The following is a 56136-nucleotide window of genomic DNA, read 5'->3' as shown; positions in this document are numbered from 1 at the left end:
GGTCGGCGCTGGCCAGGTAGATCTCGATGTCGGGGTAGCGTTCCATGGCGACCTCAGGGGCGCGGCGTGTCGGCGGCGAACAGTCGCGCCAGGATGGCCTCGTAGACCCGCGAGAGGTCATCGAGGTCGGCGGCGCGGACCCGCTCGTTGACCTTGTGGATGGTGGCGTTGACCGGGCCGAGCTCGACCACCTGGCTGCCCAGGGTGGCGATGAAGCGACCGTCGGAGGTGCCGCCGGCGGTGGAGAGCGCCGGCCGCCGGCCGAGCACGTCCTCCACGCCGCCGACCGCGGCGTCCACCAGCTCGCCCGCGGCGGTCAGGAAGGGTTCGCCGTTGAGGGTCCAGTCGATGTGGAAGTCCAGGTCATGGGCCGCGAGGATGGCCTCGGTGCGGCGGCGCAGTGTCTCGTGGCTGAGCTCGGTGGAATAGCGGAAGTTGAAGACCACCTCCACGTCGCCCGGAATCACGTTGGTGGCGCCGGTGCCCGAACGCAGGTTGGAGATCTGGAAGCTGGTGGCCGGGAAGAAGGCATTGCCGCCGTCCCAGTGCTCGCGCACCAGGGCGTCCAGGGCCGGGGCGACCTGGTGGATGGGGTTGCGGGCCAGGTGCGGGTAGGCCACATGGCCCTGGATGCCCTTGACGTGCATGACCCCGCCCAGCGAGCCGCGGCGACCGTTCTTGATCACGTCACCGAGGGCTTCGGTGGAGGAGGGCTCGCCGACGATGCAGTAGTCCAGGCGGTCGTGGGCCTCGCGCAGGTGCTCGACCACCGCGCGGGTGCCATCCACCGCCGGGCCCTCCTCGTCGGAGGTGATCAAGAAGGCGATGCGTCCCGGGTGGTCGGGGTGGGCGGTCACGAAGCGTTCCACGGCGGTGAGCATGGCGGCCAGGCTGCCCTTCATGTCCGCGGCGCCGCGGCCGCAGAGCATGCCTGTCGTGTCGATGCAGGGCTCGAAGGGCGGGTATTCCCAGTGCACGTCGGGGCCGCTGGGTACCACGTCGGTATGGCCGGCGAAGGCCAGCACCGGGCCGTGGTGGCCATGGACGGCCCAGAAGTTCTCCACGTCGCCGAAGGGCAGGCGTTCCACCTGGAAGCCGAGGCGCTCGAGGCGCTCGATCATCAGCGCCTGGCACCCCAGGTCGTCGGGGGTGACCGAGGGGCGGCGCATCAGCGCCATGGCGAGCTCGAGGGTCGGGGACAGGGCGGTAGCGGTCTCGGGTGAGGTCATGCGGGCGTCCGGCAGGCCGGTCCCCGGCGCCCGCGGGCGCCGGGAACGGGGCTCAGTTGTTGGCGTGCAGCGCTTCGTTCAGGGCGATGGCGCTCTTGTTGGTCAGGCACTCGATGCGGCCATTCTGGGAATTGCGACGCAGCAGCAGGTCGTCCTGGCCGGCCAGCTCCCGGGCGGCCACGGTATCGGCGACCTGGCCCTGGTCGTCGAGCACGGTGACCTTGGCCCCGGCGGTGATGTAGAGGCCGGCCTCCACGGTACAGCGATCCCCCAGCGGGATGCCGATGCCGGCATTGGCGCCGATCAGGCAGCCCTCGCCGACCTTGATGATGATGTTGCCGCCCCCGGAGAGCGTGCCCATGGTGGAGCAGCCGCCGCCCAGGTCGGAGCCCTTGCCGACCATGACGCCGGCGGAGATGCGGCCCTCGATCATCCCCGGCCCCTCGGTGCCGGCATTGAAGTTGACGAAGCCCTCGTGCATCACGGTGGTGCCCTCGCCGAGGTAGGCACCCAGGCGCACGCGGGCGGTGTCGGCGATGCGCACGCCGGTCGGCACCACGTAGTCGGTCATCTTGGGGAACTTGTCGACGCAGTCCACCGACAGGGTGCGGCCTTCCAGGCGGGCCTTGAGGCGCCGCGCCGGGAGTTCCTCGATGTCGATCGCGCCTTCGCTGGACCAGGCGATGTTGCGCAGCAGGCCGAACATGCCGGTCAGGTCGACGCCGTGGGGCTTGACCCGGCGGTGGGACAGCAGGTGCAGCTTGAGGTAGACCTCGGGGGCGCTCTGCGGCGGCAGGTCCTCGGCGAGGAAGGTGGCCACCAGCGGGCGCTGGCTGGCCGCCAGGGCCTCGGCGAGTTCGGCCTGGTCGGCGTGGCCGGCGGCCTTCAGCGCCTCGGCGAGCTCGGCGCACTGCTCCGGCAGGAAGCTCACCGCGGCATTGCCGGCGGGGGCGTCGAGCACCCTGGCGGCGGCCTCGACCAGGGCGGCGTCCGGGGTCAGCAGCGGCGCCGGGTAGTAGATCTCCAGCCAGTCGCCCTGGGTGTTCTGGGTGCCGATTCCGAGTGCAAAGCTGAGCATGGGGGTGTGTCCTCTCGGGTGATGGGGAAGGCCGAGCCGGGTGGGCCGCCTAGAGGGTGTCGTAGTGGTCGTTGCGAAAGCCGACGAGGATCTCCTCGCCGGTGTCGAGCAACGGGCGCTTGAGCAGGGTGGGGTGGGCCAGCATCAGTTCGCGGGCCTTGTTGGCGTCGATGTCCGCCTTGTCCTCGTCGGGCAGCTGACGCCAGGTGGTGCTGCGCTTGTTGAGCAGGGTCAGCACCGGGACCCGCTCGAGGATGTGCTCGAGCAGCGGGGCGGACAGGCCGTCCTCGCGCAGGTCGTGGAACTGAAAGGGTTGCCCCTGGCCTTCCAGGGCCTTGCGCGCCTTGCGGCAGGTATCGCAGTTCTTGATGCCGAACAGCGTCATCATGTCGGTCTCTCCTGTTCAGGCGTGGCGGTCGACGTGGCGGCGTAGCCGGTGGGCGGCCTCGACGGTGGCGTCGAGCTCGTCGACCAGCGCCAGGCGGATCCGTCCGGCGCCGGGGTTCACGCCGCCGGCGCCCGGCCGACCCATGTAGCTGCCGGGCAACACGCTGACGTGCTGCTCGGCGTACAGCGAGCGGGCGAAGGCCTCGTCGTCGCCGCCGGGTACCGCCGGCCACAGGTAGAAGCTCGCCTCGGGGGCGGGGAAGTCCATCGCCGGGGCGAGGATCTCGGTCACCGCGGCGAACTTCTCCCGGTAGGCGTCGCGGTTGGCCCGCACGTGGGCCTCGTCCTGCCAGGCGGCGATCGAGGCATGCTGCAGCGGCAGCGACATGGCGCAGCCGTGGTAGGTGCGGTAGCGCCGGAAGGCCGCGATCAGCGCGGCGTCGCCGGCCACGAAACCCGAGCGCAGGCCCGGCAGGTTGGAGCGCTTGGACAGCGAGTGGAAGACCAGGCAGCGCCGGTAGTCGTGGCGGCCGAGCTCGGCGCAGGCCTGCAGCAGCCCGGGGGGCGGCACGGCCTCGTCCAGGTAGAGCTCCGAGTAGCACTCGTCGGCGGCGACGATAAAGTCGAATTCGTCGGCGAGCTCGATCAGCTTCTGCAGGTCCTCGAGCGGGGTCACCGCCCCGGTGGGGTTGCCCGGCGAGCAGGTGAAGACGATCTGCACCTCGCGCCAGGTCTCGGCCGGCACGGCCTCCAGGTCGGGGCGAAAGCCATGCTCGGCGCGGCAGTCCAGGGTCAGCGGCGTGCCGCCGGCGAGCAGCGTCGCCCCCTCGTAGATCTGGTAGAAGGGGTTGGGTACCGCCACCCGCGCCGGGCGGGTGCGGTCCAGGGCGGCCTGGACGAAGGCGAAGATGGCCTCCCGGGTGCCGTTCACCGGCAGCACCTGATGCTCGGCGTCGAGCCCCTCGAGGGCGAAGCGTCGGCTGGCCCAGGCGGCGATGGCGCCCCGCAGCTCGGGCGTGCCCGCCGTGGCGGGATAGCGGGCCATCTCGCCGAGGTGGGTCGACAGCGCCTCCAGGGCCGCGGCGAAGGGCGCATGGCGCGGTTCGCCGATGGTCAGCGGGATATGCGCGAGTCCCTCGGGCGGCGTCACGCCGGCCTTGAGGGCGGCGAGCTTCTCGAAGGGATAGGGCTTCAGAGCGTCGAGATCGGGGTTCATGGGTGTCCAGTAGCGCCGTGCTCGGCGTCGTTGTCGTGCGGTGTCCCGGGCGGGGCAGGACGCCGATTATAGGGAAGCCCCGGGGGAGCCTCAAACGAGGGCCTCAGCCGGTGACGCTGAGGACCTCGATCAGTCGCTCGCGTAGCCGCTGCTGGCGGTCGGGGTCGGTGAGCGGACGCCCGGCCTTGTCGGTGATGAAGAAGACGTCCTCGACCCGCTCGCCGAGGGTGGCGATCTTGGCCGCCGACAGCGCGATGTCCTGCTCCATGAAGATGCGCCCGACCCGCGCCAGCAGGCCCGGCCGGTCGGGGGCGGTGAGCTCCAGCAGGGTCCGTCCGCCCGCCGTGTCCTGCTCGATGGAGACCTCGGTGGGCACCCGGAAGTGCTTGAGCTGGCGCGGGGTATGGCGGGTGACGATCTGCGGGTAGTCGTCGGGATCGTCGAGTTCCTCCACCAGGTGGCGACGGATCTCCTCCAGGCGTCCCGGATCGCGGATGGCCAGGCCGTGGTCGTCGAGCACGATGAAGGTGTTGAGGGTCCAGTCGTTGCTGGAGGTGGCGATGCGGGCATCGTGGATCGACAGGCCGAGTTGCTCCATGGCCGCCGAGGTGGCGGCGAACAGGTCCTCCACCGAGCGGGTATGGATGAATACCTTGGTGCCGCCCTCGGCCATGTCGTTGGTGGGCGCGCTGAGCAGGATCAGCGGCAGGGAGCTGCCGTCATGGGCGAGGATGCCCTGGGTCTGCCAGGCGATCTCGCTGGGAGCGTATTGCAGGAAGTAGTCCTCGCCCAGCGATTCCCACAGCCGGTCGACGCGGTCCATGTCGGTGCCCACCGTGGCCAGCAGCGAGTACGCCTCGCCGCGGGTCTCGCGCACCGAATCGTCGCGCTCCAGGGGGTTCTCGAGGCCACGGCGCAGGGCGCGCTTGGCCGCGGCGTGGAGCTGGCGCAGCAGGGCGGCCCGCCAGCCGTTCCACAGCGTCGGGTTGGTGGCGTTGATGTCGGCCACGGTCAGCACGTAGAGGTAGTCGAGACGGGTCTCGTCGCCCACCGTGCGGGCGAACTCGCTGATCACCTCCGGGTCGCTGATGTCGCGTTTCTGGGCGACCATCGACATCAGCAGGTGGTGTTCCACCAGCCAGGCCACCAGGCGGGTGTCGCGCTGGGTGAGGCCATGACGTGCGGCGAAGGCCTCGACATCCCGGGCGCCGATCAGCGAATGGTCGCCGCCGCGGCCCTTGCCGATGTCGTGGAACAGGCCGGCGATCCACAGCAGGTCCAGCTTGGGCAGCTGGTGGATCAGCGAGGCGGCCACCGGGAAGGCTTCCCGGGCCTCGGGCTTGCGAAAGCCGTGGATGCACTTGAGCAGGCGCAGGGTATGGGCGTCCACGGTGTAGATGTGGAAGAGGTCGTGCTGCATCAGGCCGACGGCCTGGCCGAACACCGGCAGGTACTTGCCCAGCACCCCGTAGCGGTTCATGCGCCGCAGCTGGCGGGCGACGTTGCCCCCGGAGCGCAGCAGCGCCATGAACAGCCGCTGGTGGCGCGGGTCGTCGCGGTAGAGGTCGTCGATCAGGTGGCGATGGTCGCGGATCAGGCGGATGGTGTCGGCGCGTACCCCCTCGATCTCCGGGTGTTCCGCCATCAGCAGGAAGAGTTCCAGCAGCGCCGAGGGCGACTCGCGGAACACCGCCCGGGAGCGGGCCTGGATGTAGCCCCCCTTGATCTCGAAGCGCTCGTTGAGCGGCACCCGTTCCAGGGCCTCGCCGCCGCGCAGGATGACCTCGTCGAAGTGCTGCAGCAGCATGTCGTTGAGGCCGGCGAGCGCCGTCACATGCCGATAGTAGCGCTTCATGAACTGCTCGACGGCCAGCCGCTCCGGGGTGTCGTGGTAGCCGAACAGCTCGGCGATGGTGGCCTGGTGATCGAACAGCAGGCGATCCTCGGCGCGGCCGGTGAGCATGTGCAGGGCGTAGCGGACCTGCCACAGGAAGGCCTGCCCCTGGCTGAGGATGCGCAGCTCGGCGTCGTTCATGAAGCCGTTGGCGACGATGTCCTCGTAGCGCTGGGTGTCGAAGTGGCGCTTGGCCACCCAGCCGATCATCTGGATGTCGCGCAGGCCGCCCGGCGAGCTCTTGATATTGGGCTCGAGGTGGTACTCGGAGTTGTTGAAGCGGTAGTGGCGGGCGATCTGCTCCTGCCACTTGGCCTCGAAGAAGTGGTCCGCGGGCCACAGCCGCTGCGGGCCGATGCGCGCCTGCATGGCCTCGCGCAGCCGCTCGGCCCCGGCCAGGGTGCGCGACTCGATGAGGTTGGTGATCACCGTGACGTCGGCGGCCGCCTCCCGCTCGCAGTCGGACAGCGAGCGCACGCTGTGGCCGATCTCCAGGCCGATGTCCCAGAGGAAGGTGATGAAGGCGCTGAGCGGCTCCCGATAGGGCGTGTCGTCGTCATGCTCGAGGAGCAGCAGCAGGTCGACGTCGGAGCGCGGGTGCAGCTCGCCGCGGCCGTAGCCGCCCACCGCCAGCAGGGCGATGCCGTCGTCGGGCCAGTCATGCTGCCGCCAGGCGACCGTCAGCAGCTGGTCCAGGCACCAGGCCCGGCCGTGCACCAGGTCGCGGATATCGGTGCCGGCCCGAAAGCGCGCGTCGAGGCGGGCCTGGATCTCGGCCAGCGCCGCCTTGAACGGGGCGATGGGCGAGCGACTGCCGGTCAGCTCGGCCTGGAACGCCTCGACGTCGAACAGCGTCGGGTCGGGCTCGAAACGGTAATGGTGCAGCAGCATGATGGTCGACTCAGCGGTCGAGGAAGGAGAAGTCTTCGTCGCTGCGCGCGGTGAGCACCTCCACCCCGTTGGCGGTGACCAGCAGGGTATGCTCCCACTGGGCGGAGAGGCCCTTGTTCTTGGTCACGGCGGTCCAGCCATCGCGCAGCACCTTGGTGCGATGGTCGCCGACGTTGATCATCGGTTCGATGGTGAAGCACATGCCTTCCTCGAGGGCGATGTCGGCCTCCGGGGCATAGCCGTCGTAGTGCAGCACCTGGGGATCCTCGTGGAAGCCGGCGCCGATGCCGTGGCCGCAGAAGTCGCGGACCACCGCATAGCCGCTGGCCTCGGCGTGCTGCTGGATGACCCGGGCCAGCGCCGACAGGCGCACGCCGGGGCGCACCAGGGCGATGCTCCGGTAGAGGCACTCCTGGGTGACGCGGCACAGGCGCTCGCCCTGAATGGTCTCGCCGACGATGAACATCACGCTGGAATCGCCGTGGTAGCCGTCCGGAGTCTTCACGGTGACGTCCAGATTCATGATGTCGCCCTTCTTCAGCTTCTTGCCGTCGTCGGGGATGCCATGGCAGACCACGTGGTTGATCGAGGTGCACACCGACTTGGGGAAGCCGTGGTAGTTGAGCGGTGCGGGCGTGGAGCCGAGCTCGTCGACGATGTAGTCGTGGCAGCGCCGATCGATCTCGCCGGTGCTGACGCCGGCCTGGACATGAGGGGCGATCATTTCCAGCACACCGGCGGCCTGGCGGCCCGCCTCGCGCATCTTCTCGATCTCGTCGGGCGTCTTGATGGGTACGTTCATGGAGTCTCGGGTTCAGGGGTGGTGTCGCCGGAACCGGCAGGGAAGGGCGTCGGGCGACTTCATCTCGGAGGGGATCCATGGTATAAAGCTGCGCGCTTTCCTGCAATCGCCGATCCCGTCCGCGCCCCATGCGCCCCGGTGGCGGTGCCGTCAGGAAGCGTCAATGCTAACGCAACGCCTTGAAAACACACATGCACCGGCACATGGTCCCGGGTGCTGCCGGCACGTCCGGCGGTCGGATCCATGGGGTGCATGGAGGCCTAACCCGATTTTCCAGGAGTCATCCATGGCACACGTCAATATGCGTGACCTGCTGAAGGCAGGCGCTCACTTCGGTCACCAGACCCGTTACTGGAACCCGAAGATGAGCAAGTTCATCTTCGGCGCCCGTAACAAGATTCACATCATCAACCTCGAGCATACCCTTCCGGCCCTCAACGAGGCCATCGATGTGGTCGAGAAGATGGCGGCCGCGAACAACAAGATCCTGTTCGTGGGGACCAAGCGCAGCGCCAGCAAGATCGTCAAGGAAGAGGCCAACCGCGTCGGCCAGCCCTTCGTCAACCATCGTTGGCTCGGCGGCATGCTGACCAACTACAAGACCATCCGCGTCTCCATCAAGCGCCTGGGTGAGCTCGAGGCGATGCATCAGGACGGCACCTTCGAGAAGCTGACCAAGAAGGAAGTGCTGATGGCGACCCGCGAGCAGGACAAGCTCGAGCGGTCCGTGGGCGGCATCAAGGAGATGGGCGGCCTGCCCGACGCGCTGTTCGTGATCGACGTCGACCACGAGCGCATCGCCATCAACGAGGCGAACAAGCTGGGCATCCCGGTCATCGGCGTGGTGGACACCAACTCCGATCCGGACGGCGTCGATTACGTGATCCCGGGCAACGATGACTCCATCCGCGCCATCCAGATCTACGTCAAGGCCGTCGCCGACGCCTGCGCCCGCGCGAAGGAAGGTCGTCCCGACGAGTTCGTCGAGGTCACCGAAGAGAGCCCGGGCGACGCCGCCGCCGAGTGATCGTCGGCCCGTCCGGGAGGGCGGTCGTGCCGCGCCCTGGCGGCGGCCGGCCGCCGGATCGGCATAAGGGGGCCGCGGCCCCCTTCTTGCTCCCCCGGGGCGGGCAAGGTCTCGCCGGGCCACGGCCCGGCCCCATATTCCAGGTCGAACCATTCAGAGGTAACTACCATGGCAGCTATCAGCGCCTCCCAGGTCAAGGAACTGCGTGAGCGTACCGGGCTCGGCATGATGGAGTGCAAGAAGGCACTCACCGAAGCCGGCGGCGACATCGAGACCGCCATCGAGAACCTGCGCAAGAATTCCGGCCTCAAGGCCGCCAAGAAGGCCGGCCGCACCGCCGCCGAGGGCGCCGTCGTCACTCGCGTCGCCGAGGACGGCCGCTACGGCGTGATGGTCGAGGTCAACTCCGAGACCGACTTCGTCGCCCGTGACGACAACTTCAAGGCCTTCGCCGACAGGGTCGCCGATGCCTTCTTCGCCGCCAAGAGCGAGGACGTCGCCGCCGTCATGGACGGCGAGCTGGAGTCCGCCCGCGAGCAGCTGGTGCAGAAGATCGGCGAGAACATCGGCGTGCGTCGAAGCGTCGTCGTCGAGGCGCCGGAAGGCGCCCGCGTGGGCGAATACGTCCACGGCGGTCGCATCGGCGTGCTGACCGTGCTCAAGGGCGCCACCGCCGAGGCCGCCAAGGACGTGGCCATGCACGTCGCCGCCATCAACCCGGCCGTCGCGCGTCCCGAGGACATGCCCCAGGACAAGCTGGACGCCGAGAAGGCGATCATCCTGGCTCAGCCGGACATGGCCGGCAAGCCCGAGCAGATCGCCGAGAAGATGGTCCAGGGTCGCCTCAAGAAGTACCTGGCCGAGAACAGCCTGACCGAGCAGCCGTTCGTCAAGGACCCGAACCAGAGCGTCGCCGAGTTCGCCAAGGCCGCCGGCGGCGAGGTGCTCGGCTTCACCCGCTTCGAAGTGGGCGAGGGCATCGAGAAGGAAGAGGTCGACTTCGCTCAGGAAGTGATGGAACAGGCCAAGCGCAGCTGAGGTCGCAGGTTCCAGTGTGAAGATGGCGTGCGCGAGAGCGCACGCCTTCGCGTATCCGGCCGGAGCATCCGGCCACCCCACGTCGCATTCGTCGAGTTCCCGGGAGACACACCATGAGCAGTGCCGAGCACGCCGCCCCCCTCAAGTCCGACAAGTCCCGCGCCGAGGTGTCGAAGTACAAGCGCATCCTGCTCAAGCTGTCCGGCGAGGCCCTGACCGGGGATGCCGAGTTCGGCATCGACCCCAAGGTGCTGGACCGCATGGCGCTGGAGATCGGTCAGCTGGTCGGTATCGGCGTGCAGGTCGGGATCGTGGTCGGCGGCGGCAACCTGTTCCGCGGGGCCGCGCTGCACGAGGCCGGCATGGAGCGGGTCACCGGTGACCACATGGGCATGCTGGCCACGGTGATGAACGCCCTGGCCATGCGCGACGCCCTGGAGCGCTCCAACATCCGCTCGCGGGTGATGTCGGCGATCCCGATGAGTGGCGTGGTGGAGCACTACGACCGCCGCACCGCCATCCGCTACCTGACCTCCGGGGACGTGGTGCTGTTCTCCGCCGGTACCGGCAACCCCTTCTTCACCACCGACTCGGCGGCCTGCCTGCGCGGCATCGAGATCGATGCCGACGTGGTGGTCAAGGCCACCAAGGTGGACGGGGTCTACGACAAGGACCCGGTCAAGCATGCCGATGCGGTCAAGTACGAGCAGCTGTCCTATGATGATGCGCTCGAACAGAAGCTCGGCGTCATGGATTTGACCGCCATCTGCCTGGTGCGGGACCATGACATGCCGGTTCGCGTGTTCAACATGAACAAGCCTGGCGCATTGCTGAACCTGGTGGTGGGCGGCAGGGAAGGCACGCTGATTGATAGAGGGTGAGACAGTGATTGACGACATCAAGCAGGATGCGGAAAGCCGCATGAAGAAGAGCCTCGAGTCTCTTCACCAAAATTTCAACAAGATCCGCACCGGCCGGGCGCATTCCAGCATCCTGGACTCGGTGACCGTGGACTACTACGGCGGCCAGGTGCCGATCAATCAGGTGGCCTCGGTCAACGTCGAGGACGCGCGCACCCTGTCGGTGGTGCCCTGGGAGCAGAGCATGGTGCCCAAGGTGGAGAAGGCCATCATGACCGCCGAGCTGGGCCTCAACCCGGCCAGTGCCGGCAACGTGATCCGGGTGCCGATGCCGATGCTCACCGAGGAGACCCGCAAGGGCTATATCAAGCAGGCGCGTGGCGAGGCCGAGAATGCCCGCGTGGCGGTACGCAACGTGCGTCGCGACGCCAACGGTGACATCAAGGCCCTGCTCAAGCAGAAGGACATCACCGAGGACGAGCAACACCAGGCCGAGGATGCCATCCAGAAACTCACCGACAAGTTCATCGGCGAGATCGACAAGGCCCTGGAGTCCAAGGAACACGACCTGATGCAGGTCTGAAGACGGGCCGGCGGCATCGTCCGCGATGCCGCCGATCATGGAGTGATTCCGCCCCACCCGCCATGCGAGACACCATGACGTCACCGCAGTCTCCCCAGCCCCGTTCCGACGGGGATACCCTGCCACGTCACGTGGCCATCATCATGGACGGCAACAATCGCTGGGCCAAGGCCCGGGGCATGTCCGGCGTGCGCGGCCACCATGCCGGCGTCGAGTCCGTTCGCGCGGTCATCCGGCGCGCCGCCGAGCGGGGCGTCGAGACCCTGACGCTGTTCGCCTTCTCCAGCGAGAACTGGAAGCGCCCGGCCGCCGAGGTGAATGCCCTGATGGAGCTGTTCCTGATGGCGCTCAAGCGTGAGGTCAAGAAGCTCCACCAGCACGATATCCGCCTCTCGGTGATCGGCGATCGCGAGGGATTCTCCCCCTCGATCCAGAAGTACATCGCCCAGGCGGAGGCGCTGACCGGCGACAACCGTGGCCTGCACCTGGTGGTCGCCGCCAACTACGGCGGCCGCTGGGACATCGCCCGGGCCGCGCGGCGCCTGGGCGAGCGCGTCGCGGCCGGCGAGCTCGCCCCCTCGGCCATCGACGAGGGCGGCCTGGGCGCCGAGCTCAGCCTCGCCGGGGAGGCCCCGGTGGACCTGTGCATCCGCACCAGTGGCGAGCGGCGCATCTCCAACTTCCTGCTCTGGCAGATGGCCTATGCCGAGCTCTATTTCACGCCGACCCTGTGGCCCGACTTCGGGGCGGACGCCTTCGACGCGGCCCTGGCCGACTTCGCCGGTCGCAAGCGACGCTTCGGCATGACCGACGAGCAGGTCGAGGCTCGGGGTGCTTAAGCAGCGCATCCTCACGGCCGCCTGGCTGGCGCCGCTGGCGCTGGTGGGGCTGTTCGGCCTGTCCGGCGATGCCTTTGCCGCCTTCACGGCGGGGGTGGTGCTGCTGGCGGCCTGGGAATGGGCCAACCTGGCCGGGCTCAGCGAGGGCGCCCGCCGCCTGGCACCGGTCGCCGGCCTGGCCCTGGTGATGGCGGCGCTCCACGCCGCCGGCATGACCCTCTCGTCCTGGCTGCTGTGGCTGGCGGTCCCCGGCTGGCTGATCAACCTCTACTGGGTCGTCGGCTATCCCGAGCGGGCCGGCCAGTGGCACGGCACCGCGGTGCGCCTGGCCATGGGGCTGTGGGTGCTGCTGCCCACCTGGGTCGGCTTCAACGTGCTGCGCGAGGCCGGGGCGGCCTGGCTGCTGTTCGTGCTGCTGCTGGTGTGGGGCGCCGATATCGGCGCCTACTTCGTCGGCAAGGCCCTCGGCAAGCGCAAGCTGGCCCCGAGAGTCAGCCCCGGCAAGACCTGGGAAGGGGTGGCCGGCGGCGTCGCCGTGACCGCGCTGCTGGCGGTGAGCTTCGCCGTCTGGCAGGGCCTCGGCCTGGCCACGGGCCTGCTGCTGCTGGCGGCCACGGTCGTGGTGACCCTGGCCTCGGTGGTCGGCGACCTGTTCGAGAGCATGCTCAAGCGCCATCGCGGCCTCAAGGATTCCAGCCAGTTGCTGCCCGGGCATGGCGGTGTGCTGGATCGCGTCGACAGCCTCACCGCCGCGGTGCCGCTGTTCGCGCTGCTACAGGCGGGAGTGTTATGACCATGAGCGATGCCGTGCCGCGGCGCGTCAGCGTGCTGGGCGCCACCGGTTCCATCGGGTCCAGCACCCTGGACGTGATCGCCCGCCACCCCGACCGCTACCGGGTCCATGCATTGACCGCCCATCGCTCCCGGGAGGCGCTGCTGGCCCAGTGTCGGCGCCATTCACCGGCGCTGGCGGTGCTCGACCGGGAGGTCGATGCGGCCTGGCTGCGCGAGCGGCTCCACGAGGCGGGGCTGGCGACCGAGGTGCGTTGCGGCCGTGAGGCGCTGGTCGAGGTCAGCGAGGCGCCCGAGGTCGATGTCGTCATGGCGGCGATCGTCGGCGCCGCGGGGCTGCTGCCGACGCTTGGCGCGGTGCGCGCCGGCAAGCGGGTGCTGCTGGCCAACAAGGAGGCCCTGGTGATGTCCGGGGCGCTGTTCATGGAGGCCGTGGGCCGCTCGGGGGCGACCCTGCTGCCCATCGATTCCGAACATAATGCCATCTACCAGTGTCTACCCGTCGAGCATCGCGGCGGGCTCGCCCGTCACGGCGTGACCCAGCTGCTGCTGACCGCCTCCGGCGGCCCCTTCCGCGGCTGGACGGCCAAGGACCTGGCGGCGGTGACCCCGGAGCAGGCCTGTGCCCATCCCAACTGGTCGATGGGGCGCAAGATCTCGGTGGACAGCGCCACCCTGATGAACAAGGGCCTCGAGTTGATCGAGGCCTGCTGGCTGTTCGATGCGCGCCCCGACCAGGTCCAGGTGGTGGTGCATCCGCAGAGCGTGATCCATTCCATGGCCGCCTACAGCGATGGTTCGGTGCTGGCCCAGCTGGGCAATCCGGACATGCGCACTCCCATCGCCTATGGCCTGGCCTGGCCGGAACGCATCGACGCCGGGGTGGCCGCCCTCGACCTGTTCGAGGTGGCCCGGCTGGACTTCGAGCCGCCGGACGAGGTCGCCTTCCCCTGCCTGCGCCTGGCGCGGGAGGCCATCGTCGAGGGCGGCACGGCGCCGGCGGTGCTCAATGCCGCCAACGAGGTGGCCGTCGAGGCCTTCCTCGCCGGCCGGCTGGGCTTCGCCGGCATCGGCGAACTGGTGGCTCGGGTACGCGATGCCTGCCCGGTGGAGCCGGCCGGCGAGCTGGCGGGCATTCTCGATGCCGATGCCCGGGCCCGGAAGGAGGCTGTTGCCTGCCTGACGCGCCGCTGACGCATCCCCTGTCGCCATTCACGAGGAGACTGCCGTGGACCTGATCCAGAACGTGCTGGCCGTGATCGTGGTTCTCGGCCTGCTGATCACCTTCCATGAGTTCGGCCATTTCTGGGTCGCCCGGCGCTGTGGCGTCAAGGTGCTGCGCTTCTCGGTGGGCTTCGGCAAGCCGCTGTGGTCGCGCCATGATCGCCACGGCACCGAGTTCGCCGTGGCGGCGATCCCGCTGGGCGGCTACGTCAAGATGCTCGATGAGCGCGAGGGACCGGTCGACCCGGCCGAACGCCATCTCGCCTTCAACCGCCAGTCGGTCTGGTCGCGCATCGCCATCGTGGTGGCGGGGCCGCTGGCCAACTTCCTGCTGGCCCTGGTCGCCTACTGGGCGCTGTTCGTCGCCGGCACCACCACCGTCGTGCCGGTGATCGGCGAGGTGGCCCCCGACTCGCCGGCCGCTCGGGGCGGTCTCGCCGCCGGCCAGGAGATCACCGCCGTCCAGGGCGCGGCGGTGCGCTCCTGGGAGGAGATCAACCTCAAGCTGGTGGCGGCCATCGGCGTCAGCGGCGAGCTGACGCTGAGTGCCCGGGACGAGAGCGCCACCCGATCCCGGGAGCACCGCCTGCCGGTGCAGGACTGGATGGTGCGCCAGGACCCCCCGCAGCCCCTGGCGAGCCTCGGCATCACGCCCTGGCGGCCGCCCATGCCGGCGGTGCTCAGCCAGGTGGCCGAGGGCGAGGCCGCCGCGGCCGCCGGGCTCGTTCCCGGCGACGAGGTGCTGGCGGTGGAGGGCACGCCGGTGGAGGACTGGTCGCATTTCGTCACCCTGGTGCGGGCCCGCCCCGGCGAGCGCCTGACCCTGACGGTGGCCCGCGATGGCGAGACCCGCGAGCTGTCCCTCACCCCTCGGGCCAACACCCTCCAGGACGGCACCACCGTCGGCTATATCGGCGCCGGCGTCGAGCCGGTGTCCTGGCCCGACGCCCATCGCCGCGAGATCCGCTATGGCCCCCTGGCGGCCATGGGCCAGGCCGTCTCCCGCACCGGCGAGATGACCGTCCTGACCCTCGATGCCATCCGCAAGATGATCGTCGGGCTGATCTCGCCCTCCAATCTCTCCGGCCCCATCACCATCGCCCGCATCGCCGGGGATACGGCGCGCTCCGGGCTGGAGAGCTTCGTCAGCTTCATGGCCTACCTGTCGATCAGCCTGGGGGTGCTCAACCTGTTGCCGATCCCGGTGCTCGACGGGGGACACCTGCTCTATTACCTGGTCGAGGCGGCGCGTGGCCGGCCGGTCTCGGAGCGTACCCAGGCCCTGGGGCTGCGCATCGGCCTGGCCCTGGTCGGGACCCTGATGCTGATGGCGCTGTATTTCGACTTGATGCGGCTCTGGTAGCCGGGCCTCGGCTTGTCAGTTACCCGTGCAAATGTATAAGGTGCCTGTCTGGACAGGACGGCAGATCAACGCGAGCGAATCGACTGCATGAAGATCAAGACCATCGGACTGGCGGCACTGCTGCTCGCCACTGCCACTACGGCACAGGCGGAACCCTTCGACGTAACGGACATACGAGTGGAAGGCTTGCAGCGGGTCTCGGCGGCCTCCGTGTTCAACGCCTTTCCTGTCAGTGCCCGCGACCGGGTCGACGAGCGTGAACTGGCCGCCGCGGCGCGCCAGCTGTTCGACACCGGGCTGTTCGAGGACATCCGCCTGTCCCGGCAGGGGGGCGTGCTGATCATCGAGGTGGTCGAACGCCCGACCATCACCCGCCTCAATATCGAGGGCAACAGCCAGATCCCCGACGAGGACCTGCGCAGCGGGCTGCGCGAGGCCGGCCTCGACGAGGGCCAGGTGCTGCAGCTCTCCACCCTCGAGGAGATCGAGCGCGAGCTGTCCGGGCTCTACCAGTCCCAGGGGCGCTACAGCGCCAGCATCGAGACCGAGGTCGAGGACCTCGGCGAGGGACGCGTCCAGGTCAACGTCGACATCGACGAGGGCGCGGTCGCCAAGATCCGCCAGATCAACATCGTCGGCAACGAGGCCTTCGACGACGAGACCCTGCGCGACGAGTTCGAGCTGGAGGACCGCCCGGGCTGGTTCTTCGGCTGGTTCTCCAGCGACGAGTACAACCGCCAGGCGCTGTCCGGCGACCTCGAGCGGCTGCGTTCCTTCTATCTCGATCGCGGCTACGTCAACTTCAACATCGATTCCACCCAGGTCGCCATCGGCCCGGACAAGTCGAAGATCTTCGTCACCGTCAACGTCACCGAGGGCGAGCGCTATCGCCTCGGCGACATCGCCTTCACCGGGGACCTGCGCATCCCCGAGCGGGAGGCCCGGGAGCTGCTCGAGGTGGAGCCCGGCGAGGTCTTCTCGCGCAGCGAGGTCACCGCCTCGTCGGAGGCGTTGCGTTCACGGCTCGGCGCCGAGGGCTTCGCCTTCGCCAACGTCGACGGCATCCCCGAGGTCCGCGAGGGCAGCGATACCGTCGACCTGACCTTCCGGGTCGAGGCCGGGCGACGGGCCTACGTGCGGCGCATCGAGTTCGTCGGCAACACCACCACCCAGGACGAGGTGCTGCGCCGCGAGATGATCCAGATGGAGGGGGCGCCGGCCTCCACCGAATCGATCAGCCAGTCCCGCCAGCGCCTCGAGCGCCTGGGCTTCTTCAAGCAGGTCGAGGTGCAGACCGAGCCGGTCTCCGGGGCGCCGGACCAGCTCGACGTGACCTATACCGTGGAGGAGCAGCCGTCCGGGTCGATCTCGGCGAGCATCGGCTTCTCCCAGAGCGCCGGGGTCATCTACGGCGCCTCACTGGCCCAGAACAACTTCCTCGGCACCGGCAACCGGGTGAACATCGGCGCCCAGCGCAGCGACACCTACACCAGCCTCAACTTCGGTTTCACCGATCCCTACTGGACCCTCGACGGCATCTCCCGCGGCTACAACCTCTTCTACCGCGAGACCGACTACGAGGACTCCGATATCTCGACCTACTCGACGGACGCCTTCGGCGGCGGCATCAACTTCGGCTACCCGATCAACGAGCTGACCCGCCTGAACTTCGGCGCCGACGTCGAGGACCTGACCATCGAGACCTACAGCGACACGGCGTCCGAGATCCAGCGCTACGTCGACGAGCAGGGCGACAACGCCCAGTCGCTGAAGCTGACCGCCAGCTGGACCCGCAACGACCTCAATCGCGGCGTCATGCCCACCGCCGGCAACTACCAGCGGCTCTCGCTGGAGACCGCGGTGCCCGGCAGCGATGCCGAGTACTACAAGTTGCGGGCGCAGGCCCGCCAGCTCTTCCCGTTCAACGAGGAGCAGACCTGGTCGCTGAAGTTCAGCGGCGAACTCGGCTACGCCGACAGCGTCGGCGATGACCCCTATCCGTTCTACGAGAACTTCTTCTCCGGGGGGCTCGGCTCGGTGCGCGGCTTCACCGGCAATACCCTGGGGCCCGCCACCACGTCCCGCGGCGACGGCAACGACAAGACCCTGGGCGGCAACGTGCTGGTCGAGGGCAGCGCCGAGCTGATCTTCCCCATGCCCTTCGTCGAGGACAAGCGCTCGGTCCAGCCCTCGCTGTTCCTCGACGCCGGCAACACCTTCCTCACCGACTGCTATCCGGTGCTGGACGAGGATGCCGGCCGCTCCAACTGCGAGTCGGGCGTGGATATCGGCGAGCTGCGCTACAGCGTGGGGCTGGGGGTGTCCTGGCTGACGGCGGTGGGCCCGCTGACCTTCAGCATCGCCGAGCCGCTCAACGCCGAGGACGGTGACGACACCCAGTTCTTCCAGTTCTCGCTGGGTCAGACCTTCTGATCCCCCGACATGGAGTCGATGACCATGCGCAAGCCGACCGCCGTCCTCCTGCTGGGCCTCGCCGGGGCCCTCGCCCCGACGGCCCAGGCCGCCGAGGTGGCCATGCTCGACTGAGCGGGCCCTAGACCTTTTCGACACCGGGTTCCCATGACACAAGATTCTCCAACCCTGACCCTCGCCGAGATCGCCGCGCACCTGGGAGCTGGCCTCCAGGGGGGCGGCGATCGGCGAGTCCGTGGCCTGGCCACCCTGCGGGATGCCGGGCCGGAGCAGGTGAGCTTCCTGGCCAACCGCGCCTACCTCAAGGACCTGCCGGGCACCCGGGCCGCCGCCGTGCTGCTGCACCCGGACCATGCCGGGGAATGCCCGACCGTCTGCCTGACCCTGGACAATCCCTATCTCGGCTATGCCGAGCTGTCGCGGCTGTTCGACCCGCTGGCGGGCCGCGACACCCCCGGCGTCCACCCCACCGCCGTGGTCGGCGAGGGCGTGAGCCTGGGCGAGGGCGTGGCCATCGGCCCCCAGGCGGTGGTCGAGGCCGGCGTCCAACTCGGTGACGGCGTGGTCGTGGGGCCCGGCGGTGTGGTCGGGGCCGATACCCGCATCGGCGCCGGGTCGCGGCTGCATGCCAACGTCACCGTCTACCATGGGGTGCTGATCGGCGAGCGGGCCATCCTGCACAGCGGCTGCGTGATCGGTGGCGATGGCTTCGGCTTCGCCCACGACGGCGCCGGCTGGCACAAGATCGCCCAGCTCGGCGGGGTGGTGCTGGGCGACGACGTCGAGGTGGGCAGTTGCTCGAGCATCGACCGGGGCGCGCTGGGCGACACCGTGATCGGCAACGACGTCAAGATCGACAGCCAGGTGCAGATCGCCCACAACGTGCAGATCGGCGATCACTGCGCGCTGGCCGGCTGCGTCGGCATCGCCGGCTCCACCCGGGTCGGCCGGCACTGCATGCTGGGCGGCGGCGTGGGCCTGTCGGGGCACCTGACGATCTGCGACGGGGTCCAGGTCACCGGCATGAGCCTGGTCACCAACTCGATTCACGAGCCGGGGGTCTACTCCTCCGGCACCGGCGCCATGCACAATGCCCAATGGCGTCGCAACGCGGTGCGCTTCAAGCAGCTCGACGAGATCGCCCGTCGCCTGAGCCGGCTCGAGAAAGCCGGGCGCGGCGGTTGAGGCCACCTGCCGGGGCGGTATAATCCCCCGCCCATCCGTCGACCCGGTGTCGACGGCCATGCCCGCCGTGCGGGGCGGGCATCCTGTCATTTCAGAGGTCGCTACGATGGTAATGGACATCAACGAGATTCGTGAGTATCTGCCCCACCGCTATCCCTTCCTGCTGGTGGACAGGGTGACGGAACTCGCCCTTGGCGAATCCATCGTTGCCTACAAGAATGTCAGCATCAACGAGCCGTTCTTCAACGGCCACTTCCCGCACCACCCGATCATGCCGGGCGTGCTGGTCATCGAGGCCCTGGCCCAGGCCTGCGGCATCCTCGGTTTCAAGACGGTCAACAAGCTGCCCGCCGACGGCTATGTGTACTACCTGGTGGGCAGCGACAACGTGCGCTTCAAGCGTCCGGTGATGCCCGGCGACCAGTTGCAGCTGCGCGCCGACGTGGTGCGCGAGAAGCGCGGCATCTGGAAGTTCGCCTGCAAGGCCACCGTGGCCGGCGAGGTGGCCTGTGAGGCCGACATCATCTGTGCCGAGAGGAAGGTCGCTTGATTCATCCCACTGCCATCGTAGACCCGGGGGCGCGCCTGGCCGATGACGTCGAGGTGGGGCCCTTCACGGTGATCGGCGCCGACGTCGAGATCGGCGCCGGCTCGCGCATCGGGCCGCACGTGGTGGTCAAGGGGCCCACCGTACTCGGCGCGCGCACGCGCATCTTCCAGTTCGCCTCGGTGGGAGAAGACTGTCAGGACAAGAAGTACGCCGGCGAGCCGACCCGCCTGGTGATGGGCGACGACAACGTCATCCGCGAGGGCGTCACCCTGCACCGGGGCACCGTCCAGGACCGCGGCGAGACCACCATCGGCTCGCGCAACCTGTTCATGGCCTACGTCCACGTCGGCCACGACTGCGTGATCGGCAGCGACTGCATCCTGGCCAACCAGGTGACCCTGGCCGGCCATGTCCAGCTGGGCGACTTCGTGATCCTCGGCGGCCTCTCCGCCATCCACCAGTTCTGCCGGTTCGGCGACCACGCCATGGCCGGCGGCGGCTCGATCATCACCAAGGACACCCCGGCCTACGTGATGATCAACGGCAACCCCGCTCAGGTGCACGGCCTGAACCTGGTCGGCCTGCGCCGCCGCGGCTTCTCCAACGAGGCCGTGCGGTCCCTGAACGAGGCCTACAAGCTGGTCTATCGCCAGGGGCTGACCGTCGAGCAGGCGCTCACCGAGATCCGCACGCGCTACGCGCTGCCCGAGACCGAGGCCTTCGCCGCCTCCATCGAGGCCTCGTCGCGCGGCATCGTGCGCTGAGCCCGGCGTCGTGAGCACGGGCCTGCGTGTCTATCTCGTGGCCGGCGAGCTGTCCGGCGATATCCTCGGCGCCGGCCTGATGCGGGCCCTCAAGGCGCGTCACCCGGAGATCGCCTTTCGCGGCATCGGCGGGCCGCGCATGATCGACGAGGGCATCGACAGCCGCTTCCCGCTGGAGACCCTGTCGGTGATGGGGCTGGTCGAGGTGGTCAGGCACCTGCCTGAGCTGCTGCGGGTACGCCGTACCCTGAAGCGCGATGCCCTCGACTGGCGGCCCGACATCATGGTCGGCATCGATGCCCCGGACTTCAACCTCGGCCTGGAACGCCAGCTCCGCGACGCCGGACTCACCACCGCCCACTATGTCAGCCCCTCCGTGTGGGCCTGGCGCCAGGGCCGGGTCAAGGGGATCGCCCGCTCGGTGGACGCCATGCTCACCTTCCTGCCCTTCGAGGCGGCCTTCTATGCCCGCCACCGCGTGCCCGTGGCCTTCGTCGGCCACCCGCTCGCCGACGAGCTACCGCTGGTCAACGACCGGCAGGGGGCCCGTGAAGCCCTGGGGCTGCCGGCCTCGGGCCCGCTGCTGGCGCTGCTGCCGGGCTCCCGGGCCAACGAGATCCGCTTCCTCGGCGCGACCTTCCTCGACACGGCGGAACGGCTGTGCCGCGAGCGCGAGGCGCTGCGGGTGGTCATTCCCGCCGCCACCCCGGCACGACGGGCCGAGCTCGAGGCCCTGCTCGCGGGGCGTGAGGCGCTGCGCGGGCGGGTCACCCTGGTCGATGGCCGGTCCCGGGAGGCGATGGTGGCCAGCGACCTGGTGCTGCTGGCCTCGGGCACCGCGGCGCTGGAGGCGATGCTCTGCCACCGCCCCATGCTGGTCGCCTACCGCATGGCGCCCGTGACCCACTGGCTGGCCAGGCGGCTGGTCAAGACCGAGTGGATCTCGCTGCCCAATCTGATTGCCCGGGAGACCCTGGTGCCGGAACTGATCCAGGACGCGGCCAGCCCCGAGGCCATCGCCGACGGGCTCGTCGCGCTGCTCGACGATGCCGAGGGCCGGGCCGCTCTGGAGGCACGCTTCGCGGCGATGCATGCCGGCCTGCAGCGCGACGCCAGCCGGCGCGCCAGCGAGGCCCTCGAGGCCCTGGTGGCGGGGCGGGCGCTGCCCGCCAGCGTCGCCCCCGAGGCGGTCGAGGGGGAGGGGGCATGAGGGCCGAGGCCTTTCCCCCGCTGGTCATCGACTACCGCGGCCGGCTGCTGGCCGGGGTCGACGAGGTCGGCCGCGGCCCGCTGGTCGGCCCGGTGGTGGCCGCCGCGGTGATCCTCGACCCGGGCGCGCCCATCGACGGGCTCGGCGACTCCAAGACGCTGAGCGCCGGGCGGCGCGAGGCGCTGGACGGCGAGATCCGCGCCCGCGCGCTGGCCTTCGCGGTGGCCGAGGCCAGCGCCGCCGAGATCGACGCGCACAACATCTATCATGCGACCCACCTGGCCATGCGTCGCGCCATCGATGCCCTCGCTCCCGCGGCAGAGTACCTGCTGGTGGACGGCAACCGGCTCCCGGGGCATCATGTGCCCGGCCAGGCGGTGGTCAAGGGCGATGCCCGCCATCCGGCGATCGCGGCGGCCTCGATCCTGGCCAAGGTGGCCCGGGACGCCGGCATGCGGGCCCTGGATGCCCGCCATCCCGGCTACGGCTTCGCCCGCCACAAGGGCTACCCGACCCGCGAGCACCTGGCCGCCCTGGAGCGCCTGGGCGCGCTGCCCGAGCATCGCCGTTCCTTCGCGCCCGTGAAACGCCAGCTGGCGCTGTTCTAGGGTCGACGGCCCGATTCCTGTTCACCAACGCCCCGAGTCCGCCATGACCGCTCCCTTCGTTCATCTCCGCGTGCACAGCGAATTCTCCCTGGTCGACGGCCTGGTGCGTCTCAAGCCGCTGGTCAAGGCGGCGGTGGCCCGGGGCACCCCGGCCCTGGCCCTCACCGACGAGGCCAACCTCTTCGCCCTGGTCAAGTTCTATACCGGCGCCCAGGGCGCCGGTCTCAAGCCGATCATCGGCAGCGACCTGTGGCTGGCCAACCCCCACGACGAGGCGCATCCCTACCGGCTCACCCTGCTGGCCATGAACGATGTCGGCTATCGCAACCTGACCGAGCTGATCTCCCGCGGCTGGGTAGAGGGGCAGCAGGGCGGCCAGGCGCTGCTCGACAAGGGCTGGGTGCTCGCCCAGAGCGAGGGGCTGATCGCCCTGTCCGGTGGCCGCGAGGGCGAGGTCGGGCGCCACCTGCTCAGCGATCACCATGACGAGGCCCGCGCCCTGCTCGAGGAATGGCAGGCCGCCTTCCCCGGGCGCTTCTACCTGGAACTCACCCGCACCGGCCGGCCGCTGGAGGAGGAGTGCGTGCACCTCTCGGTGGACCTGGCCATCGCGACCGACACCCCGGTGGTGGCCACCAACGACGTGCGCTTCCTCGAGCGCGAGGACTTCTGGGCCCACGAGACCCGGGTCGCCATCGGCGAGGGCAAGGCCCTGGACGACCCCCGCCGCGAGCGGCGCTACACCGAGGAGCAGTACCTCAAGAGCTCCGAGGAGATGGCCGAGCTGTTCGCCGACATCCCCGAGGCCCTGGAGAACAGCGCCATGATCGCGGCGCGTTGCAACGTCGACGTGCGCCTGGGCGAGATCTTCCTGCCGGAGTACGGGATCCCCGAGGGCATGACCCAGGACGAGTTCTTCCGCAAGATCTCCCACGACGGCCTCACCGAGCGCCTGGACTTCCTCTACCCGGACGAGCGCTATCCCCGCGACGGCGCCGAGTACGCCGAGATCGACGCCCGCTACCGCAAGCGCCTCGACTTCGAGCTCGACATCATCCTGCAGATGGGCTTCCCCGGGTACTTCCTGATCGTGATGGACTTCATCCAGTGGGCCAAGGACAACGACGTCCCGGTGGGGCCGGGGCGGGGCTCCGGCGCCGGCTCGCTGGTGGCCTACGCCCAGAAGATCACCGACCTGGACCCGCTCGAATACGACCTGCTGTTCGAGCGCTTCCTCAACCCGGAGCGGGTGTCGATGCCCGACTTCGACGTCGACTTCTGCATGGAGAAGCGCGACCGGGTGATCGACTACGTGGCCGAGCGCTATGGCCGTGACGCCGTCTCGCAGATCGTCACCTTCGGCACCATGGCCGCCAAGGCGGTGGTGCGCGACGTGGCCCGCGCCCAGGGCAAGCCCTACTCGCTGGGTGACAAGCTCTCCAAGCTGATCCCCTTCGAGGTCGGCATGACGCTGGCCAAGGCGATCGAGGACGAGCCCCAGCTCAAGGACTTCCTCGAGGCCGACGAGGAGGCCCAGGAGATCTGGGAGATGGCGCTCAAGCTCGAGGGCATCACCCGCGGCACCGGCAAGCACGCCGGCGGGGTGGTGATCGCGCCGACCAAGCTCACCGACTTCTCGCCGCTGCTGTGCGACGAGGAGGGCAACGGGCTGGTGGTGCAGTTCGACAAGAACGACATCGAGGACGCCGGGCTGGTCAAGTTCGACTTCCTGGGCCTGCGCACCCTGACGATCATCGACTGGGCGCTGGAGATGGTCGACAAGGTGCGCGCCGTCGAGGGGCTGGGAGCGCTGAACATCGACGGCATCCCGCTGGACGACAAGCCGACCTTCGAGATGCTCAAGAAGGCCGAGACCACGGCGGTGTTCCAGCTCGAATCCCGCGGCATGAAGGAGCTGATCAAGCGCCTGCTGCCGGACTCGCTGGAGGACATGATCGCCCTGGTGGCGCTGTTCCGCCCCGGTCCCCTGCAGTCGGGCATGGTCGACGACTTCATCAACCGCAAGCACGGCCGGGCGGAGATCTCCTACCCCCACCCGGACTACCAGCACGAGCTGCTCAAGCCGGTGCTGGAGCCGACCTACGGCATCATCCTGTACCAGGAGCAGGTGATGCAGATCGCCCAGGTGCTGGCGGGGTACTCGCTGGGCCAGGCCGACCTGCTGCGCCGCGCCATGGGCAAGAAGAAGCCCGAGGAGATGGCCAAGCAGCGCGTCGGCTTCATGGAGGGCTGCGCCGCCAATGGCATCGACAAGGACCTGGCGGGCAACATCTTCGACCTGGTGGAGAAGTTCGCCGGCTACGGCTTCAACAAGTCGCACTCCGCGGCCTACGGCCTGGTGTCGTACCAGACGGCCTGGCTGAAGGCGCACTATCCGGGGCCCTTCATGGCCGCGGTGATGTCCACCGAGATGGACAACCTCGACAAGGTGGTGCCGCTGATCGAGGAGTGCCGCCACCTGGGGCTCACCGTGACCCCGCCCGACGTCAACGTCGGCGGCTACAAGTTCACCGTCGATGCCGAGGCGCGGGTGGTCTATGGCCTCGGCGCCATCCGTGGCGTCGGCGAGGGCCCCATCGACGCCATCGTCGAGGCTCGCGAGGACGGCGGCGCCTTCCGCGACCTCTTCGACTTCTGCAAGCGGGTCGATCCCAAGCGCATGAACAAGCGCACCCTGGAGGCGCTGATCCGCTCCGGGGCGCTGGACACCCTGGGGCCGAGCCGGGCGGTGCTCGCGGCGGCCCTGGACGATGCCCTGAAGGCGGCGGCCCAGAACCAGACCAACCAGAACCTCGGCATGATGGACATGTTCGGCGAGGCCTTCGGTGCCGCGGACGAGGAAGACGACAGCGCCGACGTCTACGCCGACTACCGCCGGGTGCGCGACTGGACGGACAAGGAGCGCCTGGCCGGCGAGAAGGACACCCTGGGGCTGTACCTGACCGGCCACCCCATCGACGAGTACGAGAGGGAGCTCGAACGCTTCGTCTCCACGCGCATCGGCGATCTCAAGCCCTCCCGGGAGCCCCAACGGGTGGCGGGCCTGGTGGTGGGCCTGCGCACCATGAAGTCCAAGCGCGGCGACACCATGGCCTTCGTCACCCTGGACGATCGCACCGGGCGCATCGAGGCCTCGCTGTTCGGCGAGCTGTTCGATGCCGTGCGCGGCCGCCTCGACACCGACCAGGTGCTGATCGTCGAGGGCGAGGTCTCCAGCGACGACTACTCCGGCGGGCTGCGCCTGCGCGGCAAGGAGATCACCCCCATGGTCGATGCCCGCACCCGCTACGGCCAGGCCGTGGAGCTGTCCCTCGACGGCGCCCGGGTCAACGGCCGCCTGGTCGACAGCCTGCGCGACAGCCTCTCGCCCCACCGCGACGGCGGCGGCCTGCCGGTGCGGCTGCGCTACCGCAACGCCGAGGCCGCCGGCTGGCTGGAACTCGCCGAGGAGTGGAAGGTCACGCCCTCCGACGAGCTGCTGATCGCCCTGCGCGAGGTGGAGGGGCAGGACGGCGTTCGCCTCAAGTACCGCTGAGCCGCGGCGAGATCCGCCCCCTCGGTGCCGGCGCCGGGCTTGCCTTGCGCCGTGCTCTGAGGGTGCGATAATGCCCCACAATCGACGCTTCCCCCGGTCGTCCCGCGGCCGACGAGACAAGGCTAGCCCATGAATCCCAACTACCTAGATTTCGAACAGCCCATCGCCGAACTCCAGGCCAAGATCGAGGAGCTGCGCCTGGTCGGCAACGACAGCCAGGTCAGCCTCAGTGACGAGATCGGCCGGCTCGAGGAGAAGAGCCGCAAGCTGACCGAGTCGATCTTCAAGGACCTGACCTCCTGGCAGGTCTCTCAGCTGTCCCGTCACCCCCAGCGGCCCTATACCCTCGACTACCTGGAGCACGTCTTCACCGATTTCGACGAGCTCCACGGGGATCGCCGCTTCGCCGATGACGCCGCCATCGTCGGCGGGGTGGCCCGGCTGGACGACAGGCCGGTGATGGTCATCGGCCACCAGAAGGGCCGCGACGTCAAGGACAAGGTGCGTCGCAACTTCGGCATGCCGCGCCCCGAGGGCTACCGCAAGGCCTGCCGCCTGATGGAGATGGCCGAGCGCTTCAAGATGCCGGTGATGACCTTCATCGACACCCCGGGGGCCTATCCCGGCATCGATGCCGAGGAGCGCGGTCAGAGCGAGGCCATCGCCTACAACCTGGGGGTGATGTCGCGGCTCAGGACGCCGATCCTCGCCACCGTGGTGGGCGAGGGCGGCTCCGGCGGGGCGCTGGCCATCGGCGTCTGCGACGAGCTGGCGATGCTGCAGTATTCCACCTACGCGGTGATCTCCCCCGAGGGTTGCGCGTCGATCCTCTGGAAGAGCGCCGAGAAGGCCTCCGACGCGGCCCAGGCCATGGGCATCACCGCCGAACGCCTCAAGGAGCTGGGCTTCGTCGACACCCTGATCCCCGAGCCCCTGGGCGGCGCCCATCGCCAGCCGGAGGCCACCGCCGAGCGCATCAAGGCCGCGCTGCTGGCGAGCCTCGACCGGCTGGAGAGCCTGGACACCGAGACGTTGCTGGCGCGGCGGTACGAGCGGCTGATGAGCTACGGCGCCCCGGTGTAAAGCCCTTTCTGTGCTCGGCCATACGGCGTTAAAAATCGGCTGGTGCGCCAGCCCGGTCGAAATGCTCATTTACTCACTTGTAAACGCTGCTTTCTCGCCGATTTCTGCCTTGCGACCCACAGGGATGTGGGAAGTGCGAAGGCCTGTCGGGAACGGGCCTAGCCCTGGCCTTCGCTCGAACAGGGCGCTGGTGTCGGGGCGCTTCATCTACCGCCGGTATTCTGGCCTTAGCTCGAAAAGGCCACTGATCGGGTGGTGACAGCTCCGCCATCCATATGCCTGAGCGGTATCCCTGCCCATGAGCCTCGAGCCTTCCTCCCTGCAAGCCGTGATCGATAACGCCCTGGCCCGGACTCCGCCGGGGCGTTGCGTGTGGGTGGCGCTCTCCGGCGGGCTGGATTCCTGCCTGCTGCTGAGCCTCGCCGCGGACGCCTGCCGTCGCCACCCGCGCCCGCTGCGGGCGCTGCACGTGCATCATGGCCTGCAGGCCGCCGCCGATGACTTCGAGCGCCACTGCCGGCGCCTGGCGTCGCGGCTCGGCGTGCCGCTGGACGTCGTCCATGTCAGCGTCGACCCGGCGGCGGGCCGTGGCCTCGAGGGGGAGGCCCGGGCCGCCCGCTACGCCGCCTTCGCGGCTCGGCTGCGGCCCGGGGAGACCCTGTGGCTGGCCCAGCATCGCGACGACCAGGCCGAGACCTTCCTGCTCGCCGCCCTGCGCGGAGCCGGCCCCCGTGGCCTGGCCGCCATGCCCGAGGCGCGCTGGCTCGGCGATGGCCTGGCCGGGGCGCGGCTGTCACGCCCGCTGCTCGGCGTGTCCCGGGCCGCCCTCGCGGCCGAGGCCGGTCGACGGGCGCTGGCCTGGGTCGAGGATCCGAGCAATGCCGAGGAGGGGCCGGATCGCAACTTCCTGCGTCACCGGGTGTTGCCGCTGCTGGCCGGGCGCTGGCCCCGGGCGGGGGAGGGCCTGGCCCGCAGCGCGGCGCTGGTCGGCGAGGCCGAGGGGTTGCTGGAGGAGCTGGCCGGCGAGGACCTGGCCCGGCTGGGCGGCGACCCCGTCCGGCTGCCCGTCGCCGACCTTCAGGCCCTGTCGGAACCGCGCCGGCGCCTGCTGGTGCGCCACTGCCTGGTCCGGCTGGGGCTGCCGCGGCCGCCGGCCCGCCGCCTGGCGACGCTGCTCGCCCAGCTCGGTGCCCCCCGGGATGCCGCGGTGCGGGTGGCCTGGCCCGGCGCCGAGGCGCGTCGCTGGCGGGACCATCTTTACCTGATGGCCCCGCCGCGTCCGCTGGCGCCGGCGTGGCGGGCCGACTGGGATGGCCGGCAGGCCCTGGCGACGCCGCTGGGTCGGCTGAGGGTGCGTCTCGTCCCTCGGGCGGGCGGGCCGGTGGCGCTGCGCCTGGCCCCGCGCTGCGGCGGGGAGCGCCTGCGGCTGGCCGGGCGCGGCCAGCGTGACCTCAAGCGCCTGCTGCAGGAGAGGGGGGTGCCGCCCTGGGAGCGCGACCGGCTGCTGGTGGCCTGGCACGGCGACCGCGTGGTGGCGGTCGGCCAGCCGGACCGCTGGCTGAGCCTTGCCGAGGGCTGGGAGGAGGCCTGAGGCCGGCTCAGCGGGTGGTCAGGGTCAGTGGCAGCCCGGCCGCCTGCTGATAGCCGGCCTCCTGCTCCAGGTCGGCGAGCAGCAGGGTCGGTTCGTCGCCCGCGTCGAGATACAGGTGCAGGGTCTCGCCGTCGGCCTCGAGCCCCGGCAGGGCCGGAGGCAGTTCCGGGCGCGAGTGGTTGAGGGTCACCGCCAGGCGCAGCAGGCGGGCCAGTCGGGCATGGGAGCGCTGCTCGGCGGCGGGCAGGGCCTGCCACTCCTTGGTCGGGAACTTGCGGCGGTGGGCGCGGACCAGGAAGGCCAGCAGGCGCTGCTCCGGTCGCGAGAAGCCGCCCAGGTCGGAGTGCTCCAGCAGATAGGCGCCGTGGCGATGGAACTGGCTGTGGGAGATGGCCAGGCCGACCTCGTGGAGGCGACTGCCCCACTCCAGGAAGCGGGCCTGGTCGTCGTCCAGCTCCCAGGCCTCGCGGACCTGGTCGAGCAGGCCGAGGGCCGTGCTGGCCACGTTATCCGCCTGGCGGCCATCGACCCCATAGCTCCGCGACAGGGTGTCGAGGGTCTTGAGGCGGGAATCCTCGGGGCTGTGGCGGCCCACCATGTCATACAGCACGCCCTCGCGCAGGGCCCCGTCGGCAAAGCGCATCTCCTCCAGGGCGAAGGCCTCGAAGACGGCGCCGAGGATGGCGATACCGGCCGGGAAGACCCTGGCGCGGTCGGCCTTGAGCCCGGTCATGGCGACCCTGTCCAGGCGCTTGCACTTGAGCAGCCGCTTGCGCAGGTCGAGCAGCCCCTGGTGGGTGATCACCCCCTCGGGGCCCTTGCCGGCGGCGGCGATCACCGCGGCCGCGGCCTTGATGGTGCCGCTGGAGCCGACCGGGTCGGCCCAGCCGATGGCCTGGTAGGGGCGCCGGATGTTGGCGAGCTCCGAGAGGGCCGCCAGCTCGGCGCGGCGCATGCGCTTCTCGGTGATCTCGCCGCTGTCGAAGAAGCGCCGGGTGAAGGTCACGCAGCCCATGCGCAGGCTCTCCAGGGCCAGCGGCTCGAAGCGCTCGCCGATGATGAACTCGGTGGACCCGCCGCCGATGTCGACGATCAGCCGTCGGCCGTCCTCGGCCACCGCGTGGGCGGCGCCCAGGTAGATCAGGCGGGCTTCCTCGCGGCCGGCGATGATCTCGATGCGGGTCCCCAGCAGGGCCTCGGCGCGCTCGATGAAGGCCTGGCTGTTCTCGGCGTCGCGCAGGGCGTTGGTGCCCACCACCCGCAGGTCGCGGCGGCCGATGCCCTCCAGGAAGGGGGCGAAGCGGGCCAGGCAGTCCAGGGCCCGGGTCATGGCGTCCTCGCCGAGGAAGCCGTCCTCGTCGAGCCCGGCGGCCAGCTGCACCTTCTCGCCGAGCCGGGCGACCACCTGCAGCCGGTCGTCCCGGTAGTTGGCGACCAGCAGGTGGAAGCTGTTGGAGCCGAGGTCGATGGCGGCAAGGCGGCGGGGCTCGGGGGCGATCGCGGGTTCGCTCGCGGTGGCGGCGAACGGGTCCATTGGCGCAGGCATGGCGGGTCCTTGAGGGTGACTGGCCAAAGGTTGCGGGGCCCTCCCGGCCATGTCAATTGTGCCATGGCCGGGGAAGCCGCGAGGCTTGCGTTTCCCGACGGCGTTGACTAATATCGAGGCGTTCGCCTGTTCCGAATGCTTTCCGACCGCTCACGGCGACTGCGCCGCGGTCATTTCCAAGTCGTCAGATAGCCCACTGCATCAGCCCGCGATCCTGGCCCCCGGCCATGAGCCGCTGATTCAGGCGAAAACGAACCTGCTCCCTCGCTCCCGAACTGGCCCGGCATCCCTTCTCAGGCGGTTGTCAGCCCACGGCCATACGATGCACACGACGAGTGGCAGCCTGTCCGGGCTCTGAACGCATCCACGCGGCGTTACCGTCTCGCCTCCTGTCTCATACGGCGCATGACTGCCCGGCTTCCACGAGCAACTTCTGAACACACCGATGAATCTTACCGAACTCAAGCAAAAGCCCGTGCCGGAACTCCTGGAGATCGCCCGTGAAATGGGCATCGACAACCTGGCACGCTCCCGCAAGCAGGACATCATCTTCGCCATCCTCAAGAAGCACGCCAAGAGCGGCGAGGCCATCTACGGCGACGGCGTGCTGGAGATCCTGCAGGACGGATTCGGCTTCCTGCGCAGTGCCGACAGCTCCTACCTGGCCGGCCCCGATGACATCTATGTCTCGCCGTCCCAGATCCGGCGCTTCAACCTGCGCAAGGGCGACTCCATCTCCGGCAAGATTCGTCCGCCCAAGGAAGGGGAGCGTTACTTCGCACTGTTGAAGGTCAGCGAGATCAACTTCGACAAGCCCGAGAACGCCAAGCACAAGATCCTCTTCGAGAACCTCACGCCGCTGTTCCCCCAGGAACGCCTGCGCATGGAGATCGGCAACGGCTCCACCGAGGATCTGACGGCGCGAATCATCGATCTCACCGCGCCCATCGGCAAGGGCCAGCGCGGCCTGCTCGTCTCGCCTCCCAAGGCGGGCAAGACGCTGATGCTGCAGAACATCGCCACCTCCATCACCCGCAACAACCCCGAGTGCCACCTGATCGTGCTGCTGATCGACGAGCGGCCCGAGGAGGTCACCGAGATGTCGCGGACGGTGCGCGGCGAGGTGGTGGCCTCGACCTTCGACGAGCCGCCGGCGCGCCACGTCCAGGTGGCCGAGATGGTCATCGAGAAGGCCAAGCGGCTGGTCGAGCACAAGAAGGACGTGGTGATCCTGCTCGATTCCATCACCCGCCTGGCCCGCGCCTACAACACCGTGGTGCCCTCCTCGGGCAAGGTGCTCACCGGCGGTGTCGACGCCCATGCCCTGGAGAAGCCCAAGCGCTTCTTCGGTGCGGCGCGCAACATCGAGGAGGGCGGCAGCCTGACCATCATCGCCACGGCGCTGGTCGACACCGGCTCCAAGATGGACGAGGTGATCTTCGAGGAGTTCAAGGGTACCGGCAACATGGAGGCCCACCTCGACCGCAAGCTGGCCGAGAAGCGGGTCTACCCGGCGCTCAACATCCGCCGCAGCGGCACCCGCCGCGAGGACCTGATCGCCTCCGAGGACGAGATGCAGCGCATGTGGATCCTGCGCAAGCTGCTCAACCCCATGGAAGACGTGGCGGCCACCGAGTTCCTGATCGACCGGCTGAAGGACACCAAGACCAACCTCGAGTTCTTCGAGGCCATGAAGCGGCGCTGATAGGAGCTATTGCGCTTGCGTATACCGCGTTGAATCCTCGCTGGTGCGCCAGCCCGATCGGCCTGCTCATGTACTACTCGTACACTCCGCGGCCTCGCTCGGACGCGAGCCCGGTCGGATTCGCCTTGTCTCCGCTGCGCTCATGACGCTCCTAATGGCCAATTCTCAACGCTTCGGCGGTTAGATCAAGGCAAGCGGCGCCGGGGACAGGTCGCAGAGGAGGTCCTGCGCCAGGGGTGAGGAGCATTGCTCCGAACGGGCTGGCCATGGATGGCCAGCACCGGACCTGCAAGCGGACCTGCAAGCGGAGCGGGACGCGAGAGCGCAGCAGGGCGTCGGTAGCGCCCAGGGAGGGGTTCACAGCGCCTCCTCGTAGACCTGTCGCCGGAAAAGCCGCGGCGCTCATGAGCTGATCCGATGCACCGACGCTGGGTCGCCAGGCGCAGCATCCTGAAGGGGCGGCATGCTATGCTGCCCCTCTTGTTTTTTGTCGTTCGGGAAACGGGAAGGCCGCATGAAGTACAAGGATCTGCGCGAGTTCATCGCGGCACTCGAGTCGCAGGGGGAGCTCAAGCGTGTCACCGCCGAGGTGGACCCCTACCTGGAGATCACCGAGATCTGCGACCGCACCCTGCGCGCCGGGGGGCCGGCGCTGCTGTTCGAGAACGTCAAGGGCCACGACATGCCGCTGCTCGGCAACCTCTTCGGCACGCCGAAGCGGGTCGCCCTGGGCATGGGCCAGGACTCGGTCGACGCCCTGCGCGAGGTCGGCGAGCTGCTGGCCTTCCTCAAGGAGCCGGAACCGCCCAAGGGGTTCCGCGATGCCCTGGACAAGCTGCCGGTCTACAAGCAGGTCATGAGCATGGGGCCCAAGGTCCTGAAGCGGGCGCCGGTGCAGGAAGTGGTCCTCGAGGGCGACGACGTCGACCTCGACCGCCTACCCATCCAGCACTGCTGGCCCGGCGACGTCGCCCCGCTGGTGACCTGGCCGCTGGTGATCACCCGCGGGCCGCACAAGAAGCGCCAGAATCTCGGCATCTATCGCCAGCAGAAGCTCTCTCGCAACCGCCTGATCATGCGCTGGCTGTCCCATCGCGGCGGGGCCCTGGACTTCCAGGAATGGTGCCAGGCGCATCCCGGCGAGCCCTTCCCGGTGGCGGTGGCCCTGGGCGCCGACCCGGCGACCATCCTCGGCGCGGTGACGCCGGTACCGGACAGCCTCTCGGAGTATGCCTTCGCCGGGCTGCTGCGCGGCTCGCGCACCGAGCTGGTCCGCTGCGGCCATGCCGAGCTGGAGGTGCCGGCCTCCGCCGAGATCATCCTCGAGGGCTTCATCCACCCGGACGACACGGCCCCCGAGGGCCCCTACGGCGATCACACCGGCTACTACAACGAGGTGGAGACCTTCCCGGTGTTCACGGTGACCCGCATGACCCTGCGCCGTGACGCCATCTACCACTCCACCTATACCGGCCGTCCCCCGGACGAGCCGGCGATCCTGGGTCTGGCGCTCAACGAGGTGTTCGTGCCCATCCTGCGCCGCCAGTTCCCCGAGATCGTCGATTTCTACCTGCCGCCGGAAGGCTGTTCCTACCGCATGGCGGTGGTGACCATGAAGAAACAGTACCCCGGTCATGCCAAGCGCGTGATGATGGGCGTGTGGAGCTTCCTGCGCCAGTTCATGTACACCAAGTTCGTGGTGGTCCTCGACGATGACGTGGACGCCCGGGACTGGCAGGACGTGATCTGGGCCATCACCACCCGCATGGACCCGGCCCGGGACACGGTGCTGGTGGAGAACACCCCCATCGACTACCTGGACTTCGCCTCGCCGGTGGCGGGGCTGGGCTCCAAGATGGGCCTCGACGCCACCGGCAAGTGGCCCGGCGAGACCGACCGCGAGTGGGGCACGCCCATCGTCATGGACGCGGCCGTCAAGGCCCGGGTCAGCGAGCGGTGGGGCGAGCTGGGTATCGAACCCCCTGACACCGACAAGAGGCATTCATGACGGCAAGGACCCTGACCTGCCAGGTCGCCGAGGTCGAGGACCTCACCCCCGACGTCTTCCGCGTGCACCTGGAGGGCCGCCCCGAGGCCATGGCCCACGACCCCGGCCAGTACCTCGAGATGCAGCTGGACGAGGCGACCTGGGTGCCCTTTTCCATCGCCAACGCCCACGACGGCGACGGCCGGCTCGAACTGCATATCCAGCACTGGCCGGAGCGCAGCAATTCCGCCCGGCTGCGCGAGCTGCTGGTGGAGGCCCAGCAGCTGACCCTGCGCCTGCCCGGCGGCGACTGCGTGCTGGATCCCGACAGCGAGCGGCCCCTGCTGCTGGTCGCCGCCGGCACCGGCTTCGCCCAGATGAAGGCCATCGTCGAGGCGGCCCTGCACGCCGACCCCTCGCGGCCCATCGCGCTGTGGTGGGCCGCCCGGGAGCGCCGCGACCTCTACCTGGAGCGCCTGGCCCGGGAGTGGGCAGAGCAGCACGACGGCGTGACCTTCCATGGCGTCAGCGAGCAGCCACTGGAGGCCGGCTTCGATGCCGAGCGGGTGACCGGCCACCGGGGGCGGATCGACGAGGCGCTGGCCGAGCACTTCGACGACGTCTCCGCCCATGACGTCTACCTCTCCGGCTCGCCGGGCATGGTCTATGCCTGCGTCGATGTCCTGGCCTCGCTGGGACTGGTGCCGTCGCGGGTGTTCTCCGACGTCTTCGCCTATGCGCCGCGGGACCCGCTGGTGCCGACCGTGGGCAGCCTGGTGCGGGAGCGGCGGGCCTGAGTGCCTCGCCCAGCCTGATCCCCGGCCCGGGGGCCGCCACCGGAGCCTGCGCGACCGGCTCGACAACCGCGACGTGACCGGGATCAGCCTGCCGGTCGATGGCGGCCGGCATCTTCGCTAGAATGCCGGACATCCTGACGATCACCCCGAGAGGAACACGACATGGCGGGACACGACGAGAACTTCAAGGACGACAGCGGCCTGCTGGCGGTCTTCCTGGGCCTGGCGGTGCTGGTGGGCATGAGTGCGTTGCCGGCGACCATCGGCTGGGTACAGCTGGCCACCGGCTGAGCCGCGGCGACCCACGCCGCCCTTGCCATCCGCCCCGCGAGGCGGCAGGATGGCAGCAGACCTCAGGAGACGACCATGGACTCGAGCCGACCCATGACCCCGCGTGACCCGCAGGCTGCCCCCGTGGCGGTGACGGCGGCCCGTGCTCGCGCAGGCGTCGGCGGGCTCGATCACTATTGGCCCGGCTACTGGTTTAGCGCCGGCGTGCCGGCGGCCGTGTCCTGACCCCGCATCAAGGACCACGCCGCGAGGCACGCCCCGCCCAGGGTTGCCTCCGACACTGAACCCCCGGACGGCAACCCCGCCCGGGGGTTCTGCATTGCAGGCCCCACACACGACGACAGGAGACGCCCCATGACCGCATCGCATCGCGCCCACGCCGAGTACCGCACCCCGGGACGGGGCTATTACGGCTATGGTTGGCGATTTAGCGAGGCGCGGTCGGGCCAGGGCGCCACCTCCGACCGTGAGACCGCCGGTGGCATGACGACCAGCCGATGTTCCCGCTCACGGAGTTGATGACCCCCATGAACGCCCCCGTTTCCCTGGCCCGCCCGTCGCCGAGCGACGCGCCCGAAGGCCGTCGCGACAGCGCCACCCACCTGCCCACCCCCGAGGCCCTGCACCGGGCGCTGCCGCTGCCGCCGGCCCTGGCCCGGCGCATCGAGGGCCAGCGCCAGGCCATCCGCGAGATCCTCGCGGGCCGCGACGACCGGCTGCTGGTGGTGGTCGGCCCCTGCTCGATCCATGATCCCGAGGCCGCCCTCGAGTACGCCCGGCGGCTGGCGGCCCTGGCCCCGCACATCGAGGATCGCCTCCTGCCGGTGATGCGCGTCTACGTGGAGAAGCCCCGGACCACCGTGGGCTGGAAGGGCCTGGCCTATGACCCGGATCTGGACGGCCGTGGCGACCTGGCCCGCGGCCTCGAGCTGTCTCGCTCGCTGATGCGCGAGATCGCCGGGCTGGGCCTGCCCGTGGCCACCGAGCTGCTGCAGCCGATGCTCGCCCCCTACCTGGACGACCTGCTGGCCTGGGTGGCGATCGGGGCCCGCACCACCGAGTCCCAGCTGCACCGCGAGATGGCCAGCGGCCTCGAGGCCGTGGTGGGCTTCAAGAACGCCACCAGCGGCGACCTGCAGGTGGCCATCGATGCCATGCGTGCCGCGGCCCATTCCCACCAGCACTTCGCCATGGCCGCGGACGGCCGGCCGATGGCGCGCGAGACCCCGGGCAACCCGCATACCCATGTGGTGCTGCGCGGGGGGCACGGCGAGCCCAACTACCGGGCGCCCCAGGTGGCCGCCAGCCGGCGGGCGCTGGAGGCCGCCGGCCTGACGCCCCGGCTGATGGTCGATTGCAGCCACGCCAATGCGCGCAAGGACCATCGTCGCCAGAGCGAGGTGATGCTCGACGTCCTGGGCCAGCGGCTGGCCGGTGACACCGCCCTGGTCGGGCTGATGCTGGAGAGCCATCTCCACGAGGGCAAGCAGCCCCTGGCCCCCGGCAAGTTGCGCTACGGGGTCTCGGTCACCGACGCCTGCATCGGCTGGGAGACCACCGAGCACCTGCTGATGACCGCGGCGGAGCGCCTGGGGGAAGTGCAGCGAGGCTAGACGACACCGCGTCAACTGTACCCGGACGGGGGATGTCGGGATAATCCCGGCATCATTCACCCGCCGCCAGGGCCATGTCATGTCGTTTCGCTTCGCATCCCACGACCCCCACAGCTACCGCCGAACCTCCCGCCTGGTCGGCCTGGCCATGGCCGGCCAGTTGATCGTCTTCGCGCTGGTCTTCACCCAGCTGCTCGGCGCCGTCTTCACCCCGAGCCTCTGGCTCAATGCCTTGGGCGTGCTGCTGGGGCTGGTCGCCACCAGCCTGGTGCTGGCCGTGCTGCGCGACCGGCCCTGGCTGGCGCCGGTGCGCTATGGCTGGCGGCTCAAGCAACGGCTCGCGACGGTGAGCGGCTACCTGCCCGCCCTGCGCCGGGGCATGGCCGACGGGGACGAGCGGGCCCTGGCGGTGCTGGCCTTCTACCACCAGGGCATGGCGCAGCTGGGCGAACTCGACGGGCGGACCCTGGACGACGATGCCGAGCGGCTGGCCGAGCGCCAGGCGCTGCGCCTGGCCCGCAACGCGCGTGGCCTGCCGGAACGGGTCGACGGCCTCGACGAGGCCGACCTCGCTGCCTTCAGGCGCGGCTAGGCGAGCGCCTAGGCCCGGGCCGCATAGGCGTAGAGCAGGGTCTCCTGGGCGCTGATGGGGGCGGCGTCGCCGGGGCTCTGCTTGACGTAGGTGCCGTCGGCCTGCAGCAGCCAGCTCTGGCAGTTGTCCACCAGGTAGGTTTCGAGGTCCTTGCGTACCTGGGCGGCCAGCTTCTTGTCGAGCAGCGGGAAGCAGGTCTCCACGCGGTGGAACATGTTGCGGGCCATGAAGTCGGCGCTGGAGCCCCAGGTCTCGGGCTTGCCGTCGTTGTGGAAGTGGAAGACCCGGGTGTGCTCGAGGAAGCGGCCGATGATCGAGCGCACCCGGATGGTCTCGGAGATCCCCGGCAGGCCGGGGCGCAGGCAGCACATGCCGCGGATGATCAGGTCGCACTCCACGCCGGCCTGGGCGGCCCGGTAGAGGGCCTGGATCAGCTTGGGCTCGGTCAGCGAGTTGCACTTGATGATCAGGTGGGCGCGCTTGCCCTTGCGGGCATGCTCGGCCTCCCGATCGATCATCGCCACCAGGCGCTCGTGGAGGGTGAAGGGCGCGTGCAGCAGCTTCTCGATCTTGCGGGCCCGGCCCATCCCGGAGAGTTGCTGGAAGACCTTGTGCACGTCGGCGCACAGCACCGGGTCGGCGGTGAGCAGGCTGTAGTCGGTGTAGAGCTTGGCGGTCTTGGAGTGGTAGTTGCCGGTGCCCAGGTGGGCGTAGTGGCGCAGCTCTCCCTTCTCGCGGCGCACGATGTGCATCATCTTGGCGTGGGTCTTGTAGGCCATCACGCCGTAGATGACGATGGCGCCGGCCTCCTGCAGCCGCGAGGCCAGGGCCAGGTTGTCGGCCTCGTCGAAGCGCGCCCGCAGTTCGATCACCACCGTGACTTCCTTGCCGTTGCCGGCGGCCTCCACCAGGGCGTTGACGATCGGCGAGTCGGCCCCGGTGCGGTAGAGGGTCTGCTTGATGGCCAGCACGTCCGGGTCCCGGGCCGCCTCGCGCAGCATCTCCTCCACCGGCGAGAAGGTGTGGAAGGGATGGTGCAGCAGGATGTCGCCCTCGGCCATGGCCTGGATCACGCTGTCGCGTTTTCTCAGCGCCTTGGGCAGGCCGGGGGTGAAGGGGCGGTAGAGCAGCTCGGGACGCTCCACCTCGCCGAGTACCGACATCATGCGGGTCAGGTTCACCGGGCCGTTGACCCGGTAGAGATCGGCCTCCTCGAGCTTGAACTGCTTGAGCAGGAAGCCGGCGAGATCCTCGGGACAGTTGTCGGCCACCTCCAGGCGCACGCCGCTGCCATAGCGACGCGAGAGCAGCTCGCCACGCAACGCCGAGGCCAGGTCGGACACCTCCTCGGGATCCACCGACATGTCGGCGTTGCGGGTCAGGCGGAACTGGTAGCAACCGCGTACCTTCATGCCGGGGAACACTTCCTCGGCATGGGCATGGATCATCGACGACAGGAAGACGTACTCGGTGAAGCCGGACTCGCAGAGATCATCCGGCAGGGCGATCACCCGGGGCAGCGAGCGAGGCGCCGGCAGGATGGCCAGCCCGCCCTCGCGACCGAAGGCATCCTTGCCCTCGAGTTCGACGATGAAGTTGAGGCTCTTGTTGACCAGCCGCGGGAAGGGATGCGAGGGGTCCAGCCCGATGGGACTGATCACCGGCATGATCTCGGCCTCGAAGTAGGCGCGCACCCAGGCGCGCTGGGCGTCGGTCCAGTCGCCGCGGCGGCGGAAGCGCAGGTGCTGGGCCTCCAGGGCGGGGATCAGTGCCTCGTTGAGGATGCGGTACTGGCGTTCCACCTGCTCGTGGGCGATCTGGGAAATCTCGGCCAGCACCGAGCGCGGCGAGCGGCCGTCGGCGCCCGTCGTCTCGTCGCCCAGGGCCACCTGGTTCTTCAGGCCGGCCACCCGGATCTCGAAGAACTCGTCCATGTTGGACGAGAAGATCAGCAGGAACATCAGCCGGTTGAGCAGCGGGTGCGCCTCGTCCTGGGCCTGTTCCAGGACCCGGATGTTGAACTGCAGGTGCGACAGTTCCCGGTTGAAGTACAGTCCCGGGTCGGAGAGGTCGGCCTCCGGGTCCGGCATCGCCTTGGGCTTGATGCCGGTGCGGGTCTGGTTCAGGCGCGGGGCGGGGAGCTCGCTGATGGCCTCGCCGTCGGAGGCGTGGTCCGGGGCGGAGGGCGTGTCGGGGCGGCGCGATTCGTCCATGGGGTTCCCTGTCGTGAACCGGAGGCGAACCCCTCCGGTGGTTAGTCCGCGAGCAGCCTGGCCGCCCGCTTGGCGAAATAGGTCAGGATGCCGTCGGCACCGGCGCGCTTGAAGCACGTCAGCGACTCCAGCATTACGCTGTCGGCGTCCAGCCAGCCGTTGTCGAAGGCGGCCATGTGCATGGCGTACTCGCCACTGACCTGGTAGGCGAAGGTCGGTACCCGGAGTTCCTCCTTGATGCGGCGAACCACGTCGAGGTAGGGCATGCCCGGCTTGACCATCACCATGTCGGCGCCTTCGGCGAGGTCGAGGGCCACCTCGTGGAGGGCCTCGTCGCCGTTGGCGGGGTCCATCTGGTAGGTGGACTTGTCGGCGCGTCCCAGGTTGGTCGCGGAGCCCACGGCATCGCGGAAAGGGCCGTAGTAGCGCGAGGCATACTTGGCGCTGTAGGCCATGATCCGGGTGTTGTGCAACTGCTCCTGCTCGAGTACCTGGCGGATGGCGCCGATGCGGCCGTCCATCATGTCCGAGGGCGCGACGATATCGGCGCCGGCCTCGGCGTGGGACAGCGCCTGCTTGAGCAGCGTCTCCACGGTACGGTCGTTCTGCACATAGCCGTCGTCGTCGAGGATGCCGTCCTGACCGTGGCTGGTGTAGGGGTCGAGGGCGACGTCGGTCATGATGCCGAGCTCGGGCACGGCCTCCTTGAGGGCGCGCACGCTGCGCTGGACCAGGCCCCCGGCGCAGTAGGCCTCCTCGGCCAGCTCGCTCTTCAGCGCCGGATCCACCACCGGGAACAGCGCCAGCACCGGGATGCCGAGGCCGTGGGCCTCCCTGGCCTCCTCGACGAGCAGGTCCAGCGACAGCCGCTCCACGCCCGGCATCGACGGCACCGCCTCGCGCAGCCCTTCGCCTTCGAGCACGAACACCGGCCAGATCAGGTCGGCGGCGGTCAGGGTGTGCTCGCGCATCAGGCGACGCGAGAAGTCGTCACGGCGCATGCGGCGCATGCGGGTGGCGGGATACTGGCGAGAGGTCATGAAACTCAAGGCATCTTCTCCGAAACGGGACCCGGGCCGCCAGCGCTGAGTCTGGTGGCCGGGGATGACAACATGATGACAATGCCCCGAGTATATCAGTGTGGCAGGGCGCCGAAACACGCGCCTTGTCGCACCCCGAGCGACTCTCTAAAGTGGTGGCTTCACGGTTACCGGCCCTGTCGCCTATCGGCAGGATGCGTTCGAGGAGAAGGACATGAGCAAACAGGTGGCGGTCATTCTGTCGGGGTGCGGCGTGCAGGATGGCTCGGAGATCTACGAGACGACCCTGACCCTGCTGCGGCTCGACCAGTTGGGTATCGGCTACCGCTGTTTCGCGCCGGACATCGACCAGCACCACGTCATCGACCATCGCCACGGCGAGGTGGCCGACGGCGAGCGGCGCAACGTGCTGGTCGAATCGGCACGCCTGGCGCGGGGCGAGATCGAGCCGCTGACCGACCTCGATGCCGACGCCTTCGATGCGGTGATCCTGCCGGGGGGGTTCGGTGCGGCCAAGAACCTCTCCAACTTTGCCGAGGCCGGCGCCGACATGGTGATCCAGGGCGACCTGGTGGAGGCCCTGGCCGCCTTCCATGAGGATCGCAAGCCGATCGGTCTGATGTGCATCGCGCCGGTGATGGTGCCGCGCCTGCTGGGGCCGGGCATCGCCGTGACCATCGGCCATGACCCGGGCGTGGCCGGGGCGATCAGCAGCATGGGCGGCCTGCACCGCAGCTGCAGCGTGGGGGACATCGTGGTCGACTTCGAGAACCGTGTGGTCACCACCCCGGCCTATATGCTGGCGACCCGCATCGGCGAGGCGGCCACCGGCATCTTCAAGCTGGTCGATCGCCTCGACGAGCTGATGGACCTCTGACCCGGCGGACCGGCGCTCCGGCTGCGCCGGGTCAGTCGCTGGAAGCGCGGCGCTTCGCACCTGGCAGCCTGAAGCTGGAAGAACAGCGCCTCCCTGGCCTTGCCGGGGAGGCGCTGTGCATTAGCTTGCCGTCGAGCGTCGAGCGTCGAGCGTCGAGCGTCGAGCGTCGAGCGTCGAGCGTCGAGCGTCGAGCTTGCGGCTTATTCCTCGTCCTGCTCGGCGGCATCCTTGTCGCGCTTGCGGCGGACCAGGCGGCCGAACAGCAGGCCGACCTCGTAGAGCAGGTACATGGGCACCGCCAGCAGGCTCTGGGAGATCACGTCCGGCGGGGTCAGCAGCATGCCGACCACGAAGCAGCCGAGGATGATGTAGGGGCGCTTCTTCGACAGGCTCTCCACCGTGGTCGCCCCGCTGAGGATCAGCAGGAAGGTGGCGATGGGGATCTCGAAGGCCACCCCGAAGGCGAAGAACAGCTTGAGGACGAAGTTCAGGTAGGCGTTGATGTCGGTCATCACCGCGACGTTCTCCGGCCCGGTCTGGGTGAAGAACTGGAACAGCAGCGGGAAGACCACGTAGTAGGCGAAGGCCGCGCCGGCGTAGAAGAGCAGTATGCTGGAGGCGAGGATCGGCAGCGCCAGGGCCTTCTCGTTGTCGTAGAGCCCCGGGGCCACGAAGGCCCAGGCCTGATGGAGCACGTAGGGCACGGCGATGAACACCGCCACCACCAGGGTCAGCTTGAAGGGCGCCAGGAAGGGCGAGGCGACCTCGGTGGCGATCATCTGGGAGCCTTCCGGCAGCAACGCCATCAGCGGCTCGGCGACGAAGCCGTAGATGTCGTTGGCGAAGGCGTAGAGCCCGAGGAAGATCACCAGGATCGCCACCACGGCCCGCATCAGCCGCGAGCGCAGCTCGATCAGGTGCTCGATCAGCGGGGCCTGGGCCTGCCCGGGGTCCGGGGAGTCGTCGGAGTGGCTCATCGCGCGGCGGAGTCCTTGTGGGCGTCGGCGTCTGGCGCCTCGGCGGCCGTCTCGCGGGCCCTGGCCAGGGCATCGTCGAGGCGCTGCTCGGGCGGCGGGGAGGACGCTGCCGGCGCCTCGGCGTCACCGCGGGAGGCCGCGCCGGCATCCTTCGGTGGCGTGTCGGCGAGACCCTCCACGTCACGCTTGACCCGGTGGAGGCCCTCGTCGAGCTTCTTCTGCTGCTCGTCGAGCTTCTGGCGCAGTTCCTCGGCCTCGAGCTGGGCGCTGATCTCGCGCTGCATGCCGGAGACCGTGCGCTTGATCTTGCCGATCCACAGGCCCAGGGTCCGGGCGGCCCTGGGCAGGCGCTCGGGGCCCAGCACCAGCAGGCCCACCACGCCGATGATCAACAGTTCGAGAAAGCCGATGTCGAACATGGCGGCTTACTTGCGCTCTTCCTGTTCCTCGGGCTTCCGCTCGGCCTTGACGTCGTAGGTCTGGCCCTCGTCGTCGTGGCGCACCTGGGCCTGAGGCTTGTCGGCATCCTCGGCCTTGTCCTCGTCGTGCATGGCCTTCTTGAAGCCCTTCACGGCGCCGCCCAGGTCGCCGCCGACGTTGCGCAGTTTCTTGGTGCCGAAGATCAGGATGATGATGCCGAGCACGATCAGCAGCTGCCAGATACTGATACCACCTAACATAGCGACTTCCTCTGGTTCGGGTCCCGGGGCGCGCCCGGAATGGTCGATGCGGTCTAGCGTTGCCTCGCGGCCTTCTCGTCGTGGCCGGAGAGGCCGAAGCGACGCGCGAGTTCGTCGAGCACCTGATGGTGGTCGAGCCCCAGGTGAGAGAGCATCACCAGGCTATGAAACCACAGGTCGGCCGTTTCGGCGATCACTGCCTGGCGCTGCTCCGCGTTACCGTCCTCGGCATCCTTGGCCGCCAGCAGGGTTTCGGTCGCTTCCTCGCCGACCTTCTCGAGTATCTTGTTCAAGCCCTTGTCATGCAAGCTGGCCACGTAGGAGTCCTGAGGGGCCGCCTGGCGGCGCTGTTCGAGCACGTCATGCAGGCGGTCGAGAATATCGCTCATGGGAGAAGGTTCCATTACAGGGGATCGTCAGTTCCACGCCAGCAGCAGGCCACCCAGCGCCGCGGCGACGAGCACCGGCCAGGGTTGGCCGCCTGCCCATTCGACCAGCGGTTGCCAGGCGAGTGCCACCGCCACCATCAGCACGCCCAGGCGCAGCCGGCGCTGACGCCGGCCATGGCCCTCGAGGCGCCGCTGGATGGCGCCGATGGCCTCGCTCTGGCGACGCTGCTGGTGGTGGCCATGCTCGCTGCGGGCCAGGGCCTGGTGGGCCAGCACCGGCAGCTCCGGGAGCTGGCGGGAGAGCTCCGGCGCCTGGCGCTTGAGGGAGTCCCAGAAGCCGCGGGGGCCGGCGCGCTCCTTCATCCACTGTTCCAGGTAGGGCTTGGCGGTGGCCCACAGGTCCAGGTCCGGATACAGCTGGCGCCCCAGGCCCTCGATATTGAGCAGGGTCTTCTGCAACAGCACCAGCTGCGGCTGGACCTCCATATTGAAGCGTCGCGCGGTCTGGAACAGGCCCAGCAGCACCTGGCCGAAGGAGATGTCCTTGAGGGGTTTCTCGAGGATCGGCTCGCAGACGGTGCGTACCGCCGCGGCGAACTCGTTGGCCCGGGTGTCCTCGCCGACCCAGCCCGACTCGATGTGCAGCGCCGCCACCTCGTAGTAGTCCTGGTGGAAGAAGGCCAGCAGGTTGCGGGCCAGGTAGTCCTGGTCCTCGCGGGTCAGGCTGCCGACGATGCCGCAGTCGATGGCGATGTACTGGGGGTTCCAGGGCGTCTCCCGGGAGACGAAGATGTTGCCCGGGTGCATGTCGGCATGGAAGAAGTTGTCGCGGAAGACCTGGGTGAAGAAGATCTCCACGCCGCGCTCGGCGAGCGTCTTGAGGTCGGTGCCCTGGGCCGCCAGGGCCGCGGTGTCGGCCACCGGCACGCCGTGGATGCGCTCCTGGACCATCACCCGCCGACGGGTCAGCTCCCAGTGGATGCCCGGCACGAACAGCAGCGGCGAGCCCTTGAAGTTGCGCTTGAGCTGGGAGGTGTTGGCGGCCTCCTTGGTCAGGTCGAGTTCGTCGAACAGCGTCGACTCGTAGTCGCGCACCACTTCCACGGGACGCAGCCGGCGGGCCTCGGGAATGCGTGCCAGCAGGGCGGCGACCCGGTACATCAGCGCCATGTCCTGGCGCATCACCCGGTCGATGCCCGGGCGGATGATCTTGACCACCACCTCTTCGCCCCCGTGCAGGCGGGCGGCATGCACCTGGGCCACCGAGGCCGAGGCCAGCGGCTCGGGCGCGAAGTCGGCGAAGGCCTCGCTCAGCGGCATGCCGAGCTCCTCCTCGACCAGGGCGCGGGCCTGGCGACCGGGGAAGGGCGGAACCTGGTCCTGCAGGCGCTTGAGCTCGTCGGCGATGTCCTCGGGGAAGAGGTCGCGGCGGGTCGACAGCACCTGGCCGAACTTGACGAAGATCGGCCCCAGGGTCTCCAGGGCCAGGCGCAGGCGCTCGCCCCGGGGGCGGGGCCCGATGGGCACCAGCCGCAGTGGCGATAGGGTCAGCGCCAGGCGCAGCCACCAGGGCAGGCGCTCCATGGGCAGCAGGGTGTCGAGCCGGTAGCGGGTGATCACCCAGCCGATGCGCAGGAGGCGCGGGATCATGCGCGGCCCTCCTGGCCCGTCAGTCGCCGGCGCAGGCGCTCGAGGCGGGCCTCGAGGCGGTCGGTGGCGATCTCCAGCTCGGTGAGGTGATCGCGCAGGATCTCGAGCTGGTGACGGCCCGGCAGCAGCCGGGCCTCCTCGAAGACATACTCCGAGACGTCGGCACACAGCTCCTGGCGGGTACGCAGGCCCCAGCGGCCCAGGCTGCGCACGCCCTCGGCCAGGCTGTGGGCGGGGATGTCGCCGAGCCAGCGGGCGAGCTCGCCCTCCCAGTCCAGGTCCAGGTCCAGCAGCAGGTCCCGGGTGGCCTCCAGCAGGGGGATGCGGCCCCGCACCGCCAGCTTGCCCTGGAACATCAGCCGCTCCACCGGGGCGCCGCCGAGCAGCTCGCCGAGGGTCTCGGCATCGACTTCGACGACCGCGTCGTAGGCCTCCTCCGGGGCCTCGTCCTGGCGCAGCAGGTCCAGGCCCTGGTCATGGAAGTGCACGGCCAGCGCCAGCGGCGGGTGCTCGAGGCGCAGCAGCAGGCGCTGGCCCGCCAGGCGGGCGAGGCGCGCGGGGGCAGCGGGGTCGCGGGCGAGCAGGGCGTTGAGGCTGCGTTCGAGGCCGCCCAGCAGCAGGGTCGGTGTCAGCGCCATCACGACCTCACAGCTTGATGCCGCGGTGCAGGGCGACGACGCCCCCGGTGAGATTGGTGTACTCGACGCGCTCCAGGCCGGCGGCTTCCATCATGCCCTTGAGGGTCTCCTGGTCGGGATGCATGCGGATCGATTCGGCGAGATAGCGATAGCTGTCGGCGTCCCCGGCGACCAGCTCGCCCATGCGCGGCAACAGGCGGAAGGAGTACTCGTCATAGGCGCGGGTCAGCAGCGGGTTGCCGGGCTTGGAGAACTCCAGCACCAGCAGGCGGCCGCCGGGCTTGAGCACCCGGGCCATGGAGCGCAGGGCGGCGTCCTTGTCGGTGACGTTGCGCAGGCCGAAGGCGATGGTGATGCAGTCGAAGGTGTTGTCGGGAAACGGCAGGGTCTCGGCATTGGCCTGGACGTACTCGACGTTGCCGCCGACGCCCCGGTCGAGGAGCTTGTCGCGGCCGACCCGCAGCATGGACTCGTTGATGTCGGCGAGCACCACGCGGCCTCGGGGCCCGACCAGCCGCGAGAACTTCCACGTCAGGTCGCCGGTGCCGCCGGCGATGTCGAGCACGCTGTGGCCCGGGCGCACCCCGGCGCGCTCGATGGTCAGGCGCTTCCACAGGCGGTGGATGCCGAACGACATCAGGTCGTTCATCACGTCATAGCGGGACGCCACGGAGTGGAAGACATGGGCCACGCGGGAGGCCTTCTCCTCGACCGGGACTTCCTGGTAGCCGAAGTGGGTGGTGCGCTTGTCGCTGGGGGTCATGCGGGGGAGGCTCCCGAGTCAGCTGCACATGGAGAGGCGAGGCCCGGCGGCCCCGCGCGATGGGGCGCATTGTAGCGCCCCCCGGGGGGGCTTGTCTTGACGGCGCCCCTACAGCTGTTTGATCTCGATGCCCAGCGGCTCCCGCGAGGCACCGGCCTCCTCGAGACGCCTCAGGTAGTCGGCCCAGTTGGCCTCCCGGTCGCGGATCAGCGCATGGAGGTAGTCCCAGCTGTAGAGGCCGCTGTCATGGCCGTCGTCGAAGTGCAGCTTGAGCGCGTAGCGGCCGGCCTGGGTGATATTGGCCAGGCCGACGTGCTTCTTGCCGACCTGCAGGGTGGCGGAATCCGGGCCGTGGCCGCGGACCTCGGCGGAGGGCGAGAAGACACGCAGGTATTCCACCGAGAGGCGGTGGCTCTCGCCGCCCGCGTAGGTCAGCTCCAGTTCGCGGTCCTGCTTGTGGTAGTGCACCTTGGTGGGGATGGGGGCAGTCATGAGTCCCTCCGGTAGCGGGCGTCGCCCGCCGCGTTAAGCTGTCAGCGTCAAGCCGTGAGCGGCCGTCGGTCGGCCTCTGTTCGCAAGGCCTTGGCGTGGCGCAGTTCCGTCGTCATGATCCTGCGAGGACTGCGCCATCTAGGGGATGCTTACAGCCTATCGCTTGAAGCTCGCGGCTGGGTTTACAGGATATACCGCGACAGGTCCTCGTCCATCGCCAGCTCGCCGAGCTGGGAGTCGACGTAGGCGGCATCGATGGTCAGCGGGCTGCCGATGTCGGAGCCCTTGAAGGAGGCCTCCTCCAGCAGTCGCTCCATCACCGTGTGCAGGCGGCGAGCGCCGATGTTCTCGGTGCCCTCGTTGACCTTCCAGGCGATCTCGGCGATGCGCTCGATGCCGTCCGCGCTGAACATGACCTCGAGGCCCTCGGTGGCGAGCAGCGCCTCGTACTGGCGGGTCAGCGCCGCGGAGGGCTCGGTGAGGATGCGCTTGAAGTCGTCCGGCGTCAGGGCATCGAGCTCGACGCGGATCGGCAGCCGGCCCTGCAGCTCGGGGATCAGGTCCGAGGGACGCGACAGGTGGAAGGCGCCGGAGGCGATGAACAGGATATGGTCGGTCTTCACCATTCCGTACTTGGTGGAGACGCTGGAGCCCTCGATCAGCGGCAGCAGGTCGCGCTGCACGCCCTCCCGGGAGACCTCGCCGCCGCTGGACTGGCCGCTGCCCTTGGCGACCTTGTCGATCTCGTCGAGGAAGACGATGCCGTTCTGCTCCACGGCCTCGATGGCCCGCTGCTTGATGTCGTCCTCGTTGACCAGCTTGGCGGCCTCCTCGTCGCGCAGCAGGGCGAAGGCGTCGCGCACCGCCACGCGGCGAGTCTCGGTCTTCTGCTTGCCCATGCTGGAGAACAGGCTCTGCAGCTGGTTGGTCATCTCCTCCATGCCCGGCGGGGTCATGAGGTCGATGCCCTGGCCCTGCTGGGTCACCTCGACGTCGATCTCCTTGTCGTCGAGGTCGCCCTCGCGGAGCTTCTTGCGGAAGGTCTGGCGGGTCGAGCTCTCGGCGCGGGGCTGGTCCTCCTGGCCGCGGGGCGGCGGCAGCAGGGCATCGAGGATGCGGTCCTCGGCGGCGTCCTCGGCGCGATGGCGCACCTCGTCCTTGGCCTGCTCGCGGACCAGCTTGATGGCGGCCTCGGTGAGGTCGCGGACGATGGATTCCACGTCGCGGCCCACGTAGCCCACCTCGGTGAACTTGGTGGCCTCGACCTTGATGAAGGGCGCGCCGGCCAGCTTGGCCAGGCGGCGGGCGATCTCGGTCTTGCCCACGCCGGTGGGGCCGATCATCAGGATGTTCTTGGGGGTGACTTCCTGGCGCAGTTCGCCGTCGAGCTGCATGCGCCGCCAGCGGTTGCGCAGGGCGATGGCCACGGCGCGCTTGGCGTCCTGCTGGCCGATGATGTACTGGTCCAGGGCGTGGACGATCTCGCGGGGGGTCATCCGGGTCATGGTCAGAGCTCTTCCAGCGTGACGTTGTGGTTGGTGAACACGCAGATGTCGGCGGCGATCTCCAGCGACTTCTCGGTGATCTCGCGGGCCGGCAGCTCGGTGTTCTCGAGCAGCGCGCGGGCGGCGGCCTGGGCGAAGTTGCCGCCGGAGCCGATGGCGATGATGCCGCGCTCGGGTTCCACCACGTCGCCGTTGCCGGTGATGATCAGCGAGGCGTGCTTGTCGGCCACGGCGAGCAGCGCCTCCAGGCGGCGCAGGGCGCGGTCGGTGCGCCAGTCCTTGGCCAGCTCCACGGCGGCCTTGGTGAGGTTGCCCTGGTGCTTCTCGAGCTGGGCCTCGAAACGCTCGAAGAGCGTGAAGGCATCGGCGGTGCCGCCGGCGAAGCCGGCCAGTACCTGGCCGCGGTAGAGGCGACGCACCTTGCTGGCGTTGCCCTTCATCACGGTGTTGCCCAGCGAGACCTGGCCGTCGCCGGCCAGGGCCACCTGGTCGCCGCGACGCACGGAAACGATCGTGGTCATGGAGGGGACTCCTTATGGGAGCGAGGGGCTCCCGATGACTGGCGGCGCCGCGGGTGGCCCGGGCGCCGTGGATGAGCTTCAGGGGAAGTGTGGGCGCCCGGGCGGGAATTCAACCGTGGCGGGGCGTCATTGCAGCTGGATCATCAGCGGCTCGATGCCCTGGGTGACCATCAGGTCCTGGGCGCGGCTGAGCTCGCGGCGGTCGCTGTAGGGGCCCACCTGGACCCGGTGCCAGGTAGCCCCGTCGCCGGTCTGGACCTCGCTGATCTTGGCCAGCAGGCCGAAGTCCTGGAGGCGGCCGGCCAGGCGGCGGGCGTCCTCGGAGGCCCGGAAGGACGCCGCCTGCAGCACGTAGCGCTTGCCGTCCCCATCCCCGTCCTCGGCGGTCGCGGCCGGCTCTCGGCTGCGCGCCTCGACGGGGGCGCTGTTGGCGGCGATCACCTGGGCGATGGGATCGTCCACCGCAACCGCCGGCTGGGCCTTCTCCTCGTCGGCCGCGGGGGGCTTCGGCGGCGGGGTGGCGGTGGAGGTCGGCACCTGGCCGCCCGGGGCGATCACCTCGGATTCGGGCAGCAGGGTGTAGAACTCGAAGGTCGGCATGCGCGGCTCGCCTGGCGTCGGCGCGCTCCCGCCGCCGCTCGACCCGTCGGACGAGGGCGCGGGCTTGGGCACCACCGTGGCCAGCGGCGTGACCGGCCCGTCCTGCCAGGGCGCCGTGCCGTGCTGGTGCTGGGAGATCAGGAAGCCGGCGACCAGGCCGGCGAGCCCCCAGAGCCAGCCCGGCAGCCCGTGCCGCTGGGGCTTGGCCGGGCGCCGCTTGCTGTTGGTGGCGCCGCGCTTGCGGTTGGCGGGCGGCTTGCGGCTGGCCATGGCTTACATCTCCTCGGGGGCGCCGACACCCATCAGGTCCAGGCCGTTGCGCAGCACCTGGCGGGTGGCCAGGCCCAGCGCCAGGCGGGCGTTGCGCCGGGCGTCGTCCTCGACCATCACCTTCACCGCGTTGTAGCAGGTGTGGAACTCGGCGGCGAGGTCGAGCAGGTACTGGGCGATCTGCTGGGGTTCCCGGGCGGCGGCGGCATGCTCGACCACCTCGGGGTAGCGCGCCAGGCGGTTGAGCAGGGTCTTCTCCTGGTCGGCGTCGAGCAGCGCCAGGCTCTCCATGGCCAGGGCGTGGTCGAAGGGCTGGCCCTCGGCCTCGGCCTTGCGCAGCATGCTGCAGACCCGGGCGTGGGCGTACTGGACGTAGTAGACCGGGTTGTCGTTGGACTGGGAGCGGGCCAGGTCGATGTCGAAGGTCAGCTGCGAGTCGGCGCGGCGGGCGGCGAGGAAGAAACGGGTGGCATCGCGGCCCACCTCGTCGATCAGGTCGCGCACCGTGACGTAGCTACCGGCCCGCTTGGAGAGCTTCACCTCCACCCCGGAGCGGGTGACCATCACCATCTGGTGCAGCACGTAGTCCGGCCAGCCCTCGGGAATGCCGGCCTCCAGGGCCTGCAGCCCGGCACGCACCCGGGTCACCGTGGAGTGGTGGTCGGCGCCCTGCTCGTTGATCACGGTGGTGAAGCCGCGCTGCCACTTGTCGAGGTGGTAGGCGACGTCGGGCAGGAAGTAGGTGTAGTCGCCGTCGGACTTGCGCATCACCCGGTCCTTGTCGTCACCGAAGTCGGTGGTACGCAGCCAGGTGGCGCCCTCGCGCTCGTAGGTATGGCCCTTCTCGGTCAGGCGGGCCGCGGTGGCCGCCACCTTGCCGTCGCGATACAGCGAGGACTCCAGGGAATAGACGTCGAACGCCACGCCGAAGGCGCGCAGGTCGAGGTCCTGCTCGCGGCGCAGGTAGGCCACGGCGAAGTCGCGGATGGCGTCCAGGTCGTCGGGGTCGCCCTCGGCGGTGACGTGGCGGTCGTCGGCATGCACCGTCTCCCGGGCCAGGTAGGCATTGGCCACGTCGATGATGTAGCCGCCGCGGTAGCCGTCGGCGGGCCAGCCGGCATCCTCGGGATCGATGCCCTTGGCCCGGGCCTGCACCGAGAGGGCCAGGTTGCTGATCTGGGCGCCGGCGTCGTTGTAGTAGAACTCGCGGGTGACGTCGTGGCCGGTCGCCTCCAGCAGGCGGCACAGGCAGTCGCCGATGGCCGCCCCGCGGCCGTGGCCGACGTGCAGCGGGCCGGTGGGGTTGGCGGAGACGAACTCCACCTGCACCTTGCGGCCCTGGCCGGTGAGGCTGCGGCCGAAGGCATCGCCGGCCTCCAGCACCTGGCGCACGACCTGGGCGGCGGCATCGGTGGCGGCGAAGAAGTTGACGAAGCCGGGGCCGGCGATCTCGACCTTCTGGACGGCGTCGCTTTCCGGCAGGGCCGCGATCAGGGCCTCGGCCAGCTCGCGGGGTGTCTTGCCGGCGGGCTTGGCGAGCGCGAGCGCCAGGTTGGTGGCGTAGTCGCCGTGGGCCTTGTCGCGGGAAGGGTCGACCTTGATGGTCGGGGCGAGCTCGGGAGGCAGCACGCCCTGGCGCTTGAGTTCGTCCAGGGCGCCCTCCAGCAGGGCGATGATGGTGTCTTTCATGGGGAATCTGATGTCCTGTGGCGCGGGCGTGTCTTTCGCCCGTCGGCGGGCACTTGGCCGCACATTATCGACAATTGCGCGCGGGCTTTAAACCCCGGCCCGACGTCGTCGGGAGCGCGAAGTTCTCCGCTTCGCGGACATCGGCCTGAAGCGGGAAGCAACCATCCCGCCTTTAGCTAAGGGTTTGCGGATCGATATCCAGTGACCAGCGCACCCGGCGTGCCGCCGGTTCGGCCTCCAGCCAGGCGGCGAGCCAGGCGCCCGCCTCGTGGAGCCGGCTGCGCTTGTCGGCGCCGAGCATGACCTGCAGGTGATAGCGGTTCTGGCGGCGTTCCATGGGCGCCGGCACCGGGCCCAGGCAGTCCACCGCCAGCCCGCGCTCGGCGAGGTACTCGCGCAAGGCGCCGGCGGCCCGGCCGCCGAGCTCGCTTGCCGCCTGCTCCCGGGGGCTCTCCAGGCGCAGCAGGGCCAGGTGACGGAAGGGAGGCAGGGCCGCGGCGCGGCGCTCCTCCAGCAGCCGCTCGGCCAGCGCATCATAGCCGCGGGCCGCCAGCAGGCGCAGGTTGGGATCGTCGGCATGCAGGGTCTGCACCAGCACCCGGCCGGGATGGGCGGCGCGACCGGCGCGGCCGGCCACCTGCTCGAGCAGCTGGGCGCTGTGCTCCAGGGCGCGGAAGTCGCTCGAGTAGAGGCCGGCATCGGCGTTGACCACCACCACCAGGGTGACGTGAGGCAGGTGGTGGCCCTTGGCCAGCATCTGGGTGCCCACCAGCAGGCAGGGCGCGCCGCGCCGCACCTCGGTCAGGGTCTGCTCCAGGGCGTCGCGGCGCCGGGTGCTGTCGCGGTCGATGCGATGGACGGGCGTCTCGGGGAAGCGCTCGGCCAGCGTCTCCTCGGTGCGCTCGGTGCCGCTGCCCAGGGGGCGCAGGTCGGCGCTGCCGCAGTCGGGGCAGGCGTCGGGCAGGGCCCGGCGACGATCGCAGTGGTGGCAGGCGAGCAGCGGCGGCTGGCGGTGCAGGGTCATGCGCGCGTCGCAGTGATCGCACTCGGCCATCCAGCCGCAGGCATGGCAGGCCAGGGTCGGGGCGAAGCCGCGACGGTTGATGAACACCAGCACCTGGTGGCCGGCGGCCAGCGTCGCCTCGATGGCCTCCATGACCGGCGGGATCAGCCCGCCCCGGCGCGGGCGGCCGCGCAGGTCGACCAGCTCCAGGCGCGCCGGGGGGTGGCGGCTGGCGCGCTGGGTCAGCCGCAGGTGGCGGTAGTCGCCGGCCAGGGCCCGCTGCAGGGTCTCCAGCGACGGCGTGGCACTGCCCAGCACCAGCGGGATGCCGTGACGGTGGGCGCGGGCCACCGCCAGGTCCCGGGCGTGGTAGCGCAACCCTTCCTGCTGCTTGAAGGAGCCGTCGTGCTCCTCGTCGACGATGATCGCCCCGGGGCGGGCCAGCGGCGTGAAGATCGCCGAGCGGGTGCCGATGACGATGGGCGCGCGGCCGCTGGCGGCGGCCTCCCAGGCATCCAGGCGCTCGTGGTCGGTGAGCCCGGAGTGCAGCGCGACCACCGGTACCCGGAAGCGGCTGCGAAAGCGCGCCAGGGTCTGGGGGGTGAGGCCGATCTCCGGCACCAGTACCAGGGCCTGGTGGCCCCGCCCCACCACGGCCTCGATCAGCTGCAGGTAGACCTCGGTCTTGCCGCTGCCGGTGACCCCGTGCAGCAGGCAGGGGTGGAAGCCGTCGAGGCGCTCGTGCAGCACGGCCAGGGCGGCGGCCTGCTCGCGCTGGAGCGGCAGAACCGGCTCGGCCAGCAGCGGCCCCGCCTGGCCGGTCGGCGTGGCGGTGCGTGGCTCCTCGAGCCGCTCGACCAGCCCCTTGTCGACCAGCGCCTTGAGCTGGTCGCGGCTGAACGACTGGGCGAGCACGGCCTGGGTGACCAGGCCGTGGGGATGCTGGCGGAGCATGGCCAGCAGCTCGGCCTGGCGCGGGGCCCGGGCCAGGCCGGGGGACTCCCGGGTGGCGGAGGGCGTCGCCCGCCAGCGCTCCCGGGTGCGGGCCTCGAGGCTCCGTCCCTGGCGCAGCAGGGCAGGCATCGCCTGGTGCAGGGTGTCCCCGGCGGCGTGCTGGTAGTAGCGGGCGGTGAAGCGGCACAGCCATAGCCAGTCGTCCGGCAGGGGGGCATCATCCAGGCAGGCGTCGACGGGCTTGAGGGTCTCCAGGGGCAGGGCGCTGGCGTCCCGGCACTCGAGGATCACCCCGACCACCTGGCGCCGACCGAACGTCACCCGGACCCGCAGGCCCGGCTGCCAGCCACCGGCCGGCGTCTCGCCGCCGGGGCGGTAATCGAACAGGCGGCGCAGTGGCGAGGGGATGGCGACGCCCAGCACGCGAGGGGCGGGCCGGGTGGATGATTCGGACAATTGGCCTCCGGGGGCGGCTCTGCTAGAATGCGTCGCCCCGCACCCTCCAGGGGGCGCGGGTGACCGGTTCGAACGTTCCGACAACCCGTATGCGGTGCCTGGCAGCAGATCAGGTGGCGGCATACCGCTCAACGAGGCTCAAGATGAAACAAGGTATCCATCCGGATTACAAGACGGTCAGCGCGACCTGCTCCTGCGGCGCCACCTTCGAAGTGGGCTCCACCGCCGGCCAGGACCTGTCCCTGGACGTCTGCTCGCAGTGCCACCCCTTCTATACCGGCAAGCAGAAGCAGGCGACCACCGGTGGCCGCGTCGAGCGCTTCAACAAGCGTTTCGGTGCCGCGCTCAAGCGCTGATGCGTCCCTCGGCGCCGCGCCGCCGAGAGCGTCGACATCGCTAAAGAAACCCGCCTTCCGGCGGGTTTCTTTTTTTGTCGGGAGGGGTCTAAGGTTAACCAATAAGGGATAGGTTATGGCGGGGCGTGAAAGTATAACTTTCGCCAAATAGTCGGGATTGTCGCCAAACGCGCGATGTCTCGACGGGAAGTCGGGGAAATGCCCGGCAAGTTGAGAAATGGAAGTTTTTTTTATATTCTGGATTCCCTCAACACCAATGTGGACCGGATCCTGAGCATGACAGACGCGAAGAGACAGGCGGCGCTGGATTATCACGCCAAACCCATTCCCGGGAAGCTGTCGGTGGAGCTGACCAAGCCCACCGCCACGGCCCGGGATCTCGCCCTGGCCTACAGCCCGGGCGTGGCCGAGCCGGTTCGCGAGATCGCCCGTGACCCGGAAAACGCCTACCTCTATACCGGCAAGGGCAACCTGGTCGCGGTCATCTCCGACGGCAGCGCCATCCTCGGGCTGGGCAACCTCGGCGCGCTGGCCAGCAAGCCGGTGATGGAAGGCAAGGGCGTGCTCTTCAAGCGCTTCGCCGGCATCAATTCCATCGACCTGGAGGTCAATGCCGAGAGCCCCCAGGCCTTCATCGACACCGTGGCCCGTATCGCCGACACCTGGGGCGGCATCAACCTCGAGGACATCAAGGCACCGGAGTGTTTCGAGATCGAGCGGGCGCTGGTCGAGCAGTGCAACATCCCGGTGTTCCACGATGACCAGCACGGTACGGCCATCGTCACCGCCGCCGGCATGCTCAATGCCCTGGACATCGCCGGCAAGTCGCTGGAGAGCGCGCGGATCGTCTGCCTGGGCGCCGGGGCGGCGGCCATCGCCTGCATGAAGCTGCTGGTCTCCTGCGGGGCCCGGGCCGAGAACCTGGTGATGCTCGACCGCAAGGGCGTGATCCACAGCGGTCGCGAGGATCTCAACCAGTACAAGGCGATGTTCGCCATCGAGACGGACAAGCGCACCCTGGACGATGCCATCGACGGGGCCGATGTCTTCGTCGGGCTCTCCGGCCCGGGCCTGATGACCGCCGAGCATATCCGCAAGATGGCCCCGAACCCGGTGGTCTTCGCCTGCACCAACCCGGACCCGGAGATCCATCCCGATCTGGCCCGGGAGACCCGCCCGGACGTGATCATGGCCACCGGTCGCTCGGACTACCCCAACCAGGTCAACAATGTCCTGGGCTTCCCGTTCATCTTCCGCGGGGCCCTGGACGTGCGGGCCACTCGCATCAACGAGGAGATGAAGGTGGCGGCGGTGCATGCGCTGAAGGACCTGGCCCGGGAGCCGGTGCCGCAGGCGGTGCTGGACGCCTATGACACGGACAGCCTGACCTTCGGGCGCGACTACATCATTCCCACGCCGGTGGACGTGCGACTGCTGGAGCGGGTGCCCGCGGCGGTGGCCCAGGCGGCGGTGGACTCCGGGGTGGCGCGCAAGCCCTATCCCTCCCACTACCCCCTGAAGACCGTGGAGGATGTCTACGGCGGCTGACGTCGGAGAGCGGTCCATGACACGCCGCCGGCCCTCGGGCCGGCGGCGGCGTGTCTGGCCTACCAGTCGAAGAGCACCGAGGCGCTGGTGGTGAGGTCGGTGCGCGCCATGGCGGACTCGGGGGGGCGGGAGTTGTGCTCGATCTCGTGGGACAGCTTGAGCGCCAGGTGGTCGGTGAGGCGCGCCGTCAGCGAGGTCAGCGAGCGGGAGGTGGTGTTGTCGTCGGTAGCCTCGACCGACAGCTCCTGGCTGAAACCCGCGCTGTCGGAGAACTTCCAGCGGTAGTCCATGGCGCCGTAGAGCACGGCGAGCTGCTCGTCCTCGGCGTCGCGTACGCTGTCGAAGCGATAGCCGGGGCCGGCCTCCAGGGACAGCGACTGGGCGTCGCTGTCGAGGAGCTGCCGGCCGTAGCCGGCGATGGTGGTGATCTGGTGGTGGTAGCCGCTGAAGCGGTCCTTGTCCCAGCGGGCGAAGCCGAACAGGTAATGCGGGCCCTCGATCTCGTAGCGTTCCCGCATGGCCACCAGGTATTGCTCGGCGCTGGTCTCGTCGTCCTGGGTCACGTGGCGGACCTCGCCGCGCAGGCTGTGGGTCAAGGGGCCGGTCAACCATACGAGGCGCCCCTTGGCGATCAGCGTCTGGCTGTCGGTGTTGCCGGCCAGGTGAGTGAAGCCGAGCTCGGTCTCGCCGCTCCAGGGCGGAGCATCCGGCTCCGGCGCGGGCGGCGCATAGAAGGGCGAGGCGAGGGCATTGCCGGCCATGGCCAGCAGCCACAGGGTGG

At 69.5% G+C, this 56136-nt stretch carries 51 protein-coding genes (2 of these 51 running past the window's edge); 27 read left to right on the top strand and 24 right to left on the bottom strand.

Annotation, left to right across the window (positions count from 1 at the left end; genetic code table 11):
* The 7 genes from QWY76_RS16765 to map all read right to left on the bottom strand — a co-directional run.
* Positions 1 to 46, bottom strand: partial view of a baculoviral IAP repeat-containing protein gene (locus QWY76_RS16765; protein ID WP_290312472.1) — the 5' end (the start) only. 341 nt of this gene lie to the left of the window's left edge; only the first 46 of its 387 coding nucleotides appear in the window; its start codon is at positions 44 to 46; its stop codon lies off the left edge, out of view.
* A gap of 7 nt (positions 47 to 53) precedes the next feature.
* Positions 54 to 1229 carry a succinyl-diaminopimelate desuccinylase gene (gene dapE, locus QWY76_RS16760; RefSeq protein WP_290312471.1) on the bottom strand — a complete coding sequence of 392 codons (1176 nt, stop codon included), beginning with the start codon at positions 1227 to 1229 and terminating at the stop codon, positions 54 to 56.
* A 52-nt stretch (positions 1230 to 1281) separates the two neighbouring features.
* Positions 1282 to 2307, bottom strand: coding sequence for a 2,3,4,5-tetrahydropyridine-2,6-dicarboxylate N-succinyltransferase (gene dapD, locus QWY76_RS16755; RefSeq protein ID WP_290312470.1), 1026 nt, complete (start codon positions 2305 to 2307; stop codon positions 1282 to 1284).
* Between the two features lie 49 nt (positions 2308 to 2356).
* Positions 2357 to 2695, bottom strand: coding sequence for an arsenate reductase (locus tag QWY76_RS16750; protein ID WP_290312469.1), 339 nt, complete (start codon positions 2693 to 2695; stop codon positions 2357 to 2359).
* 15 nt (positions 2696 to 2710) lie between these two features.
* On the bottom strand, positions 2711 to 3910 hold the full coding sequence (gene dapC / locus QWY76_RS16745) for a succinyldiaminopimelate transaminase (protein ID WP_290312468.1): 1200 nt from the start codon (positions 3908 to 3910) through the stop codon (positions 2711 to 2713).
* 103 nt (positions 3911 to 4013) lie between these two features.
* Positions 4014 to 6695: a [protein-PII] uridylyltransferase gene (locus QWY76_RS16740; protein ID WP_290312467.1), complete on the bottom strand. Its 2682-nt coding sequence runs from the start codon at positions 6693 to 6695 to the stop codon at positions 4014 to 4016.
* 10 nt (positions 6696 to 6705) lie between these two features.
* Complete coding sequence (map, locus tag QWY76_RS16735) at positions 6706 to 7497, bottom strand: type I methionyl aminopeptidase (protein WP_290312466.1); 792 nt, start codon at positions 7495 to 7497, stop codon at positions 6706 to 6708.
* A gap of 286 nt (positions 7498 to 7783) precedes the next feature.
* Between map and rpsB the strand changes: the two genes are divergently transcribed.
* From rpsB to tilS, 17 genes are all read left to right on the top strand, one after another.
* Complete coding sequence (gene rpsB / locus QWY76_RS16730) at positions 7784 to 8524, top strand: 30S ribosomal protein S2 (RefSeq protein ID WP_290312465.1); 741 nt, start codon at positions 7784 to 7786, stop codon at positions 8522 to 8524.
* A gap of 168 nt (positions 8525 to 8692) precedes the next feature.
* Positions 8693 to 9562: a translation elongation factor Ts gene (tsf, locus tag QWY76_RS16725; protein ID WP_290312464.1), complete on the top strand. Its 870-nt coding sequence runs from the start codon at positions 8693 to 8695 to the stop codon at positions 9560 to 9562.
* A gap of 113 nt (positions 9563 to 9675) precedes the next feature.
* A complete protein-coding gene (pyrH, locus tag QWY76_RS16720; protein ID WP_290312463.1) occupies positions 9676 to 10443 on the top strand; it encodes a UMP kinase in 768 nt (255 codons plus the stop codon).
* 4 nt (positions 10444 to 10447) lie between these two features.
* Positions 10448 to 11005 (top strand): ribosome recycling factor, encoded by a 558-nt coding sequence (gene frr / locus QWY76_RS16715; protein WP_290312462.1) that lies wholly within the window; start codon positions 10448 to 10450, stop codon positions 11003 to 11005.
* A gap of 74 nt (positions 11006 to 11079) precedes the next feature.
* Entirely contained in the window at positions 11080 to 11844 is a 765-nt protein-coding gene (gene uppS / locus QWY76_RS16710) for a polyprenyl diphosphate synthase (RefSeq protein WP_290312461.1), read from the top strand.
* Positions 11837 to 12637, top strand: a complete 801-nt coding sequence (locus QWY76_RS16705; protein ID WP_290312460.1) for a phosphatidate cytidylyltransferase — start codon at positions 11837 to 11839, stop codon at positions 12635 to 12637. The genes uppS and QWY76_RS16705 overlap by 8 nt, the downstream gene beginning before the upstream one ends.
* A 2-nt stretch (positions 12638 to 12639) precedes the next feature.
* Positions 12640 to 13830, top strand: coding sequence for a 1-deoxy-D-xylulose-5-phosphate reductoisomerase (ispC, locus tag QWY76_RS16700; RefSeq protein WP_290312459.1), 1191 nt, complete (start codon positions 12640 to 12642; stop codon positions 13828 to 13830).
* A gap of 34 nt (positions 13831 to 13864) precedes the next feature.
* Positions 13865 to 15223, top strand: coding sequence for an RIP metalloprotease RseP (gene rseP, locus QWY76_RS16695; RefSeq protein WP_290312458.1), 1359 nt, complete (start codon positions 13865 to 13867; stop codon positions 15221 to 15223).
* 87 nt (positions 15224 to 15310) lie between these two features.
* The gene (gene bamA / locus QWY76_RS16690) at positions 15311 to 17656 is read left to right on the top strand and encodes an outer membrane protein assembly factor BamA (RefSeq protein ID WP_290312457.1); all 2346 of its coding nucleotides are present in this window, start codon (positions 15311 to 15313) and stop codon (positions 17654 to 17656) included.
* Positions 17657 to 17803: 147 nt separating this feature from the next.
* A complete protein-coding gene (gene lpxD / locus QWY76_RS16685; protein ID WP_290312456.1) occupies positions 17804 to 18841 on the top strand; it encodes a UDP-3-O-(3-hydroxymyristoyl)glucosamine N-acyltransferase in 1038 nt (345 codons plus the stop codon).
* Positions 18842 to 18947: 106 nt separating this feature from the next.
* Positions 18948 to 19391 carry a 3-hydroxyacyl-ACP dehydratase FabZ gene (fabZ, locus tag QWY76_RS16680; RefSeq protein ID WP_290312455.1) on the top strand — a complete coding sequence of 148 codons (444 nt, stop codon included), beginning with the start codon at positions 18948 to 18950 and terminating at the stop codon, positions 19389 to 19391.
* Positions 19388 to 20155, top strand: a complete 768-nt coding sequence (gene lpxA / locus QWY76_RS16675; RefSeq protein WP_290312454.1) for an acyl-ACP--UDP-N-acetylglucosamine O-acyltransferase — start codon at positions 19388 to 19390, stop codon at positions 20153 to 20155. Before fabZ ends, lpxA begins: the two co-directional genes overlap by 4 nt.
* Before the next feature lie 10 nt (positions 20156 to 20165).
* Complete coding sequence (gene lpxB, locus QWY76_RS16670; RefSeq protein ID WP_290312453.1) at positions 20166 to 21365, top strand: lipid-A-disaccharide synthase; 1200 nt, start codon at positions 20166 to 20168, stop codon at positions 21363 to 21365.
* Positions 21362 to 21973 (top strand): ribonuclease HII, encoded by a 612-nt coding sequence (gene rnhB, locus QWY76_RS16665; RefSeq protein WP_290312452.1) that lies wholly within the window; start codon positions 21362 to 21364, stop codon positions 21971 to 21973. Before lpxB ends, rnhB begins: the two co-directional genes overlap by 4 nt.
* 43 nt (positions 21974 to 22016) lie before the next feature.
* Positions 22017 to 25529, top strand: coding sequence for a DNA polymerase III subunit alpha (dnaE, locus tag QWY76_RS16660; RefSeq protein WP_290312451.1), 3513 nt, complete (start codon positions 22017 to 22019; stop codon positions 25527 to 25529).
* A gap of 129 nt (positions 25530 to 25658) precedes the next feature.
* A complete protein-coding gene (gene accA, locus QWY76_RS16655) occupies positions 25659 to 26612 on the top strand; it encodes an acetyl-CoA carboxylase carboxyl transferase subunit alpha (protein ID WP_290312450.1) in 954 nt (317 codons plus the stop codon).
* A gap of 298 nt (positions 26613 to 26910) precedes the next feature.
* Entirely contained in the window at positions 26911 to 28203 is a 1293-nt protein-coding gene (tilS, locus tag QWY76_RS16650) for a tRNA lysidine(34) synthetase TilS (protein ID WP_290312448.1), read from the top strand.
* Between the two features lie 7 nt (positions 28204 to 28210).
* Here the strand turns inward: tilS and ppx are convergent, their stop codons facing one another.
* Complete coding sequence (gene ppx, locus QWY76_RS16645) at positions 28211 to 29749, bottom strand: exopolyphosphatase (RefSeq protein WP_290312446.1); 1539 nt, start codon at positions 29747 to 29749, stop codon at positions 28211 to 28213.
* A gap of 445 nt (positions 29750 to 30194) precedes the next feature.
* On the opposite strand from ppx, the gene rho reads away from it, so the two are divergent.
* The 7 genes from rho to QWY76_RS16610 all read left to right on the top strand — a co-directional run bounded on the left by rho (position 30195) and on the right by QWY76_RS16610 (position 36734).
* On the top strand, positions 30195 to 31454 hold the full coding sequence (rho, locus tag QWY76_RS16640) for a transcription termination factor Rho (RefSeq protein WP_183382538.1): 1260 nt from the start codon (positions 30195 to 30197) through the stop codon (positions 31452 to 31454).
* A 514-nt stretch (positions 31455 to 31968) separates the two neighbouring features.
* Entirely contained in the window at positions 31969 to 33462 is a 1494-nt protein-coding gene (gene ubiD, locus QWY76_RS16635; RefSeq protein ID WP_290312445.1) for a 4-hydroxy-3-polyprenylbenzoate decarboxylase, read from the top strand.
* Positions 33459 to 34238 carry an NAD(P)H-flavin reductase gene (locus QWY76_RS16630; protein WP_290312444.1) on the top strand — a complete coding sequence of 260 codons (780 nt, stop codon included), beginning with the start codon at positions 33459 to 33461 and terminating at the stop codon, positions 34236 to 34238. Before ubiD ends, QWY76_RS16630 begins: the two co-directional genes overlap by 4 nt.
* 162 nt (positions 34239 to 34400) lie before the next feature.
* Positions 34401 to 34529: a hypothetical protein gene (locus tag QWY76_RS16625; RefSeq protein ID WP_263591145.1), complete on the top strand. Its 129-nt coding sequence runs from the start codon at positions 34401 to 34403 to the stop codon at positions 34527 to 34529.
* A gap of 354 nt (positions 34530 to 34883) precedes the next feature.
* Positions 34884 to 35048 (top strand): hypothetical protein, encoded by a 165-nt coding sequence (locus QWY76_RS16620; RefSeq protein ID WP_290312443.1) that lies wholly within the window; start codon positions 34884 to 34886, stop codon positions 35046 to 35048.
* Positions 35049 to 35056: 8 nt separating this feature from the next.
* Positions 35057 to 36142 (top strand): 3-deoxy-7-phosphoheptulonate synthase, encoded by a 1086-nt coding sequence (locus tag QWY76_RS16615; protein WP_290312442.1) that lies wholly within the window; start codon positions 35057 to 35059, stop codon positions 36140 to 36142.
* A gap of 79 nt (positions 36143 to 36221) precedes the next feature.
* Positions 36222 to 36734: a DUF3087 family protein gene (locus QWY76_RS16610; RefSeq protein WP_290312441.1), complete on the top strand. Its 513-nt coding sequence runs from the start codon at positions 36222 to 36224 to the stop codon at positions 36732 to 36734.
* Between the two features lie 8 nt (positions 36735 to 36742).
* Here QWY76_RS16610 and ppk1 read toward each other — a convergent pair whose 3' ends face one another.
* A complete protein-coding gene (gene ppk1 / locus QWY76_RS16605) occupies positions 36743 to 38947 on the bottom strand; it encodes a polyphosphate kinase 1 (protein ID WP_290312439.1) in 2205 nt (734 codons plus the stop codon).
* A gap of 41 nt (positions 38948 to 38988) precedes the next feature.
* A complete protein-coding gene (hemB, locus tag QWY76_RS16600) occupies positions 38989 to 39987 on the bottom strand; it encodes a porphobilinogen synthase (protein ID WP_435388998.1) in 999 nt (332 codons plus the stop codon).
* 214 nt (positions 39988 to 40201) lie between these two features.
* Between hemB and elbB the strand changes: the two genes are divergently transcribed.
* Positions 40202 to 40864 carry an isoprenoid biosynthesis glyoxalase ElbB gene (gene elbB / locus QWY76_RS16595; protein WP_290312437.1) on the top strand — a complete coding sequence of 221 codons (663 nt, stop codon included), beginning with the start codon at positions 40202 to 40204 and terminating at the stop codon, positions 40862 to 40864.
* Between the two features lie 200 nt (positions 40865 to 41064).
* On the opposite strand, the gene tatC is transcribed toward elbB, so the two are convergent.
* From tatC to QWY76_RS16530, 13 genes are all read right to left on the bottom strand, one after another.
* Complete coding sequence (tatC, locus tag QWY76_RS16590; RefSeq protein ID WP_290312436.1) at positions 41065 to 41841, bottom strand: twin-arginine translocase subunit TatC; 777 nt, start codon at positions 41839 to 41841, stop codon at positions 41065 to 41067.
* Positions 41838 to 42260, bottom strand: coding sequence for a Sec-independent protein translocase protein TatB (gene tatB / locus QWY76_RS16585; protein WP_290312435.1), 423 nt, complete (start codon positions 42258 to 42260; stop codon positions 41838 to 41840). Before tatB ends, tatC begins: the two co-directional genes overlap by 4 nt.
* Before the next feature lie 6 nt (positions 42261 to 42266).
* Positions 42267 to 42521: a Sec-independent protein translocase subunit TatA gene (tatA, locus tag QWY76_RS16580; protein ID WP_290312434.1), complete on the bottom strand. Its 255-nt coding sequence runs from the start codon at positions 42519 to 42521 to the stop codon at positions 42267 to 42269.
* Between the two features lie 53 nt (positions 42522 to 42574).
* Positions 42575 to 42910, bottom strand: coding sequence for a phosphoribosyl-ATP diphosphatase (locus QWY76_RS16575; protein ID WP_290312433.1), 336 nt, complete (start codon positions 42908 to 42910; stop codon positions 42575 to 42577).
* Between the two features lie 27 nt (positions 42911 to 42937).
* Positions 42938 to 44560, bottom strand: a complete 1623-nt coding sequence (gene ubiB / locus QWY76_RS16570; RefSeq protein ID WP_290312432.1) for a ubiquinone biosynthesis regulatory protein kinase UbiB — start codon at positions 44558 to 44560, stop codon at positions 42938 to 42940.
* Positions 44557 to 45198, bottom strand: coding sequence for a ubiquinone biosynthesis accessory factor UbiJ (locus QWY76_RS16565; RefSeq protein ID WP_290312431.1), 642 nt, complete (start codon positions 45196 to 45198; stop codon positions 44557 to 44559). Before QWY76_RS16565 ends, ubiB begins: the two co-directional genes overlap by 4 nt.
* 7 nt (positions 45199 to 45205) lie before the next feature.
* Entirely contained in the window at positions 45206 to 45961 is a 756-nt protein-coding gene (gene ubiE, locus QWY76_RS16560; RefSeq protein WP_126483983.1) for a bifunctional demethylmenaquinone methyltransferase/2-methoxy-6-polyprenyl-1,4-benzoquinol methylase UbiE, read from the bottom strand.
* A gap of 108 nt (positions 45962 to 46069) precedes the next feature.
* Complete coding sequence (locus tag QWY76_RS16555) at positions 46070 to 46453, bottom strand: gamma-butyrobetaine hydroxylase family protein (RefSeq protein WP_290312430.1); 384 nt, start codon at positions 46451 to 46453, stop codon at positions 46070 to 46072.
* Positions 46454 to 46635: 182 nt separating this feature from the next.
* Entirely contained in the window at positions 46636 to 47958 is a 1323-nt protein-coding gene (hslU, locus tag QWY76_RS16550) for an ATP-dependent protease ATPase subunit HslU (protein ID WP_290312429.1), read from the bottom strand.
* 2 nt (positions 47959 to 47960) lie between these two features.
* The gene (hslV, locus tag QWY76_RS16545; protein WP_126483989.1) at positions 47961 to 48479 is read right to left on the bottom strand and encodes an ATP-dependent protease subunit HslV; all 519 of its coding nucleotides are present in this window, start codon (positions 48477 to 48479) and stop codon (positions 47961 to 47963) included.
* Positions 48480 to 48605: 126 nt separating this feature from the next.
* On the bottom strand, positions 48606 to 49349 hold the full coding sequence (locus tag QWY76_RS16540) for an SPOR domain-containing protein (protein ID WP_290312428.1): 744 nt from the start codon (positions 49347 to 49349) through the stop codon (positions 48606 to 48608).
* A 3-nt stretch (positions 49350 to 49352) separates the two neighbouring features.
* Positions 49353 to 51038 carry an arginine--tRNA ligase gene (gene argS / locus QWY76_RS16535; protein ID WP_290312427.1) on the bottom strand — a complete coding sequence of 562 codons (1686 nt, stop codon included), beginning with the start codon at positions 51036 to 51038 and terminating at the stop codon, positions 49353 to 49355.
* Positions 51039 to 51210: 172 nt separating this feature from the next.
* Positions 51211 to 53574 carry a primosomal protein N' gene (locus QWY76_RS16530; protein ID WP_290312426.1) on the bottom strand — a complete coding sequence of 788 codons (2364 nt, stop codon included), beginning with the start codon at positions 53572 to 53574 and terminating at the stop codon, positions 51211 to 51213.
* A gap of 20 nt (positions 53575 to 53594) precedes the next feature.
* Between QWY76_RS16530 and rpmE the strand changes: the two genes are divergently transcribed.
* Positions 53595 to 53807 (top strand): 50S ribosomal protein L31, encoded by a 213-nt coding sequence (gene rpmE / locus QWY76_RS16525; protein WP_126483998.1) that lies wholly within the window; start codon positions 53595 to 53597, stop codon positions 53805 to 53807.
* Positions 53808 to 54083: 276 nt separating this feature from the next.
* Complete coding sequence (locus QWY76_RS16520; RefSeq protein WP_290312424.1) at positions 54084 to 55355, top strand: malic enzyme-like NAD(P)-binding protein; 1272 nt, start codon at positions 54084 to 54086, stop codon at positions 55353 to 55355.
* Positions 55356 to 55414: 59 nt separating this feature from the next.
* On the opposite strand, the gene QWY76_RS16515 is transcribed toward QWY76_RS16520, so the two are convergent.
* Positions 55415 to 56136: the 3' portion of a DUF481 domain-containing protein gene (locus QWY76_RS16515; protein ID WP_290312423.1), read on the bottom strand. The gene runs 22 nt beyond the window's last position; 722 of the gene's 744 nt are visible here — the last part of the coding sequence; its start codon lies off the right edge, out of view — the gene reads right to left on this strand; it ends in the stop codon at positions 55415 to 55417.

It is taken from the genome of Halomonas maura (genome assembly GCF_030409305.1).
Classification (GTDB): domain Bacteria; phylum Pseudomonadota; class Gammaproteobacteria; order Pseudomonadales; family Halomonadaceae; genus Halomonas; species Halomonas maura.
The sequence above is the reverse complement of the archived record's forward strand: the minus strand, read 5'-3'. Positions and strand labels throughout refer to the sequence as shown.

Bases quoted from the DNA above. Each gene is read 5' to 3' on its own strand.
- dapE (WP_290312471.1), bottom strand. From the start codon at position 1,229: ATGACCTCACCCGAGACCGCTACCGCCCTGTCCCCGACCCTCGAGCTC.
- dapD (WP_290312470.1), bottom strand. From the start codon at position 2,307: ATGCTCAGCTTTGCACTCGGAATCGGCACCCAGAACACCCAGGGCGAC.
- QWY76_RS16750 (WP_290312469.1), bottom strand. From the start codon at position 2,695: ATGATGACGCTGTTCGGCATCAAGAACTGCGATACCTGCCGCAAGGCG.
- dapC (WP_290312468.1), bottom strand. From the start codon at position 3,910: ATGAACCCCGATCTCGACGCTCTGAAGCCCTATCCCTTCGAGAAGCTC.
- QWY76_RS16740 (WP_290312467.1), bottom strand. From the start codon at position 6,695: ATGCTGCTGCACCATTACCGTTTCGAGCCCGACCCGACGCTGTTCGAC.
- map (WP_290312466.1), bottom strand. From the start codon at position 7,497: ATGAACGTACCCATCAAGACGCCCGACGAGATCGAGAAGATGCGCGAG.
- rpsB (WP_290312465.1), top strand. From the start codon at position 7,784: ATGGCACACGTCAATATGCGTGACCTGCTGAAGGCAGGCGCTCACTTC.
- tsf (WP_290312464.1), top strand. From the start codon at position 8,693: ATGGCAGCTATCAGCGCCTCCCAGGTCAAGGAACTGCGTGAGCGTACC.
- pyrH (WP_290312463.1), top strand. From the start codon at position 9,676: ATGAGCAGTGCCGAGCACGCCGCCCCCCTCAAGTCCGACAAGTCCCGC.
- uppS (WP_290312461.1), top strand. From the start codon at position 11,080: ATGACGTCACCGCAGTCTCCCCAGCCCCGTTCCGACGGGGATACCCTG.
- ispC (WP_290312459.1), top strand. From the start codon at position 12,640: ATGAGCGATGCCGTGCCGCGGCGCGTCAGCGTGCTGGGCGCCACCGGT.
- bamA (WP_290312457.1), top strand. From the start codon at position 15,311: ATGAAGATCAAGACCATCGGACTGGCGGCACTGCTGCTCGCCACTGCC.
- lpxD (WP_290312456.1), top strand. From the start codon at position 17,804: ATGACACAAGATTCTCCAACCCTGACCCTCGCCGAGATCGCCGCGCAC.
- fabZ (WP_290312455.1), top strand. From the start codon at position 18,948: ATGGTAATGGACATCAACGAGATTCGTGAGTATCTGCCCCACCGCTAT.
- rnhB (WP_290312452.1), top strand. From the start codon at position 21,362: ATGAGGGCCGAGGCCTTTCCCCCGCTGGTCATCGACTACCGCGGCCGG.
- dnaE (WP_290312451.1), top strand. From the start codon at position 22,017: ATGACCGCTCCCTTCGTTCATCTCCGCGTGCACAGCGAATTCTCCCTG.
- accA (WP_290312450.1), top strand. From the start codon at position 25,659: ATGAATCCCAACTACCTAGATTTCGAACAGCCCATCGCCGAACTCCAG.
- tilS (WP_290312448.1), top strand. From the start codon at position 26,911: ATGAGCCTCGAGCCTTCCTCCCTGCAAGCCGTGATCGATAACGCCCTG.
- ppx (WP_290312446.1), bottom strand. From the start codon at position 29,749: ATGCCTGCGCCAATGGACCCGTTCGCCGCCACCGCGAGCGAACCCGCG.
- rho (WP_183382538.1), top strand. From the start codon at position 30,195: ATGAATCTTACCGAACTCAAGCAAAAGCCCGTGCCGGAACTCCTGGAG.
- ubiD (WP_290312445.1), top strand. From the start codon at position 31,969: ATGAAGTACAAGGATCTGCGCGAGTTCATCGCGGCACTCGAGTCGCAG.
- QWY76_RS16630 (WP_290312444.1), top strand. From the start codon at position 33,459: ATGACGGCAAGGACCCTGACCTGCCAGGTCGCCGAGGTCGAGGACCTC.
- QWY76_RS16625 (WP_263591145.1), top strand. From the start codon at position 34,401: ATGGCGGGACACGACGAGAACTTCAAGGACGACAGCGGCCTGCTGGCG.
- QWY76_RS16620 (WP_290312443.1), top strand. From the start codon at position 34,884: ATGACCGCATCGCATCGCGCCCACGCCGAGTACCGCACCCCGGGACGG.
- QWY76_RS16615 (WP_290312442.1), top strand. From the start codon at position 35,057: ATGAACGCCCCCGTTTCCCTGGCCCGCCCGTCGCCGAGCGACGCGCCC.
- QWY76_RS16610 (WP_290312441.1), top strand. From the start codon at position 36,222: ATGTCGTTTCGCTTCGCATCCCACGACCCCCACAGCTACCGCCGAACC.
- ppk1 (WP_290312439.1), bottom strand. From the start codon at position 38,947: ATGGACGAATCGCGCCGCCCCGACACGCCCTCCGCCCCGGACCACGCC.
- hemB (WP_435388998.1), bottom strand. From the start codon at position 39,987: ATGACCTCTCGCCAGTATCCCGCCACCCGCATGCGCCGCATGCGCCGT.
- elbB (WP_290312437.1), top strand. From the start codon at position 40,202: ATGAGCAAACAGGTGGCGGTCATTCTGTCGGGGTGCGGCGTGCAGGAT.
- tatC (WP_290312436.1), bottom strand. From the start codon at position 41,841: ATGAGCCACTCCGACGACTCCCCGGACCCCGGGCAGGCCCAGGCCCCG.
- tatB (WP_290312435.1), bottom strand. From the start codon at position 42,260: ATGTTCGACATCGGCTTTCTCGAACTGTTGATCATCGGCGTGGTGGGC.
- tatA (WP_290312434.1), bottom strand. From the start codon at position 42,521: ATGTTAGGTGGTATCAGTATCTGGCAGCTGCTGATCGTGCTCGGCATC.
- QWY76_RS16575 (WP_290312433.1), bottom strand. From the start codon at position 42,910: ATGAGCGATATTCTCGACCGCCTGCATGACGTGCTCGAACAGCGCCGC.
- ubiB (WP_290312432.1), bottom strand. From the start codon at position 44,560: ATGATCCCGCGCCTCCTGCGCATCGGCTGGGTGATCACCCGCTACCGG.
- QWY76_RS16565 (WP_290312431.1), bottom strand. From the start codon at position 45,198: ATGGCGCTGACACCGACCCTGCTGCTGGGCGGCCTCGAACGCAGCCTC.
- ubiE (WP_126483983.1), bottom strand. From the start codon at position 45,961: ATGACCCCCAGCGACAAGCGCACCACCCACTTCGGCTACCAGGAAGTC.
- QWY76_RS16555 (WP_290312430.1), bottom strand. From the start codon at position 46,453: ATGACTGCCCCCATCCCCACCAAGGTGCACTACCACAAGCAGGACCGC.
- hslU (WP_290312429.1), bottom strand. From the start codon at position 47,958: ATGACCCGGATGACCCCCCGCGAGATCGTCCACGCCCTGGACCAGTAC.
- hslV (WP_126483989.1), bottom strand. From the start codon at position 48,479: ATGACCACGATCGTTTCCGTGCGTCGCGGCGACCAGGTGGCCCTGGCC.
- QWY76_RS16540 (WP_290312428.1), bottom strand. From the start codon at position 49,349: ATGGCCAGCCGCAAGCCGCCCGCCAACCGCAAGCGCGGCGCCACCAAC.
- argS (WP_290312427.1), bottom strand. From the start codon at position 51,038: ATGAAAGACACCATCATCGCCCTGCTGGAGGGCGCCCTGGACGAACTC.
- QWY76_RS16530 (WP_290312426.1), bottom strand. From the start codon at position 53,574: ATGCCGCCACCTGATCTGCTGCCAGGCACCGCATACGGGTTGTCGGAA.
- rpmE (WP_126483998.1), top strand. From the start codon at position 53,595: ATGAAACAAGGTATCCATCCGGATTACAAGACGGTCAGCGCGACCTGC.
- QWY76_RS16520 (WP_290312424.1), top strand. From the start codon at position 54,084: ATGACAGACGCGAAGAGACAGGCGGCGCTGGATTATCACGCCAAACCC.